53 protein-coding genes (2 of these 53 cut by a window edge) are annotated in these 56,567 nt (G+C 59.0%); 18 read left to right on the forward strand and 35 right to left on the reverse strand.

Translation table 11 applies throughout. The features are described 5' to 3' along the window. Positions 1-724 carry the 3' portion of a response regulator gene (locus QDY28_RS16385; protein ID WP_331382733.1) on the forward strand. 8 nt of this gene lie to the left of the window's left edge, so only the last 724 of its 732 coding nucleotides appear in the window; its start codon lies beyond the left edge, outside the window; the stop codon is at positions 722-724. Beyond that, a complete protein-coding gene (locus tag QDY28_RS16390; RefSeq protein ID WP_331382734.1) occupies positions 721-1,989 on the forward strand; it encodes an ATP-binding protein in 1,269 nt (422 codons plus the stop codon). Before QDY28_RS16385 ends, QDY28_RS16390 begins: the two co-directional genes overlap by 4 nt. A gap of 81 nt (positions 1,990-2,070) precedes the next feature. Here the strand turns inward: QDY28_RS16390 and QDY28_RS16395 are convergent, their stop codons facing one another. Continuing rightward, on the reverse strand, positions 2,071-2,493 hold the full coding sequence (locus tag QDY28_RS16395) for a GNAT family N-acetyltransferase (RefSeq protein ID WP_331382735.1): 423 nt from the start codon (positions 2,491-2,493) through the stop codon (positions 2,071-2,073). 416 nt (positions 2,494-2,909) lie between these two features. On the opposite strand from QDY28_RS16395, the gene QDY28_RS16400 reads away from it, so the two are divergent. Then, entirely contained in the window at positions 2,910-3,080 is a 171-nt protein-coding gene (locus QDY28_RS16400; RefSeq protein WP_331382736.1) for a hypothetical protein, read from the forward strand. 93 nt (positions 3,081-3,173) lie between these two features. Here QDY28_RS16400 and QDY28_RS16405 read toward each other — a convergent pair whose 3' ends face one another. Next, complete coding sequence (locus QDY28_RS16405; protein WP_331382737.1) at positions 3,174-4,085, reverse strand: hypothetical protein; 912 nt, start codon at positions 4,083-4,085, stop codon at positions 3,174-3,176. Between the two features lie 666 nt (positions 4,086-4,751). On the opposite strand from QDY28_RS16405, the gene queC reads away from it, so the two are divergent. From queC to QDY28_RS16425, 4 genes are all read left to right on the forward strand, one after another. Continuing rightward, positions 4,752-5,462, forward strand: coding sequence for a 7-cyano-7-deazaguanine synthase QueC (queC, locus tag QDY28_RS16410; RefSeq protein WP_331382738.1), 711 nt, complete (start codon positions 4,752-4,754; stop codon positions 5,460-5,462). Beyond that, positions 5,462-5,818 carry a 6-carboxytetrahydropterin synthase QueD gene (gene queD / locus QDY28_RS16415; protein ID WP_331382739.1) on the forward strand — a complete coding sequence of 119 codons (357 nt, stop codon included), beginning with the start codon at positions 5,462-5,464 and terminating at the stop codon, positions 5,816-5,818. Before queC ends, queD begins: the two co-directional genes overlap by 1 nt. Further along, a complete protein-coding gene (gene queE, locus QDY28_RS16420; protein ID WP_331382740.1) occupies positions 5,815-6,552 on the forward strand; it encodes a 7-carboxy-7-deazaguanine synthase QueE in 738 nt (245 codons plus the stop codon). Before queD ends, queE begins: the two co-directional genes overlap by 4 nt. 243 nt (positions 6,553-6,795) lie before the next feature. Further along, positions 6,796-7,857: a FecR family protein gene (locus QDY28_RS16425; protein WP_331382741.1), complete on the forward strand. Its 1,062-nt coding sequence runs from the start codon at positions 6,796-6,798 to the stop codon at positions 7,855-7,857. An 85-nt stretch (positions 7,858-7,942) separates the two neighbouring features. Here QDY28_RS16425 and QDY28_RS16430 read toward each other — a convergent pair whose 3' ends face one another. From QDY28_RS16430 to QDY28_RS16455, 6 genes are all read right to left on the reverse strand, one after another. Further along, positions 7,943-10,114 carry a CHASE2 domain-containing protein gene (locus QDY28_RS16430; protein WP_331382742.1) on the reverse strand — a complete coding sequence of 724 codons (2,172 nt, stop codon included), beginning with the start codon at positions 10,112-10,114 and terminating at the stop codon, positions 7,943-7,945. A 170-nt stretch (positions 10,115-10,284) separates the two neighbouring features. Beyond that, positions 10,285-12,489, reverse strand: a complete 2,205-nt coding sequence (glgB, locus tag QDY28_RS16435; RefSeq protein WP_331382743.1) for a 1,4-alpha-glucan branching protein GlgB — start codon at positions 12,487-12,489, stop codon at positions 10,285-10,287. Then, the gene (gene treS / locus QDY28_RS16440) at positions 12,489-15,767 is read right to left on the reverse strand and encodes a maltose alpha-D-glucosyltransferase (protein WP_331382744.1); all 3,279 of its coding nucleotides are present in this window, start codon (positions 15,765-15,767) and stop codon (positions 12,489-12,491) included. The genes glgB and treS overlap by 1 nt, the downstream gene beginning before the upstream one ends. Further along, a complete protein-coding gene (locus QDY28_RS16445) occupies positions 15,768-18,998 on the reverse strand; it encodes a maltotransferase domain-containing protein (RefSeq protein WP_331382745.1) in 3,231 nt (1,076 codons plus the stop codon). It lies immediately after the preceding gene. 319 nt (positions 18,999-19,317) lie between these two features. Then, positions 19,318-20,145, reverse strand: a complete 828-nt coding sequence (locus tag QDY28_RS16450) for a nickel-binding protein (RefSeq protein ID WP_331382746.1) — start codon at positions 20,143-20,145, stop codon at positions 19,318-19,320. A 184-nt stretch (positions 20,146-20,329) separates the two neighbouring features. Then, positions 20,330-21,217 carry an NAD(P)-dependent alcohol dehydrogenase gene (locus QDY28_RS16455; RefSeq protein WP_331382747.1) on the reverse strand — a complete coding sequence of 296 codons (888 nt, stop codon included), beginning with the start codon at positions 21,215-21,217 and terminating at the stop codon, positions 20,330-20,332. A gap of 129 nt (positions 21,218-21,346) precedes the next feature. Between QDY28_RS16455 and QDY28_RS16460 the strand changes: the two genes are divergently transcribed. After that, positions 21,347-21,949: a TetR/AcrR family transcriptional regulator gene (locus tag QDY28_RS16460; protein WP_331382748.1), complete on the forward strand. Its 603-nt coding sequence runs from the start codon at positions 21,347-21,349 to the stop codon at positions 21,947-21,949. A gap of 74 nt (positions 21,950-22,023) precedes the next feature. Here QDY28_RS16460 and QDY28_RS16465 read toward each other — a convergent pair whose 3' ends face one another. Continuing rightward, positions 22,024-22,845, reverse strand: coding sequence for an SDR family oxidoreductase (locus QDY28_RS16465; RefSeq protein ID WP_331382749.1), 822 nt, complete (start codon positions 22,843-22,845; stop codon positions 22,024-22,026). A 94-nt stretch (positions 22,846-22,939) separates the two neighbouring features. Further along, complete coding sequence (locus QDY28_RS16470) at positions 22,940-24,133, reverse strand: phytanoyl-CoA dioxygenase family protein (RefSeq protein WP_331382750.1); 1,194 nt, start codon at positions 24,131-24,133, stop codon at positions 22,940-22,942. A gap of 91 nt (positions 24,134-24,224) precedes the next feature. Between QDY28_RS16470 and QDY28_RS16475 the strand changes: the two genes are divergently transcribed. Beyond that, complete coding sequence (locus QDY28_RS16475) at positions 24,225-25,247, forward strand: LacI family DNA-binding transcriptional regulator (RefSeq protein ID WP_331382751.1); 1,023 nt, start codon at positions 24,225-24,227, stop codon at positions 25,245-25,247. A 21-nt stretch (positions 25,248-25,268) separates the two neighbouring features. On the opposite strand, the gene QDY28_RS16480 is transcribed toward QDY28_RS16475, so the two are convergent. The 3 genes from QDY28_RS16480 to QDY28_RS16490 form a co-directional block, all read right to left on the reverse strand. Continuing rightward, positions 25,269-25,943, reverse strand: a complete 675-nt coding sequence (locus tag QDY28_RS16480) for an HAD family hydrolase (protein ID WP_331382752.1) — start codon at positions 25,941-25,943, stop codon at positions 25,269-25,271. A 108-nt stretch (positions 25,944-26,051) separates the two neighbouring features. Further along, positions 26,052-27,032, reverse strand: a complete 981-nt coding sequence (locus tag QDY28_RS16485; RefSeq protein WP_331382753.1) for a mannonate dehydratase — start codon at positions 27,030-27,032, stop codon at positions 26,052-26,054. Between the two features lie 166 nt (positions 27,033-27,198). Then, positions 27,199-27,582, reverse strand: a complete 384-nt coding sequence (locus QDY28_RS16490) for a hypothetical protein (protein ID WP_331382754.1) — start codon at positions 27,580-27,582, stop codon at positions 27,199-27,201. A gap of 223 nt (positions 27,583-27,805) precedes the next feature. Here QDY28_RS16490 and QDY28_RS16495 point away from each other — a divergent pair, with 223 nt between their 5' ends. After that, positions 27,806-28,168 carry a hypothetical protein gene (locus QDY28_RS16495; RefSeq protein ID WP_331382755.1) on the forward strand — a complete coding sequence of 121 codons (363 nt, stop codon included), beginning with the start codon at positions 27,806-27,808 and terminating at the stop codon, positions 28,166-28,168. 12 nt (positions 28,169-28,180) lie between these two features. Here QDY28_RS16495 and QDY28_RS16500 read toward each other — a convergent pair whose 3' ends face one another. The 16 genes from QDY28_RS16500 to oiaX all read right to left on the reverse strand — a co-directional run bounded on the left by QDY28_RS16500 (position 28,181) and on the right by oiaX (position 46,541). Then, a complete protein-coding gene (locus QDY28_RS16500; RefSeq protein ID WP_331382756.1) occupies positions 28,181-29,245 on the reverse strand; it encodes an ABC transporter ATP-binding protein in 1,065 nt (354 codons plus the stop codon). A 23-nt stretch (positions 29,246-29,268) separates the two neighbouring features. Beyond that, entirely contained in the window at positions 29,269-30,783 is a 1,515-nt protein-coding gene (locus QDY28_RS16505; RefSeq protein ID WP_331382757.1) for a DUF5060 domain-containing protein, read from the reverse strand. A 38-nt stretch (positions 30,784-30,821) separates the two neighbouring features. Then, positions 30,822-31,709 (reverse strand): carbohydrate ABC transporter permease, encoded by an 888-nt coding sequence (locus tag QDY28_RS16510; protein WP_331382758.1) that lies wholly within the window; start codon positions 31,707-31,709, stop codon positions 30,822-30,824. Next, positions 31,706-32,605 carry a carbohydrate ABC transporter permease gene (locus QDY28_RS16515; RefSeq protein ID WP_331382759.1) on the reverse strand — a complete coding sequence of 300 codons (900 nt, stop codon included), beginning with the start codon at positions 32,603-32,605 and terminating at the stop codon, positions 31,706-31,708. Before QDY28_RS16515 ends, QDY28_RS16510 begins: the two co-directional genes overlap by 4 nt. A 93-nt stretch (positions 32,606-32,698) precedes the next feature. Further along, positions 32,699-33,952 carry an ABC transporter substrate-binding protein gene (locus QDY28_RS16520; RefSeq protein ID WP_331382760.1) on the reverse strand — a complete coding sequence of 418 codons (1,254 nt, stop codon included), beginning with the start codon at positions 33,950-33,952 and terminating at the stop codon, positions 32,699-32,701. An 80-nt stretch (positions 33,953-34,032) separates the two neighbouring features. Then, the gene (gene dhaL / locus QDY28_RS16525; RefSeq protein ID WP_331382761.1) at positions 34,033-34,677 is read right to left on the reverse strand and encodes a dihydroxyacetone kinase subunit DhaL; all 645 of its coding nucleotides are present in this window, start codon (positions 34,675-34,677) and stop codon (positions 34,033-34,035) included. Beyond that, positions 34,674-35,693 carry a dihydroxyacetone kinase subunit DhaK gene (locus QDY28_RS16530; protein ID WP_331382762.1) on the reverse strand — a complete coding sequence of 340 codons (1,020 nt, stop codon included), beginning with the start codon at positions 35,691-35,693 and terminating at the stop codon, positions 34,674-34,676. Before QDY28_RS16530 ends, dhaL begins: the two co-directional genes overlap by 4 nt. Positions 35,694-35,750: 57 nt before the next feature. Then, complete coding sequence (gene apnL, locus QDY28_RS16535; protein ID WP_331382763.1) at positions 35,751-37,634, reverse strand: D-apionate lactonase; 1,884 nt, start codon at positions 37,632-37,634, stop codon at positions 35,751-35,753. Further along, a complete protein-coding gene (locus tag QDY28_RS16540) occupies positions 37,631-38,665 on the reverse strand; it encodes a Gfo/Idh/MocA family protein (protein WP_331382764.1) in 1,035 nt (344 codons plus the stop codon). Before QDY28_RS16540 ends, apnL begins: the two co-directional genes overlap by 4 nt. A gap of 2 nt (positions 38,666-38,667) precedes the next feature. Beyond that, positions 38,668-39,732, reverse strand: coding sequence for an ABC transporter permease (locus QDY28_RS16545; protein ID WP_331382765.1), 1,065 nt, complete (start codon positions 39,730-39,732; stop codon positions 38,668-38,670). Then, positions 39,729-41,276 (reverse strand): sugar ABC transporter ATP-binding protein, encoded by a 1,548-nt coding sequence (locus QDY28_RS16550; protein WP_331382767.1) that lies wholly within the window; start codon positions 41,274-41,276, stop codon positions 39,729-39,731. Before QDY28_RS16550 ends, QDY28_RS16545 begins: the two co-directional genes overlap by 4 nt. Then, positions 41,273-41,923: a DUF2291 family protein gene (locus tag QDY28_RS16555; RefSeq protein WP_331382768.1), complete on the reverse strand. Its 651-nt coding sequence runs from the start codon at positions 41,921-41,923 to the stop codon at positions 41,273-41,275. The genes QDY28_RS16550 and QDY28_RS16555 overlap by 4 nt, the downstream gene beginning before the upstream one ends. Before the next feature lie 75 nt (positions 41,924-41,998). Continuing rightward, positions 41,999-42,940 carry a D-ribose ABC transporter substrate-binding protein gene (locus tag QDY28_RS16560; protein WP_331382769.1) on the reverse strand — a complete coding sequence of 314 codons (942 nt, stop codon included), beginning with the start codon at positions 42,938-42,940 and terminating at the stop codon, positions 41,999-42,001. Positions 42,941-43,018: 78 nt separating this feature from the next. Next, on the reverse strand, positions 43,019-43,846 hold the full coding sequence (locus tag QDY28_RS16565) for a phosphogluconate dehydrogenase C-terminal domain-containing protein (RefSeq protein WP_331382770.1): 828 nt from the start codon (positions 43,844-43,846) through the stop codon (positions 43,019-43,021). A 95-nt stretch (positions 43,847-43,941) separates the two neighbouring features. Continuing rightward, the gene (locus tag QDY28_RS16570; protein WP_331382771.1) at positions 43,942-45,285 is read right to left on the reverse strand and encodes a four-carbon acid sugar kinase family protein; all 1,344 of its coding nucleotides are present in this window, start codon (positions 45,283-45,285) and stop codon (positions 43,942-43,944) included. Further along, positions 45,282-46,541: a 3-oxo-isoapionate-4-phosphate decarboxylase OiaX gene (gene oiaX, locus QDY28_RS16575; protein WP_331382772.1), complete on the reverse strand. Its 1,260-nt coding sequence runs from the start codon at positions 46,539-46,541 to the stop codon at positions 45,282-45,284. The genes QDY28_RS16570 and oiaX overlap by 4 nt, the downstream gene beginning before the upstream one ends. A 182-nt stretch (positions 46,542-46,723) precedes the next feature. On the opposite strand from oiaX, the gene QDY28_RS16580 reads away from it, so the two are divergent. Continuing rightward, positions 46,724-47,428 carry a transcriptional regulator NanR gene (locus tag QDY28_RS16580; RefSeq protein ID WP_331382773.1) on the forward strand — a complete coding sequence of 235 codons (705 nt, stop codon included), beginning with the start codon at positions 46,724-46,726 and terminating at the stop codon, positions 47,426-47,428. Positions 47,429-47,569: 141 nt separating this feature from the next. Continuing rightward, a complete protein-coding gene (locus tag QDY28_RS16585; protein WP_331382774.1) occupies positions 47,570-48,127 on the forward strand; it encodes a NuoB/complex I 20 kDa subunit family protein in 558 nt (185 codons plus the stop codon). A 60-nt stretch (positions 48,128-48,187) separates the two neighbouring features. On the opposite strand, the gene QDY28_RS16590 is transcribed toward QDY28_RS16585, so the two are convergent. Beyond that, positions 48,188-48,580 carry a response regulator gene (locus QDY28_RS16590; protein ID WP_331382775.1) on the reverse strand — a complete coding sequence of 131 codons (393 nt, stop codon included), beginning with the start codon at positions 48,578-48,580 and terminating at the stop codon, positions 48,188-48,190. 241 nt (positions 48,581-48,821) lie between these two features. On the opposite strand from QDY28_RS16590, the gene QDY28_RS16595 reads away from it, so the two are divergent. Beyond that, positions 48,822-49,100 (forward strand): DUF982 domain-containing protein, encoded by a 279-nt coding sequence (locus QDY28_RS16595; protein ID WP_331382776.1) that lies wholly within the window; start codon positions 48,822-48,824, stop codon positions 49,098-49,100. A 91-nt stretch (positions 49,101-49,191) separates the two neighbouring features. Beyond that, positions 49,192-49,842, forward strand: coding sequence for a UdgX family uracil-DNA binding protein (locus QDY28_RS16600; RefSeq protein ID WP_331382777.1), 651 nt, complete (start codon positions 49,192-49,194; stop codon positions 49,840-49,842). A 26-nt stretch (positions 49,843-49,868) separates the two neighbouring features. Here QDY28_RS16600 and QDY28_RS16605 read toward each other — a convergent pair whose 3' ends face one another. Further along, positions 49,869-50,363 (reverse strand): BON domain-containing protein, encoded by a 495-nt coding sequence (locus tag QDY28_RS16605; RefSeq protein ID WP_331382778.1) that lies wholly within the window; start codon positions 50,361-50,363, stop codon positions 49,869-49,871. 238 nt (positions 50,364-50,601) lie between these two features. On the opposite strand from QDY28_RS16605, the gene QDY28_RS16610 reads away from it, so the two are divergent. Further along, complete coding sequence (locus QDY28_RS16610) at positions 50,602-50,826, forward strand: DUF982 domain-containing protein (protein ID WP_331382779.1); 225 nt, start codon at positions 50,602-50,604, stop codon at positions 50,824-50,826. A 484-nt stretch (positions 50,827-51,310) separates the two neighbouring features. Here the strand turns inward: QDY28_RS16610 and QDY28_RS16615 are convergent, their stop codons facing one another. Both QDY28_RS16615 and QDY28_RS16620 read right to left on the reverse strand, forming a co-directional pair. Then, positions 51,311-51,748 (reverse strand): hypothetical protein, encoded by a 438-nt coding sequence (locus QDY28_RS16615; RefSeq protein ID WP_028752090.1) that lies wholly within the window; start codon positions 51,746-51,748, stop codon positions 51,311-51,313. A 215-nt stretch (positions 51,749-51,963) separates the two neighbouring features. After that, positions 51,964-52,914 carry a GlxA family transcriptional regulator gene (locus tag QDY28_RS16620; RefSeq protein WP_331382780.1) on the reverse strand — a complete coding sequence of 317 codons (951 nt, stop codon included), beginning with the start codon at positions 52,912-52,914 and terminating at the stop codon, positions 51,964-51,966. Positions 52,915-53,001: 87 nt separating this feature from the next. Here QDY28_RS16620 and QDY28_RS16625 point away from each other — a divergent pair, with 87 nt between their 5' ends. Both QDY28_RS16625 and QDY28_RS16630 read left to right on the forward strand, forming a co-directional pair. Further along, positions 53,002-53,688, forward strand: a complete 687-nt coding sequence (locus QDY28_RS16625; RefSeq protein ID WP_331382781.1) for a DJ-1/PfpI family protein — start codon at positions 53,002-53,004, stop codon at positions 53,686-53,688. A gap of 334 nt (positions 53,689-54,022) precedes the next feature. Beyond that, the gene (locus QDY28_RS16630) at positions 54,023-55,036 is read left to right on the forward strand and encodes an alpha/beta hydrolase (RefSeq protein WP_442967541.1); all 1,014 of its coding nucleotides are present in this window, start codon (positions 54,023-54,025) and stop codon (positions 55,034-55,036) included. 73 nt (positions 55,037-55,109) lie between these two features. Here QDY28_RS16630 and QDY28_RS16635 read toward each other — a convergent pair whose 3' ends face one another. Together QDY28_RS16635 and QDY28_RS16640 are read right to left on the reverse strand one after the other, a co-directional pair. Further along, on the reverse strand, positions 55,110-55,400 hold the full coding sequence (locus tag QDY28_RS16635; RefSeq protein ID WP_331382782.1) for an Sf3a2-prov protein: 291 nt from the start codon (positions 55,398-55,400) through the stop codon (positions 55,110-55,112). A 117-nt stretch (positions 55,401-55,517) separates the two neighbouring features. Next, entirely contained in the window at positions 55,518-55,691 is a 174-nt protein-coding gene (locus QDY28_RS16640) for a hypothetical protein (RefSeq protein ID WP_172831005.1), read from the reverse strand. A 226-nt stretch (positions 55,692-55,917) separates the two neighbouring features. Between QDY28_RS16640 and ku the strand changes: the two genes are divergently transcribed. Continuing rightward, positions 55,918-56,567: the 5' portion of a non-homologous end joining protein Ku gene (gene ku, locus QDY28_RS16645; protein WP_331382783.1), read on the forward strand. The gene runs 190 nt beyond the window's last position; only the first 650 of its 840 coding nucleotides appear in the window; it begins with the start codon at positions 55,918-55,920; the stop codon falls past the right edge of the window.

A 56,567-nucleotide genomic window follows, 5' to 3' on the forward strand; every position in this document is an offset into this window, starting at 1 on the left:
GACCGCCGCATCTGACATCTTAATTGTCGATGACGACCACGAAATCCGCGCGCTTCTGAGCCGATATCTCGAGGAGCAGGGCTTTCGCGTCTCAACGGCAAGCGACCTTCGCGGCTGCAACGACGTGCTCAATCGGCGCGCGCCCGATCTTCTGGTTTTGGACGTCATGCTGCCCGATGGGTCTGGCCTTGATCTTTGCCGCGATCTGCGAAACCGCCGTCCCCGTGTCCCGGTCATTCTCCTGACTGCTCTGAAGGAAGACATCGATCGGATCCTGGGGCTTGAGATCGGTGCGGACGACTATCTCGGCAAGCCGTTCAATCCGCGAGAGCTGGCGGCGCGTATCCGGGCGGTCCTGCGCCGGGTGAACGAAGATCCGTCTTCTGAGCCGGAGCAGCGCCGCTTTCATTTTGCCGAGATGACCCTCGATCCGCAGCTTCGCCGTGTCACCAGGGACAATGGCGAGGTCATTTCATTGACCGGAGCGGAATTCGATCTGCTCAAGGCCTTTATCGAACGAGCCGGCCGGCTGCTGTCCCGAGACCAACTGCTCGACCTGACGCAGGGACGTGATCGCGATCCGGCCGATCGTTCGATCGACGTGCTGATGAGCCGATTGCGTCGCAAGCTCGGAGAGACGGCCGAAGAGCCGGTGTTCAGAACGGTCCGAAACGGCGGCTATCAGCTCGTTGTCCCGGTGACGGCTGTCAAGAGCGATCCATGAAGTCCCTCGGCGCTCGCCTGGCGCTTCTCCTGCTCACGGCCATCGTTCTGGTGGTTATCACCTCGTCTTTTGTGGCAAGCCTTGTGATGCGAGGGCCTAAGCCGGAAAGCACCATGGAGCCGATGGCGCGCCAGCTATCCATACTTGCAAAACTTGCGGAGGCGGACAGGGCTGCGGCGATCTCTGCCGGCGTGGTTATAGCTGCCGTTCCCGCCGGCGGGCACAGCGATGAACCGCTTTCCGGGTTTCTGATGGAAAGCCTGCTACGCACGGGGGACCCTCGTCCAGCGATCGTATCCCGCCAATCGGCCAGTACCACGATTGCCTCTCTCAGGCTCCCCGACGGCAATTGGATGGTGATGCCGATCCCGGAACTCGGCCCGCCTCCCGGTGGATGGAAGATTCTCGCGGGCTGGCTTGGTCTCATCATAACGGGCAGTGTACTGATTTCCATATTTGCCGCATCGAAGATCATGAAACCGCTTCGCCTGCTTGAGCGGGCCTCGGCCGAGATCGGCCCGGATGGAACGCTGCCGCACGTTCCGGAAACCGGTCCGGGCGAAATTCGCGTCACGGCACGGGCGCTCAACGAACTGTCGGCCCGAGTGAAGGCTGCCACCGAGAGCCGGATGCGGCTGGTCGCAGCCGCCGGACATGATCTTAGAACACCCATGACGCGCATGCGATTGCGTGCTGAATTCATCAAGGATGACGAGGATCGGCAGAAATGGCTCGCAGACCTCGAAGAACTCGACACGATCGCCGACAGCGCCATCGGATTGGTGCGGGAAGAAATCTCCACGGATAGCCTGCAGTGCGTAAGGCTCGATACGATCGTCGCGGACATCGTGACGGAGCTCACATCGATGAGCATGGCTATCAAGGCCGGCGAGTTGCAGCCGGTGACGATTTGCGCGGGCCGTTTGGCGGTCACGAGGGCGCTGCGCAATCTCTTGATCAACGCGGCAACGCATGGCGAATCGGCAACTGTCGCGGTCACGCACACCGGCGACGAGGCCGTGGTCACCATTAACGACAGCGGGCCGGGCATTCCCGAAGACCGCCTGAGCCAAGTCTTCGAACCCTTTTTCCGCATCGATATCGCACGGCAGCGGTCTTTTCCGGGCGCTGGCCTCGGAATGGCCATCGCCAAGGAAATCATTTCCAGGTTCGAGGGAGAGATCACCGTGCGCAATCGGCATCCGAAGGGGCTGGAGCAGGTGGTGTCTTTCAAAAGCCGCGGCGACAAACTCGCCGCCGGTTGAGGGCTACCGCCCCTGAGTGCGAACCTGCTCTCCGAACGGCAATCGCGCTATGGCCAAGGCATTTCAGCCGTATTGCCTCGCTCAAAATACCTTCCGAAAAAAGACCCGCTCTCTGCCCCTCGGATAATCCGGAAGGGTGCCGAACCGTTCATAGCCTTGCTTTTCGTAAAAGCCGGGCGCTTGGAAGCTGAACGTATCCAGCCAGATACCGACACAGCCCTTTTCCTTGGCGAGTTGCTCCGCCTGCTTGAGAAGCTTCGATCCTAATGCATTCCCGCGAAGGCTTTCCGGCACGAAGAGCAGCTCCACGAACAGCCAATCGTAATAGAGCTTCGCCCACAATCCGCCGACGGTTTGGTTCGTCGCATCACGCAGTACAAGTGCAACCGGCTCATATCGGTCGTCGCCCGTCTTCGCTCTGTTAAAGGCTAGAAGAGGATTGAGTATCGCGCGATGATCATCCTCTGACGGGTTGTCTAGGACTGAGATCGTAATATCTGGCATGTTTCCTGGCTCCCTTGGCATAGACCACAGCGCCATGGCGAATGGCGAGGAATAGGTCTAGCGATACGATCTTAACGATAGGCATTGATGCTCGTTAATTACCGCGCCGATATCGACGCCAGACCGCAAGGGGACATGTTTTGGAAGCCACTTGCGAAGCATAGCGATCTGCTTACGCGTCTAAGAAGGCCGATTTTCTCCCGTTTTTCAGGTTGGGAAAAACCTGATGGTGATTTTGGGAGCGCGTGAAATGAATGTGAGAAATTCCCAAGGCGCATTTTCATTAGCCCTGCTGCAAGTATCCACATCTTTAATCGATTAAAATAAATTCAATCGTTTAAACTTTTTAATACTCTAATTTACAAAGCATTTCTCCCGTGGCATTCAAAGAAATATCAACGGCAGGGGAGGCCTCGATGCAAGAGCGTGAAACCGTACGGAAAGAAATACCCGTGCATGTAGTCGATCGTCTGGAAAACGAATGGCGGCTGATGCAGGTCGAGCGCTCGCCTGCAAAGCTTGTGCCTGGGCTAGACGGTGCCGACAAGATCACCTCTGCGTCAGGCACCGGCCTTACTACGCGCTGAATACCATCGAGCTTTGCTCCAATTGGGTGGACTTCTTGAAGCCCTGTGCTTGGGATCCGAAATCCATCGGATCCCATTCGGCGTTCTCTTCTTTTATGCGGAAATTGCCAGCGCACGGGGAAGAAGTTCTTCACCGAATTTGGCTGAATAATCAGGCTGGCCGAGCACCGCTTGGCTGACTGTGTCGACGATTGCGTATTTCTCGGCCTGATAGTTCCAGTATTCGGAGACGAAGTTTCGGGAAAGCCAGAAACTGCTTTTACCCGGGGCGCCGGCCCAGCCGACGCTTCCGAGTTCTGTCGCCTGTTTCAAAAGCCGCTTCAAATGGGCGCTCGAAATCATGAACTGACTCTGGATCACCTTCGGTGAGATCGGGCCGATCAGGACCTTGTCCGAGGCGGGATCGATCTTGCTGATTCGGGAGATGAGATAATCCATCACCACGCCGCCGGAGGTCGCCCAGTTGAATAGAGCGAAGGTTACGCCGGGATTCTTCAGGCTTTCGCTGTCCAGGATCATCTTGGCGATCTTAGGCTGCATGCGCAGCACCGAAGGTGGATCGGCGGTCGTCCTCGCCATCCTGTCGCCGCCGTCCAATGCATCCAGAACCAGCAGATGCGTATAGATCCAGCGCGCCATGTATTCGCGGGTCGTTTCGGTGGGCTCAAGCAAGGTGATGCGGCGGTCGGAACTGCCAGCGACTGGCCGTACGAAGCGATAGGCAATCATTTCCTTTAGGAATGCCGCCGCCGTATTATGGCTCGCGATTTTATACTTGACCGCGAAATCGACAAACCGGCCGCTATAGAGCCCTGGAGTGGGATCATCGGGATAGCCAAGAAAGAGAGCATAGCCGGCATGCGCCAGCAGCCACCTTTGCTGCGCGGCAAAGATCGAGGCGATGCGCGGGTTCTCATCATAGATCGACATGAGTTCATGTGCGCTGCGCAATATGGCGGACAGGAAATGGTCGTCTTGACTGAGTTCTGTTGCTGTGAAGGCCATAAGCGCCATCATTCTTTCAATAACTTGGATTGGCTAGGTCACGCCTTAATATTCAATAATTATAGACTTTAAATACTAAATATTTGTTTTCTTGCCTGGTGATTTGTTCAGCTTAAGAATAAAGCTTAAGCCGTCAAGGGAGGGTATATACCCAAATAGGATTATCCGTCTGCCGCTATTGCGGTGCAGGCGGGTATCAGATGTGCTTGGCGAAAGCCTCATTACTTGCCGCTGTCTGCGGCTTTCATAGCCGCGAATGCTTCGGGAAAGCCGTCGAGCGACAGCTTGATCGGTCTGTTTTTCCATCCGCAGTCGTCACGGTCACGGTGGCGGCAGCTTTCGTCTCCATGGCATCGAGGAGGGCATTGTCGACATTGGTTTTCGACGAGGCAGCTCTGCGACGTACAGCGGCTTACGTCCATCGTCGCACTGTAGCCATCGCGATCGCATCGACTGCCGGTGCTGCTTCGGCTCCCAGCTCGTCTACAAGCCGGTCAATCCCGATTTAGATGGAGCAGCGGCCGTCGCCGACACTGTCGGCGAATCTTATTCGAGTGATTGCGCATGCCTTGCTTCTGACAGGGTCTGCTGCTAGTGACGCCACACAGCTTCGAAAAGCTCAACTATCCGGTCGCAGCCCACCCGGTCAAAACAAGGGACCCCATTATGAAGACTATCGTCATCTGCTCCGGCGGATTGGACTCCGTTTCGCTCGCCCATAAGGTCGCTGCGGAACATCACCTCATCGGCCTCGTCTCGTTCGATTACGGCCAGCGGCACCGCAAGGAGCTGGATTTCGCCGCGGCCTGCGCTACGCGCCTTGGCGTGCCGCATCACGTCATCGATATCACGGCCATTGGCGCACATCTGACCGGATCGGCCTTGACGGATGATGTCGAGGTGCCGGACGGGCATTATGCCGAGGAAACGATGAAGGCGACCGTTGTTCCGAACCGCAACGCCATCATGCTCGCGATTGCCTTCGGCCTTGCCGCCGCGCATAAGGCGGATGCCGTCGCCGTTGCCGTTCATGGCGGTGACCATTTCATCTATCCGGATTGCCGGCCTGGCTTCATCGATGCTTTTCAGCAGATGCAGAACCACGCTCTGGATGGTTATGCCAGCGTTTCGCTCTATGCGCCCTACGTCACCGTCTCCAAGGCCGACATTGTGAGCGACAGCGCGAAGAACGGCACGCCGTTTGCCGAGACCTGGTCTTGCTACAAGGGAGGCATGCGCCACTGCGGCCGCTGCGGCACCTGTGTCGAACGGCGCGAGGCCTTCCATCTTGCCGGTGTCGACGATCCGACGGAATATGACGATCCGGATTTCTGGGTGGCGGCGACGGCCGGCTATTCAGCCGAGGAAGTAAAGTAATGTTCCGCATCACCAAGCAATTTCACTTCTCCGCCTCGCATCAGCTCACCCATCTTCCGGCCGATCATCAATGCGCCCGGCTGCACGGCCACAACTATATCGTCGAGGTGGAGCTTTCGGCTGCCGAGCTTGATGCTGATGGCTTCGTCCGCGATTATCACGAGCTTGCGCCTTTAAAACGCTATATCGACGAGTGCTTCGACCACCGTCATCTGAACGAGGTTCTCGGTCATGACCGTGTAACGTCGGAATATCTGGCGAAACACTTCTACGACTGGTGCAAGCAGCGTCTGCCCGAAACGTCGGCGGTGCGCATCAGCGAGACGCCGAAGACCTGGGCGGAATATCGGCCATGAGCGAGGCGCGCGAAACCACGATCCGCGTCAGCGAGATATTCGGGCCGACAATCCAGGGCGAGGGGGTATTGATCGGACTTCCGACGGTGTTCGTCCGGACCGGGGGCTGCGACTATCGCTGTTCCTGGTGCGATACGCTGCACGCGGTCGACAGCGATTATCGTGATCAATGGCAGCCGATGTCGGTCGATGAGATCTGGCAAGAAGTGACCCGGCTTTCCGGGGGAAAGCCGCTGATGGTGTCGCTCTCGGGCGGCAATCCGGCGATCCAGCCGCTCGGGCCGCTGATCGCGCGCGGCCATGATCAGGGCTACAGGTTTGCGCTGGAAACCCAGGCGAGCATCGCGAAGTCGTGGTTTGCCGATCTCGACGTGCTGGTGCTGAGCCCGAAGCCGCCTTCGAGCGGTATGGTAACGGATTGGGATGCGCTGGGCGACTGTCTTCGCTTGGCGGCCGACGGACCGCAGATTGCGCTGAAATTCGTCGTCTTCGATGATCGCGACTATGCCTATGCACGTGCCGCCGCCGCCCGCTTTCCGCATCTGCCGGTCTATCTGCAGCCCGGCAACCACACGCCCCCTCCGCCTGAAGCGGATGACGCGACGATCGATATTGACGGCATCATGGATCGAATGCGCTGGCTGGTGGACAAGGTGACATCTGACGGATGGTTCGAGGCACGGGTCTTGCCGCAGTTACATGTCCTGCTTTGGGGCAACAAGCGCGGCGTTTAGTGCCGCACTTCAAAACCTTCGCTTCCGCAATCGGCGCATAGTACAAATCTCCTCGTCGCAGGCTTCTTTGAAGAAATCGGCAAGCTTTTCTATCGGAAAGGTTGCGTAAGGGTGTTCGCTCGCGCTGGATTCCGGCTAAGCCTAATCCGGAAATAGCTCATACTGTATCGATTATAGTCAGAAAGGATGATGGGACGTTCAAGATTATCCTATGGTAAAACATAGATAATCTTGGAGGATGGGATGTTGTATCCGCGTGACGCCGCGATCGCTGTGCTGAGCGTCATACTGCTCGCTCCGGTGCCTTCGAAAGCCGCCGAGAAGGTCGGCCAGGCGGTGCTCATCAAAACCGAAGTCACGGGCGCAAGCGGTCCTCTGGCGGTCGCTGATCCCGTCCACCGGGACGAGCAAATTCGCACCTCTATTTCCGGCCTTGGACAGTTCACATTTCGGGATGGCACGAAATTGGCGGTCGGAGCCGGCTCGTCGGTCGTTATCGACAAATTCGTCTTCGACGACTCGGGCGCCGTCAAGAAGCTTACCATAAATGCGGCAAAGGGCACTTTTCGCTGGATGAGCGGGAATTCGAACCACTCGGCCTATCAGATCGTCACGCCGGCTGGAACGATCGGCGTGCGCGGAACCGCGTTTGATTTTTATGTCGGCTCCAATGGTACGACGGCGGTGGTTCTGTTGAACGGCGCTGCGCAGTTCTGCGGCGCGGGCGGCTGCCGCCAATTGAAGGCGCAGTGCGATTGCGTGGTCGCCAAACGCAATGGCGAGATAAGTGATCCGCGTCGGGTCAATCGCGATATCCTCAAGACGCTCGGCAACCAGCGAGCCCTGCCGTTCCTGTCCGGCGATCAAACGCTTGGGGGAAGAATGGGTTTTGTCGGCGGCGGCGGATGCGGTCTGTCGGCGGCGATAAAAGACCGGCCGAACGGTATATCGCCGCGCAGCGTTCCGGCCAATAATCCTTCTCCCGCACCGCCCAGCACGCCCAGCTCACCCAGCTCACCAAGCTCACCCAGCGCGCCGGAAGCGCCACGCGCCGAAGCGCCCGCTGCTCCCCAAGCTCCCAGCACGCCGGATGTCCCCAGCCCGCCAAGCACGCCTGACAAGCCCGGCAAGCCGCACAAGCACGACGGCTATGAAGGCAAGCATCACGATCATCACGCTCATCATGATCGTCATGATCACCACAGCAGAGGCGACCATGGGTGGGGTGATCACAATTGGGGCGACGCCGACGGCCATGACAGCGATCATGGCGACCATGATGATGGCGGCCATCACCATCGGTAGCACAGGGCGCTTTTGGGAGCCTGACATCCAGTCCATTTTTGATGATGCCATTTGAAAGCAGCGTGGGCGACAGCAGCAAAATCAGCTAGATGTCGGCTGCCTTGTCGGCAGGTTCGTCGACGAAGTGTCCGGCCCGGCGCGAAATCTGCCTGTAAAAATCCTGCAGCAGTCCGGTCGCCGCAACCTGCGCCTTGAGCTTTGCGGCGCTGACGAGTTTTCGGCTGTTCGTCGACCGTACCCGCAGCGCATCAACAAGCCGCCTGTGCACGGCCTGAAGTTCGGTAAATTCGGCAGATCTTGCCAGGCGCGCATCGCCGACCACCGCAAAGAGTTTGGTTCGCATGCTCTTACCCTTGAGCGTCAGCGCTCCCGCTTCGAGCAGAGCGCAATCGGGCAGCAACCCTGCTGTCGGTTCGGATACCAGAATGTCGAAATTGATGTCCTTGCAGGCGGATTCGATGCGCGCGGCAATGTTCACGGCATCGCCGACTGCGGAGTAGTTGAAGCGTGTCTCGGCACCCATATTGCCGACGCAGGCAAGCCCGGTATGGATGCCGATCCCGATCCCCACCTGCCGCTCGTCTCCGAAACCGAATGCGTCGCTATTGTTGAGGCGGGCGAGCGTTTCCCGCATGCCGAGAGCCGCATGCACAGCCTTGCCGGCATGGTCGGAAACATCGACGGGAGCGTTCCAAAAAGCCATGATCGAATCGCCGATGAACTTGTCGAGCGTGCCGTCGTTTGCGATGACATGGTGGCTCAGCGCATCGAGCAGCGTGTTCAGAAATGCGACGAGGGCGCTCGGGGTCATCTCCTCGCTGATCTGGGTGAAGTTTCGCACATCGACGAACATGACGGTTAGCTCGCGCTCATCTCCCCCAAGACGCAGGGCATCGCGCGTATGCTCGATGCGATAGAGCAGCGATGGCGAGAGATAGTGACCGAATGCCCGCCGCACGTCGCGCCGCTCCCGATCGGTCACAAGAAAACGGAACGCCGTCGCGGCGAAATGCGTGATCGATCCCGCGACGATCGGCGCCAGCGGATCGAAGAGAAGTCCTCCATAGAGGAAGGCAATCCACGAGGCGACGAGGGCAAGGAAGGTAATCAGCATGCCGCAGGCGAGGGCGACGGCTGGATTGACGAAGGTGGTGAGGATCACCAGAAGGCTACCCAATACGGCGATGGAGAGGATTTCCAGCCCATCCGCCCAATCCGGGCGGGAAAGGAAGCGGCCGGAAAGAATCTGCTCGACGATTTGCGCATGGATGGAGACGCCGGGTACGTTTTCACCAAGCGCCGTCGTGCGGACATCCTGAAGGCCGGAAGCAGAGGTCCCGACGAAAACGATGCTGCCTTCGATGGCGCCTTTGATATCGGCGGAGGCGTCTTCGGTCGCGAGCACCTTGCTTGCGGAAATATACCGTTCCGAAGTGTCGGGGCTGACATAGAGCCAGAGCTCTCCCGCCGCCGTCACCGGCACCACGAAATCCCCGATCTTGACCCGCGTCAGCGTGTTCGGCTTGTCCGGCGCCGCGTCGAGTATGTAGGTGGAAGCTCCCTGCGCGACACGGAGCGCTTCGAGCGCCAGATTGGGATAAAGCTGCTTGCCGTCGCTGAGGAAAAGCGGAACCGCGCGCACGACCGCCGATGATGCGCCCGGATTGAGGCTGATATGACCGATGCCGGCGGCATTGGCTTCCAGTTGCGGCTGCAGCGGCGTCGCCGCCTTGATTGCGGGCGGCGCACCGAAGGGATTTTCGCCCGTATAGGCAAACCCCGCCTTGACCGGCGGCAGATAGTTTCCTTCGTTGGAGAGGCCGACGCCCAGCACCACCGGTCTTCCGGACAGCGATTGGGAAAAGATTTCGTCATTGTCCGGCAGCTTGCCGAGCAGTGAGGGATCGACGCCGGTGACGTCACGAACGACATTGCGAGGCGAGAGGCGATCTGGCTCGGCGAACAGGACGTCGAAAGCGATAGCGGACGCGCCCATATCGGAAAGCCTGTCCACAAGGGCGGCAATCCGGTTCCTTGGCCAAGGCCATTGTCCGAACTGGCGCAGCGACTCTTCGTCTATGTCGATGACCCGAACAGGCTGGTTTTCGAATGTCCTGGGCACCAGGCGCTGATACTGGTCGAATGTCAAATCGCGGGCGAGCCTCAGCAACTGAGGATCGCTGGCCCGCAGGACCGTCAGCGCTGTGACGATCGCCAGGCCGATAACGACGCCAATTTGCTGCGCGCGCGTCACCATTACAGTGTCAGTCCCTTTGCCCCGCATCCTCGGCAACAAGTAGCAATTCGGCGAAATACAAATCTACTGGTCTGCTGCTGCGCCAAGGAAGAGCATGCTGCCTTGTTCGCGTGAACGATGCAATGATCAAAGTCTCGAAGAGACACAGGACGGGATTTCCGCGATTGCAATCATCGAGGGCTTTTGATGAAGATGGTCGCGAGCGGCGGCAGTTGCAGGGATAGCGAGGCGGGGCGCCCGTTCAGCGAAGACGAGGTCGCCGGCACCGCCCCGTTCACCAGGCCGGTGCCGCCATATTCAGGCGCATCGCTATTGAACTCCTCGACCCATATCCCTTCCGTCGGAACGCCGATGCGGTAGTCATAGCGCGGAACGGGCGTGAAATTCGATATGACGAGAATGGAATAAGATCGGTCTTGCGGAAACCGCAGCATCGCGAAAACGGAATTGGCCGCATCCTCGACGACAGCCCACTCGAAGCCCTGCGGATCGAGATCCCCGAACTGCAGGGCTTCCTCCCTGCCGTAGATTCCGTTCAGATCTCTTAGCAGACGCTGCATGCAAGCGTGTCGCGGCTGGTCGAGGACATCCCAGGTTACGGATTGATCGTGCTGCCACTCGCCAGGCTGGGCGATTTCCCCACCCATGAAAAGCAGCTTTTTGCCTGGATAGCCCCACATGAACGCGAAGTAGGCCCGAAGATTGGCGAATTTCTGCCAGTCGTCGCCCGGCATTTTCGTCAGAAGGGAGCCTTTTCCGTGAACGACCTCGTCGTGCGAGAGCGGCAACATGAAGCGCTCTGAATAGGCATAGATCATGCCGAAAGTCATCATGTGATGATGATGGCGGCGATAAACGGGATCCTTCGACATGTAAGTGAGGCTGTCATGCATCCAGCCCATGTTCCATTTGATGTCGAATCCCAGGCCGCCTTGCTCCGGTGGTCTCGTCACACCGGGCCACGCTGTGGATTCCTCGGCAATCATGAGTGCATGGGGGCATCGCTGATGAATGATGCTGTTCAGGTGCTTGAGGAATTCAACCGCTTCCAGATTCTCCCGGCCGCCGTATTGATTGGGAATCCATTCGCCTTCCTTGCGGCTGTAGTCGCGATAGAGCATCGAAGCCACCGCGTCCACTCTGAGGCCGTCCACGTGGTAGCGCTCCAGCCACTCCAAGGCACTGGCGATCAAAAAGCCTTTCACCTCGTTGCGGCCGAGATTGTAAATCAGCGTGTTCCAATCGGCGTGGAAACCTTCCCGAGGATCCTCGTGCTCGTATAGGGCGCTGCCGTCGAAGCGGGCGAGGCCCCAGACATCGGTCGGAAAATGTGCGGGCACCCAGTCCAGGATCACACCCAGCCCCGCGCCGTGGCACCGATCGACGAAATAGGCGAAATCTTCCGGTGTGCCGTAGCGTCCAGTAGGGGCGAAAAGGCCGAGAGGCTGGTAGCCCCAGGAGCCGCCGAACGGATACTCCATTATGGGAAGCAGCTCTATATGGGTGAATCCCATATCGCGCGCATAGGGTACAAGCCGCTGACTGAGTTCGATCCAATCGAAAGACCTATTGCCGTCCTGAAGATTTCGAAGCCAGGAACCCACATGGACTTCGTAGACCGAGATTGGCCCTCCCAGACCTCGCGATTGCCGGGAGTGGAGCCAAGTGTCGTCGCTCCATCGGAACGGTGTTGACGACGCGACGATGGAGGCCGTGGACGGGGCAGCTTCGCTGGCCCGCGCCACCGGATCGGCTTTCTGTGGAAGGCAGGTGCCGTTTGCATCGACGATCTCGAACTTATAGCGCTCGCCCGGCGTCAGCCGTGGAATGAAGATCTCCCAAACGCCGGCGGGTGCCCGCAGGCGCATGGGGTTGCGCCGGCCGTCCCAGGAGTTGAAATCTCCCACCACAGAAACCCGTCGTGCATTCGGTGCCCACACGGCGAAGCGAACGCCGGCGATTCCGTCTACATCCATTGCGACCGCGCCGAGTGTCCGGCTCAGATTGTAATGCGTTCCCTCTGAAATCAGATGGAGATCGAGTTCGCCCAGCAAAGGCCCGAAGCTGTAGGGGTCCTCGGTCACTTGAACCGCGTCCGGCCATTTGATGCGCAGGCAATAGTCAAATTTTGAAGCAACGGCGGCTGCAAACAATCCAGCCGGGTGAACAAGCTGGCAGGCGGTCAGGACATTGCCGCTGGCGGTATCGATGATATCCACCGCATCTGCGCCGGGCATGAAGATCCGCGCAATCGTGAACACGCCATGCCTATGAATTCCGAGGATCGCAAACGGATCGCCATGGCGTCCTTGAGTCAGCGCTGCAATCGCATCCGGCCCGATGCCGGCGAGAAGGTCGGAGCGTTCGATATCCACTAGCGGGCCTCCAGAAGATTGGACAGGATGCCCGAAAGCCCTGCCAATGGAATGGGCAGCCATTTAGGCCGGTTGCGCGCCTCGTAGGCGACTTCATAAGCAGCCTTCTCCAGAAGAAAGGCGTCTAGAATCCTGCGTCGTTGTTCGGGCGGCATCGACAATGCCTCCGACTTCGAAATCGCTTCGAAATAAGCGGCGAGAAAAGCGCGTTCCGCTTTGACGGCAAAGCGGGCGATGGCCTTCTGTCGACGCTCGTTTTCGTGTTCGATGACTGCATCATTGTCGAGATCGGCGGTCGCGGCCAAATAGCTCAGCGATCGCAACAGGCCTGCTACATCGCGCAGCGGACTGGTCTTGGCCCGGCGCTCGGCAAGGTTTCTCGCAGGCTCGCCTTCGAAATCGATGATCACCGCGTCGCCTTCGCTGACGAGGATCTGGCCGAGATGGAAGTCGCCATGCGCGCGTGTCATGAGCGTGCCGCGGACGCTTTCCGCCAGCGTGTCGGCCAGATCGACAATCGCTGCCCGGCGCTGCAGAAGCGGCTTAGCCAATGCATCGACAGCCGGATCGGCGGTCTCGTCCAATTCCGCAAGCTTCGAAAATGCATACGAAACTTCGCCGGCAATCGTCTCTTTCAGCGACGCGATTTCCGTCTCGGCCGCGGTGATCGGTTTGAAAGCCTCTTCCTCCGTGGGTTGAGCGAGCACCACATGCAGTTCGCCGAGCCGCTGACCGATCATGCCGACGAAGTTCGTCAGCGACTGGAAGAAATCGTCGCGCGGCTGAGCGGCCGGATCACTGAGGGCGAACTCGTCGGCGGCGCGGCGAAGATTGCTCAGCATCCAGTTCCAAGCGTCACCCTGGTTTCGGATCGCGCCCTGCACGATGATGAGCGTGGATCTGCGTCCGCCCGAATCCGTGTGCGCGACCTCGCCGAGGAAGGGGGCGGTATGATCATAGCCGGCCCGCGTCAGAAAGCGCGTCATCTCGACTTCCGGATGCATGCCGGGAAAGATGTGTCTAATCAGTTTGATGATGACCAAGTCCCCGATGATCAGCGAACTATTCGACTGCTCGGCCGAGAGCCAATGGATCGGCATGTCTGGGGCGATGTCGAGATGATCGAGCTGATCAGTGCCGATGAACTCTATGGTTCCGGTGCGGCCAGTGGTGTGGGACCGTTCGCAAAGGCCGCGCACGATCCCGCGCGCCATCGCATCCACGGCAAAGCCATCGGTGAGGAAGCCGACGCGCCTGCCCTGGCGGAGCCTCCCCAAAGCAAGTTGCTGGGCAAGTACCGGGGGCTGCGTATCATCCCATGCCACGGCAAGCGGAAGCTGATAGGATTCGGTATGGTTCGGAAGCACCGCCTCCAATTCACCGAGCACGACACCTTCGGCAAACGGAATAGGGGTGGCGGAAATGAGCCGGGCTGCCTGCAATATCTGGTCTTTCGCCCCAAACCAGCGGCGCTTGGAAAGATATGCCGGCAAAATCTCGGAATTCAGGATATTCGAATGTCTGGGCTCGTCCACCAATTCCAGCAGGTTCCGGCGGATGACCATCGTCAACAGGTCGGGAAGCTGCTCGGGTGGGGCTGTCCGCCAGGCGGGGCCATCGGCATCGGCGACTAACTGGAACCAGAAGAAGCCGTAGGGCGGTAGCGTCAACAGGTAGGTCAATTGCCCGATTGGCGGAAATGGCGACATGCCCGTCAATTCTATCGGCACGCGGGCCTCGAACTGCGAGAGGTCGAGTTCCACGGCCTGCGGCAGGCGGGAAAGATTGGCGACGCAGAGAATTGTTTCGTCTTCGTGTTCGCGAAGATAGGCGAGGATCTTCCGATTGGCCGGCGCGAGGAAACGCAGCGAGCCGCGTCCGAATGCCGGATGTTTGCCGCGCAGCGCCAGCATCCTGCGCATCCAGTTCAGGAGCGAATGTGCGTCCGTGCTTTGCGCCTCGACGTTGACGGCTTCAAATCCATAGAGGGGATCGGCAACCGGCGGCAAAACGAGGCGCGCAGGATCAACGCGCGAAAAGCCGCCATTGCGGTCGGGAGACCACTGCATCGGCGTCCTGACGCCATCCCTGTCGCCCAAATAGATATTGTCGCCCATGCCGATTTCGTCGCCGTAATAGATCACTGGCGTTCCCGGCATGGAGAGGAGAAGCGCGTTCATAAGCTCGATACGGCGGCGGTCGCGCTCCATCAGCGGCGCAAGGCGCCGCCGGATACCGAGATTGATCCGTGCGCGCTTATCGGAGGCATAGGTTTCCCAGAGATAATCGCGCTCAGCGTCGGTCACCATTTCGAGCGTCAGCTCATCATGATTTCGCAGGAATATCGCCCATTGGCAGATGTCTGGAATTTCCGGCGTCTGACGCAGAATATCCGTAATCGGAAACCGGTCCTCCTTGGCGATTGCCATGTACATGCGCGGCATCAGTGGGAAATGAAACGCCATATGGCATTCGTCGCCGTCGCCGAAATATTCGCGCGTGTCTTCCGGCCACTGGTTCGCCTCGGCGAGCAGCATGACGCCGGGATGGGTCGAATCCAACGCCGCGCGTATCCGCTTCAGGATCGCGTGGGTTTCGGGCAGGTTCTCGTTGATCGTGGCGTCCCGTTCGACAAGGTAGGGGATGGCATCCAGGCGAAAACCATCGATGCCTGTTTCCAGCCAAAAGCGCATCACTTTCAGCAATTCTTCCATGACGAGAGGATTGTCGAAGTTCAAATCCGGCTGGTGCGAGTAGAAGCGATGCCAATAATAGGCGCCGGCGACGGAATCCCACGTCCAATTGGATTTTTCGGTATCGACGAAAATGATGCGGGTTTCCGGAAATCTTTGGTCAGTATCGGACCAGAGGTAAAATTCCCGTTCGGGCGATCCCGCCGGCGATTGGCGGGCGCGTTGGAACCAGGGGTGCTGATCCGAGGTGTGGTTGATCACGAGTTCGATGATGACGTGGATATTGCGCTGATGGGCGGCGTCCACGAAGGCTCGAAAATCCTCCATCGTTCCGTAATCCGGACTGACATTGCCATAGTCGGCAATGTCATAACCGTCATCACGACGAGGCGAGGGAAAGAAGGGAAGCAGCCAAATGGCGTTGATTCCAAGTGACGCGATATGGTCGAGTTTTTGGTGCAGCCCCACAAAATCGCCGACGCCGTCGTTGTTGGCATCATAAAACGATTTGATATGGAGCTGATAGATCATCGCGTCCTTGTACCAGAGCGGATCGCGTTCTCTGCCGCGCTGCATCGTGTCCATTCATGCCTCCCTTGACCGGACGCGCCAGATGGCGAAGGGCAGGCTATGCGGATCGAGCCTGACCCTCTGCCGTTTGCCGGTCCAACTGAAGCGACCGCCGCCGACGAGATCCTCGGCGTCCAGCGTGCCGTCGTCGCCGAGCGACCAAAGCCAGAGCGGTATCTCGACCTCGCTCTCCTGTGGGTGGAGAGGATCGAGAGTAATGGCGATGAGCAGGACATTGTCGCGGGCAGGGCTCGCTTTTTCGAAAAAGAGAATATTGTCGTTGGCTGCGTTAAGAAGCGTCAGCCCCAGATGCGAATGCAGCGCGCTGTTTTCGTTTCTGATCCGGTTCAGCATCCGGATTTCGGCGATGATGTTGCCGGGCCGATCGTAATCCCAGGCGCGAATCTCATATTTCTCGCTGTCGGCATATTCCTTGCGCTTGGCGTCCGGACGTCCCTCGCACAGTTCAAAACCGTTATAAACACCCCAAAGACCTGAAAGCGTCGCCGCGAGCGCCGCGCGGATCAGGAAGGCGGGGCGGGGCGCGTTCTGCAGAAAGTCCGGATTGATATCATGCGTGTTGACGAAGAAATGCGGGCGGAAAAAATCCTTCACCTCCGTCTGGGTGAGCTCTCGCATATATTGTTCGAGCTCCCATTTGGCATTGCGCCAGGTGAAGTAGGTGTAGGATTGGGAGAAGCCCAGCTTCGCGAGCCGGTACATGACTTTCGGCTTGGTGAACGCTTCCGACAGGAAAACCACATCCGGGTGACGCGCCCGAATATCGTCGATCAGCCATTCCCAGAAAGGAAATGGTTTGGTGTGAGGATTGTCGACGCGAAACAGCTTTACGCCCTGATCCACCCATAACTGGACGACCCTCAGTAGCTCGAGCCATAGGCCGGGCACGGAATCCTTGGTGTAAAAATCGACGTTGACGATGTCTTCGTATTTTTTCGGCGGGTTCTCCGCGTAACGGATCGTTCCATCCGGCCGCCAATCAAACCAACCCGGATGCTCCTTCAGCCAAGGGTGATCGGGCGATGTTTGGATGGCGAGATCGAGCGCGATCTCAAGGCCATGCTCCTCGGCCGCTTTGATCAGGCGACGAAAATCATCGAACGTGCCGAGTTCCGGATGGATGGCATCGTGCCCGCCGGCGGGGGAGCCGATGGCATAGGGACTTCCCGGATCGCCCGGGCCCGCTTGGAGGCTGTTGTTGCGCCCCTTCCGGTTGGTCGAGCCGATAGGGTGGATCGGGGGGAAATAGAGCACATCGAAGCCCATGTCGCGAATGGCCGGCAATCTTGCGATAACGTCGTCGAAGGTGCCGTGCCGGCCCGGATCGCCGCTCTGCGAGCGCGGAAAGATCTGGTACCAGCTTGCGTATGCCGCAGCCTTCCGCTCCGCATCCACTGCGCTTGCTTCCGAGCGAAACCGAAAGGGTCGCTTATCGGCTCGCGCCATCAGTTCGGACGCATGCGGACCAAGCAGAATGGCGATCCTTTCCGCCTGCGAGGAGGATTCAAGCTTCTCAAATAAGGCCTGCAGCTCGGCGCGAAGCGTGTCCCGCGCCTCGCCAAGTGCTACACGAACGAGGTTCATTCCTTCCTGGATTTCCAGCTTGAGATCGAGCCTCGCCTCGTTCTTCTTCGACAGCTCATAGCGAAAGATCGCAAACAGGCTCTTCCAGGCCTCGATTGCAAATTCATACCGGCCGACCCGCTCCAACGGAAATTCGGCCCGCCAGCGATCGTTCTCGACCAGCCGCATCTCCGCTTCCTTCCATGCGGTCGCATCCGCGGAGCGCCACAGGAGCGCCGCGGCGATCGGATCATGTCCGTCGGCGAAGATATCAGCCTCGACCGAGACGACGTCGCCGACGATCCGCTTGACCGGAAAGCGTCCGTCATCGACCCGCGGCATGATATTTTCGATCGCCAGGCGCGGCGAGGCGATTGCCCTTGCAATGTCGAGCGCGGGAGCAACCGTGATCGGCCTCGAGGCTGTCGCCTCGAAAGCGATGATCTCCCCGGCCCGCAGGCGCAGTGCCGCATCAAGCCCATTCGAAAAGGGGAGAAAGCCGGAGGCTGCCTCGCGCAGCGCCGTCAAAGGAGCAGGAGCGCTTCGCCGAACGTCTCTGTTGAGGAGGATGATCTGTACACGGTCGGCATTGCGAAGGTCTTCTTCGTTTGAATGAAGGAGAGCGGATACCGGGCTGTTTGCGCTGCGGATAAGAGAAAGCGACGAATGAAACTTCGCGGCGTTCGTGCCGATTTCCATGTTGGCGGCGCGAATTTCGGACGAGATATCGAAGGCCAGGTCATATCGAAGGCCCCGCAATCCCGATCCGTCTCCGTGGGTGGGATCGAGCGGCAGCGCGGCGCCATATTCGAATCCCATCGGGATCATGAGCCCGCCACCAAGTGAGGTGGCAAGGCGCAGCGCCCTTATCGACCGTCGTTCGCGTATTTCCCGGCTTTCCGTGCCGTGCGCCATCCGTTTGGCAAATGGCGGCTCCGGAAAAGCGATTTGCCAGCCAAGCGGTTGCTGGAGGCGATACTCCTCTATGAACCACCTTTCATCGAAGTCCCACCAGGCCATTGAGGAAAAGCAGCCATAAAAGCCGAGCCCGGCCAACGCAGCCCTCGCCTCGAAGGCTGTCCCGGGCGTCCAGGCCAGGAATTGCGCGTTCGGCGCCCGTTCCCGGACCGCTGTAATCATTGATCGCCATAGCTCCGGTGGTATGCGATCGATGCCAAGACAGCGATAGCCTGATATGCCAAGCCCGCTCAGCGTCTGCAGCCGCTTCGTCCATTCTGCGAGGAGCTGCGATTGCTGATCTTCGGCGGTAAGGGTGATGAGGGAACTGCTTGCATCCAATGGCGAGAGCCTCGGATCGATCGGACGCAAATGCCGCGATGAATCGCGTGCCTTTCTGTCGAGCACGAGATCCATCATAAGGGCCACGTCCCGTTCTCGCGCCGCCACCGCCAAAGCCCCTAAGCCATCGACGAGAGATGTTCCGAGCGAGAGTTCAGGGTCGAGACTCTCGAAATCCCGAGCCGCGAACACGCTGTTGCCGCCCCGATCGAAAAGGGGCGCCGTCAGAACGGTGTCAAAACCAATATCCTTTGCGTGATCAAAGACCTCGCGCCATGCGTCGATCCCTCTGAGTAGCAGGGGATTGACGTAGTAAATTTGGGGTGGAGTGCTCGGCAACCCCTCGTTCGCAGTTGATGTCATCGCCGCTGCTCACGTTGGTTTGACATGAGGATTCGACATGAGAACTTTCGCGGCCGCTGCTTTGTTCCCTTTTTTATGCCGCAGGAATGCTCGCCGAGATGTGCTCCTTTGAAGCAGCATGAGGCCGCTGCAGATGGTCGCGCCAGATTTTCTCGCGCTTATAAGTAGTTATCGCGGTCCTTCCAGCGGTAGGGGAAGCGCCACTCAAAGGCGAAAAATACTTGATGGAGAACGTCCCGAAACCGCCCATCGAAGGGACATACGCGGCAGGAAGGTCGTCCATTCGGAACGAATTCTCGCAACGGTCACGAGAATTCGATCATTGGATAGCGGCTTTGCACCAGTCACATTGCAAGACCAGCACAGGCTTCAAAAATCCCTTCAGCCGCCGGTGGGTCGCATGTGCGAAGAAATCCGCGGTGCCGTATTCTCGAAAAATGCTTTCAGACACCAGGATCTGGTCGGCCGCGGCCGAGGCGCACAATCGTGCTGCAAGCTGAACGGTTGAGCCGAACAGGTCATTGCTGTCCTCGACGGGCTCGCCGCAATCCAGGCCGATACGTATATGAAGCGGCTCGAGGTTGTTCTGATTGTAGCGCTCGAATTCCTGCTGGATCGCTATGGCGCAATCGACGGCTGCAGTTGTCGAGACGAACGTCGCCATGATGCCGTCGCCGGTGTGCTTGACCTCGCGGCCCGAAGATCGGGCGAGGCATCTGCGCACGACAGCATCGTGCGCCCTCACCAGTTCCGTCGCCATGCGGTCGCCGAGGCGCGATGTCATCTCGGTCGACCCGACGATATCGGTGAACAGAATGGCTCTATGGCCGGCATCCATTTCGACAGCGGACTGTCCGCATGCCGGCTCGGGATCGTGAATTCGGCCGAGAAATGCCTCGACTGCCGACAGGGCGACTTCGACAACTTCGGCGGCAACGAAGCCGTGCGCCTCGCGGTGCACGCATTGAGCCGTTTCCATGTCGGGCGCATCCATCAGGCAAAATGCAGTTCCGCGCCGCTCGTCGAACCAGTAGGTGAGGAACTTGACCCCGTATCGATCCTGAATCTCGAGATCCCTGCGGTGCGCTTCGGCAATGTCGGCCGCCGTGGTTCCCTCCAGATCATGCCGGTCCATGAAGATAGCCATTGTGCGCCCCCGCTGGAATCTCCTACACGTATATAAGATTACCCTAAAGCTTCGTCGTAGCCCAGATCATCCTTGCAGGTGATGGACGAAGAGGTCGTAAATAGCTTTTTGAAGGGTCGATCCCGTGGATCAGCGGCAAGCCGAACTATGTTCTCCGTTTCAATCGTGGATTTTCGTGAGCCTTTCAGAAGGCGAGTACGATCTTCCCTGAAGAACGCCGCCCGTTTTCTGCATCCGCGATGACGGACAGCGCATCGCTGAACGGCGCTTCCAGACCGATCGTCGGCCGGAGCGTCCCGTTGCCGGCAAGCTCGGCAATCGCGGGAAGATGCTGGATGCCCTGGGTCGCGAAGGCCAGCTTGTAGCGCCGCGATAGCACCCCGCGCAGCATTTTACCCGGAGTGGGATTGATGTCGACGAACACGCCCTTCGGCTTGAGCATCGAAAGACTATCACTTACGTCGAGCGTTCCGAGCGTATCGAATATGGCGTCGAACCTTCCATTCTGCGCATAGGCTTGCCGGTCTGAGTAGCCGAATATCGGATCGACGCCGGCAGCTTTAGCGCTGCCCATCGAGGCCGGTCCGCAAGTGCCGGACACATGCGCCTTTTTGGAGATAGCCAGTTGGACCGCGAAGGCACCCACGGCGCCGCTGCACCCATTGATGAAGATGCGCGATCCGGCGCCTGCGTGTACCCTGTCGATAATCGCCACCCACGCCGTCATCGCCGCGATGGGCAGTGCGGCCGCTTCACTGAACGAAAGCTGCGGCGGTTTTCTCGCCAGGTGATGGGCATCCACGTTTATCGCTTCGCTAAATGCGCCAGACTTCTTGAAATCCACCGTGCCGAAGACTTCGTCGCCGGCCCGGACATTCGTCACCTTGCCGCCGACCGCCTCGACGATCCCGGCGAAATCAGTGCCCATCGCTTTCGGGAAGCGTCTGCCGGTTATGAGCTTCATTGCTCCTTGGCGGAGCTTCCAGTCGAAGGGATTGATCGCCGCGGCCTTGACCGACACGCGCACCTCGTCATCCGCGAGCTCCGGCAAGTCATATTCGCCGAAATACATTTTTTCCGACCCGCCGTAGCGGTCATATTGCACCCGTTTCATATCGGTCCTCAAATTTGCTTCACGCAGCACTGTTATTACACTGAGTGCGATTTTACAAGATGTGCGATTTCTGTTATCGATTCTGAGATGGACCAGGATCGATCAAAACAGGAAGGCTGGCGCGAGAAGAAGCGACGCGAGACGCTTCAGCGCATTACCGAGTCGGCGCTCAGGCTGTTTGCTGCCAACGGATATGAGGCGACGACGCTGGACGCGATCGCTGAGGCGGCCGGCATCTCGCGGCGAACTTTCTTTTATTACTTCACATCGAAAGAAGAGATTCTGGCCGCCTGGCAAAAAGGCCTGCCGGAAGCCCTTAGCGCCGCCGTTCGGGCGCAATCGACGGACCAGTCGCCGCTTGATGTCGTCCGCAGTGCCCATCTGCGACTGGTGGAGAACTACGACGCCGATCAAGCCGTCGCCATCGATCGCATTCTCCGCTCGAGCGCACAGCTACGTGCGAGCAACCAGACCAAATATCTGCAAATGGAGCAGGCTGCGTTCGAAGCGCTTTGCGAACTCTGGCCGCAAACCAGGCGGCGCAAGGCGCTGCGCATGGTGGCGATGGTCTCAGTCGGCGCCTTGCGCCTGGCCATCGATAGCTGGGCAGAAGAACAGGGGCGGAAGCCGCTTGCCCACTATGTGAAGGAAGCGTTTGTCAGTTTGAAAGCCGAGCTGTCAGACGCGTAAGTATCTGCGAGTCGATGTCCGAGGGAGCGACCCAGGACAGCGCGCTTTCTTGCGCGCCGTCGTTTGCGCCTTTTTCAGAGAGCCGCGACGGGATGCGGCGATCCGTCGTAAGCGCCCCAGATCGACTGGTCGAAACAGATGACCGAGCCGGTCATGAGGCCGGATTCGGCTGATGACAGATAGGCGCAGGCGCGGGCCACCTCCTGCGGGTCGACCAGACGCCCGAAAGGCTGGTTCGCGGCCGCCTTTTCCAGCCAGTCGGCCGGTGCATCGTGATATTCCCTCTGGATCCGATCTTCGCCCTCCGAGGCCATCCAGCCGATGTTGAGCCCGTTGACGCGGATACGGTTGCGCAGCAGCGCGTAGGCGGTGTTTTTCGTCAGGGTTTCCAGCGCGCCCTTGGAGGCGCAATAGGCGGCGATGAAGGGCTGGCCGGCCTTGGCCGACATGGAGCCGATATTGACGATCGTGCCTTCGATCTTCTCGCGCCGCATGATTTTGACGGTTTCCTGCATCAGGAAGAACGGCGCGCGGACATTGACGGCGAACATGGTGTCGAAAAGCTCGGGGCTGGTGTCCAGAATGGTGCCGCGGTCAGTGATGGCGGCGGCATTCACCAGCGCATCGACGCGGCCGAAGGTCTGGTCGCAGACATGCACGACATTCCGTGCCTCTTCGACATTGCCGAGATCGGCTTTGACATAGACGACCTTCGCGCCCGTCGCAGTCGAGATCTCCTCGGCCTTGGCCTTGCCCTTCACCTCGTTGCGTCCGCAAATGACGATGCCTTTGGCGCCACGGTCTGCAAAGAGACGCGTGATGGTGGCGCCGAGCCCTTGTGTGCCGCCGGTGACGATGGCGATCTTGTCGTCGAGACGGCTGTGGTTTGTGCTCATGTGGTTCCTCCCGGAAATGATTTGATAGGATGTGCGGAAAGCCTCTCGCGCCGCGAGAGGCTTCGTTTTGTTGGATGATGCGCCTTCAGTGCTGTCAGGTCAGCTTCTTTTCTGCCTGTTCGGCGAGGGCCTTCGTGAAAGCCTCGTCGCTCCAGTTCCCCTCAAGCGCCTCATGCATCAGTTGCGCCTGCGTCTTTGGCGCAAGGCCACCGAGGGGCGGGTCGCGGTCGAGGTTGGTGGGGAAGGAATAGCCTTCGGCGCAGGCGGCAATGGCGTTCGACATTTCGGTCTCGGAGAGCTTGCCTTCAGATTTCAACGCCTTCAGCGCGGGAAAAAGGCGGGCGCTCATGCGATGACGATCGACCGTTTCCATGGCGCGGCCGAAGGCGGAGGAAACCTGCAGCAGGTTCGCCACGCGCTTGATATCGGCCGAGCGGTTGTTGCCGGCCGCGTGGAAAAGGGCAGGGTTGAAGAAGACGACGTCGCCTTTTTCGAGCGGAAGCTGAACATGGTTGCGATCGAAATAATCGCGGAACTCCTGGCGCTTCAATGCGAGATAGCCAGGCACGTAGGTCTGGCTGTGCGGCAGGAAAAGCGTCGGCCCGCTTTCGAGCGGCATGTCGCAATGGGCAACCGCGCCCTGCAACGTCAGAACCGGCGACAGCCTGTGCACATGGGCCGGAAACTGCTCGATCACCTTCGAGGTCTGGAAACCGAGATGGTAGTCGCGGTGAGCGGACTGCGCCGCGCCGCCGGGATTGACGCGGTTGACCTGCGCCGTCATCTGGTAGTTCGGCCCGAGCCAGGCTTCGCTGGCAATCGCGACAATGGCATTGCCATAATATTCCGCAAAATTTTCAGGATCGGCGAGGCAATGTTTTTCCAGCGAATTCCAGATACGATCGTTGGCGCCAGGCTTGGCAAAGTGGTCCCCGCCACCGGTCGCCGTGCGATGCTGTTCCTCGATGATATCGTTAAAAATCGTGCTGGCGCGATCGATGACGGACGCATCCTCGTACGCACGCTTGAAGACGACGACGCCCGGACCCTCGCCGAAGGCTTCGCAGATTTCGGCGAGCACGGCGCGGCGGCCTTGCGGGGTGGCAATGTCAGCCAGAACCTTACGGCTATCGTAGATCGGCACATTTTTTTCGACGTGATCGGCGGTCGGGTAATCTGAAAGCAAGGTAGTTTTTTCGGCGAGCGCGCGAAAATCGTCGAGGTGACAAGCGTCCTCGGTCAGCCAGACGCGGTCGGCGCGCAGTTTTTGAAGATTGTCTGATTTCATCGGATGCTCCTCCATCTCTGATGAAGGCACTATACGGCAGATGCTGGTGTGTTATAGATCACAAATCCATCAAAAAACCATCACGACCCGTATGTCACACCCGTTTCTCGTCAAGGACATCGCCTTTCAGGCCGGGCTGAGCACCGCCACCGTCGACCGGGTGCTGAACGGACGGCCCGGCGTGCGGCGGCAAACCGAGATGCGGGTGAAGGCGGCAATTGCCGAGCTGGAAAAACAGCAGGCGGGTGTTGCGGTGAGCGGGCGCACACTGGCGATCGATATCGTCATGGAGACACCGGCGCGATTTTCCGATGCCGTGCGCGCCGCCTTCGAAGCAGAAGTTGCGACCTTTCTGCCAACGGTCTTCCGCTGCCGTTTTCATTTTGCGGAAATCATGAAGCCGGTTGAAATGGTGCAACTGCTCGATCGCATCCGGCTCAGAGGCACCCATGGGATTGTGCTGAAGGCGCCCGATATTCCGGAGATTGCCGCTGCGGTCGAGCGTGCAACCAATGCCGACATCACCGTCGTCACCCTGGTGACTGACCTGCCGAATTCTTCGCGCGCCGTTTACGCAGGCGCCGACAACCGCGCTGCCGGCGAGACGGCGGCCTATCTCGTTGGAAATTGCTTTGATGGGGCGGCCGCAAGGGTGCTCGTGACGTTGTCGAGCGGCCGCTTTCGCGGTGAGGAGGAGCGGGAGATCGGTTTTCGCCGCATTCTCCGTGAGCACTATCCGCAGATCGGTGTTAGTGAAATCAGCGAAGGTCACGGCGCCGACGCTGCAACGGGAATCCTTGCCGCCCGAGCCATCGCGGCGGATGCGACGATCAATGCGATCTATTCCATCGGCGGCGGAAACAGGGCCGTGCTCGCCGCCTTCGAGGAGGCTCGGAGGGAAATTTGCATTTTTGTCGCGCATGATCTCGATGCCGACAATCGCGCACTGCTTGCCGCAGGCAAGATTGGTTTTGTATTGCACCACGACCTGCGCACGGACGCGCGTTCGGCATTTCGTGCAATTATGAGCGGTCTGGTGAAAGAGCGTGTCGCGCCGGCCCTGCTGTCTGCGGTGGAAATTATTACGCCCTACAATATGCCTGCGGGGAACTGAGTCGTCGGCGCGCTTTCTCGCTCAGCGCCGTCCGCCCACTTCATCGATGTGATAGAGCAGGTCGGCCGGATCTTCATAGACGCGGATTGCGCCGGCATTCCTGAGCTCTTCCTGGCCATAGCCGCCACTCAGCAGCCCGACTCCGAGCGCCTTGCAACGGGTTGCCGCAAGCATGTCCCAGATGGCGTCTCCGACGACGACCGAGTTTTCTATCGCAACGCCCAGCGCTTCGGCTGCAGCAATGAAAAGGTCCGGGTCGGGCTTGGCATATTTGACCTTGTCGCGGGTGATGACCGGAAAAGCTTCAGGATCGATCCCGAGGGCGGCAATATTGACCGCCGCCGTCTCCATGCGGCCGCTTGTGGCGATCGCGAACGGAATTTTGGCGTCCGAAAGCCATTGGAGAAGTTCGCTTGCGCCGGGTAGTGGACGTATCTGGGCGCCAAGCCGGCGATAGGCTTCGGCGTGAAGGTGCCGCAACCGTTCGTTTTTCTCGTCGGTTATTTCGATGCCGGTTTCACGGAGCAACTGATTGGTGAACAGTCCGCCGCTCATGCCGATTTTCCTATGGATGCGCCATATCGAGAGGTCTATGCCCTCGGTATCCAAGGCTTCTTTCCACGCAAGCACATGCTGATAGACGCTGTCCACCAACGTGCCGTCAAGGTCGAATAGAAAGGCATGTTCAATGCGCATCGAACTCTCCTCACCCCCTGATCTAGGGGAAGAGCGAAAGGCATCAATGGCAAGATGGTGCAGAAAAGGTTCCCCTGTTCCAACCTCTGAACGACCGACGTATGCCCACTACCGTTTGTCGCTCTCCAGCACCTGCAACATGGCGGCAATGTAGCCATAGGTGAAAGCGAAGGCCGTGTTTTCCGGATCGCGCCCGGAGATGCGCGGCACGTGATCCGGCATGATCATATATTGGTAGCCGACATCGGCGTAGGTCCTAAGCGAACGCCACATATCCATGTCGCCTTCCTCCGGAAAGGTCTCCATGAAAGAAAGCTTGTGGCCGCGGATATTACGAAAGTGGACGTTGAAAAGCTTGCCCCTCTCGCCAAACCAGCGGATGACCTCGAAAATTTCCTCCGCTGGATCGTCGAGCATCTCACCGACGGTGCCTTGGCAGAAATTCAGCCCGTGATAGGGGCTCTCGTGCATCTGAACGAACTTCTTCAGGCCTTCGACACTGCCGAGAACGCGCGTGACCCCGCGATAGCCAGGCGGCGTGTAGGGATCGTGGGGGTGGCAGGCAAGCCGCACTTTGCAAGATTCGGCGACCGGAACGACGCGTGACAGGAAATAATCGATGCGCTCCCAATTCTCCTCCTCGCTGAGGATGCCGGCGATCGAAAGCGGCGCATCCTGATCGGCCTTTTCCCAGCGAAAGGCCTCGTTTCTCGATCCGCCGCGGCCGATCTCCAATTCGGTGCGAGGGATGCCGATAATATTGAGATTGTATTTGACGGAAGGAATGCCGACGGCGGCAGCATTTTCGATCAGACGGCAGATGGAATCGATCTGGCGGTCGCGATCCGGTCCGGCCGTCAGGATATCCGGACTGTATTGCGCTTCGATCACCCGTGAGCTCATCGGGAGCTGGATCATATCGAGGATGAGGCCGAAACTTTCGATGTGCTCGCGGTGGGCTTTCAGAATATCGAGCGTCCAGTCATGCGGATTGCCGGCGGGATCGGCATTGACGTGCCTGACGCCCAACTGCGCCATGACGCGATAATCATCGTCGTCCCGAGCCTCAAACTGCGTACCGAGATACATCTGAAATCCTCTCCTCAAATCTCTCGAATGCTAGAGCACTTCCAGGAAAAGTGCGAAGCGGTTTTCCGTCGGAATGCGTAAAAACAAAGGGATAGGGCACGCGAATTCATCCCCGCAAAATACATTCGCGGCAATCCGCCGCGGTTACTTTCCGGTTGGAATTTCCTCAGCGGATCGAACCAAGCAATGTCGGGCTTGCTGCAAGATTGTCGATAAGTACCGTCATCGCATAACAGGCGACAAGCAGTTTAACTGAAAAGCGCAGTATGGGTCGGGCAGAGGGAGGCCGATTGCCGGTTGCGGCGGAGGAGGTCTCGATATCGAGTGGCATGGCTTCCATGGTCCTGGCGCCGAAAACCAGAAGCATGAGAATGTTGAAAATGATGAACTGACGCGGACTTGCTCCAATCGCGCAGAAAATCAGATTGCAGCACAGGCAGATGGCACAGAGATAGACGCGTTTCTGCCTGTAGAGAAAGCGCCTTAAAGCGGTCGGTCCATTCAAAATTCGACCCGGATCGCTCTGTCCGGCATTGCTGGTTGGCTTCACATCCTGCCTCCTGGCGCGAATCGGGCAGGCAAAGGAAAGCAGCTTTCGCTGACGGCGTGTGTTGCATTGTGTTGCGGTAAATTCTTTTAGTTTGCGGCGGCCAAGTCCGTTCGCTGCGAGCCGCAGCATGCGTAATGCTGCTGCAACAAAACGTAACAAGATACAACACTGCTTTACACCGAAACGCTCTATGTTCGGCCGAGTTTGAATGAGAGGTCGCTGAATGCTTTTTGATTCTCCGTCACAGCATAGTCAGGCGGATGTGCTGATCTGCCTCGACAATCAGCAGGTCGCTACGCACATCGGCTCGGTCCTCTCCGCCCGCGGACTGACGGTTGCGGCCGTTCCGGCTTCCAGGATGGATGCCGAATTCGAATCGAGGGGTTGCCAGGTTGTCGTCACCCATACCGCGATGATCGGACGGGTGCGCAGCCGTCTGCACCTACCGGTCGTCAATGTCGAGGCGTTCATATTCGAGCGGCCGGATCATTCGACCACGGGCGCGCCGAAGCAGTTCGATGGTGCCGCCTTCGTCAAACGCGTCCTCACGGTGATGAGCGACGCCGAAAGGCGCGCGCCGCGATAACGGCGCGAATTCTCACAGGCGCTGCTGGGTCTGCTTGTCGAAAAAGTGAATGTTCGACGATCGGAGAGAGAGGTTCACCGTCTGGTCGGGCGCCAATTCCGCGCGTTCGCGCATGACCCATGTCAGTTCGCGTCCTTCGAGATCGAGCGCCACATGCGTCTCCGAGCCTGTCGGCTCGATGACCGTAACCCTGGTTGGCACGCCGCCGTCCCTGGCAAAAGATATGTCCTCCGGACGGATGCCGATGATTACCTCCCGGCCATCCGATTGAACCGGAGCTGCCGACAGTTCGATCGCCGTGCCACTCGGCAGCATCAGCTTCGGAGTTTGTCCGCCGGTAAGCTTGCCTTCCAAAAAATTCATTGCCGGCGACCCCAGGAACCCCGCCACGAAGACATTTCTTGGCCGGTCGTAAAGCTCGAGCGGCGTTCCGATCTGCTCGACTTTCCCTCCCTGCAGCACGACGATCTTGTCAGCCATGGTCATCGCTTCGATCTGGTCGTGCGTGACATAGACGATCGTTGTTTTCAGCCGCTGATGGAGTGCCTTGATTTCGGCACGCATCTTGACGCGCAATTTGGCGTCGAGATTTGAAAGCGGTTCGTCGAACAGGAAGACCTTGGGATCGCGCACGATGGCGCGTCCCATGGCGACGCGCTGGCGCTGGCCGCCGGAAAGCTGCGCCGGCTTGCGGCCAAGCAGTGGCTGAAGTCCGAGGATCTTCGCCGCCTCGCCAACTTTTCGGTCGATCTCCGCACGCTTTGCGCCGGCAAGTTCCAGCGCAAAGCCCATGTTCTGCGCGACCGTCATCTGGGGATAAAGCGCATAGTTCTGGAAGACCATGGCGATATCGCGATCCTTCGGCTGCAGGTTGTTGACCACCCGCCCGCCAATCGAGATTTCGCCGCCGGTGATTTCCTCCAGCCCGGCGATCATCCGCAGAAGGGTCGACTTGCCGCAGCCGGACGGCCCCACGAGAATGACGAATTCGCCATCCGAAATGTCGACATCGACGCCATGGATGATATCCACCGCTCCATAGGACTTCCTGACGTTCTTGATGGTCAATCCGGACATGACATTCTTCCCTAGAGGATCGATCAGTGCTTCTTGCGGATACGAAGGGCCTGGTATGGTCTGCCCGGCAATTCTACGCCGAAAGCTGCATCCGCTTTGCCGCCGCGTACGATTGCGCCGTGCCGGGTGGGATGCGGGATCGGCGCTTCGACTTTCTTTGCGGGCGTGATCGTCATCTCCCACGTGTTGATGATGTCGACGTCGTAATCGCTGCCATCCGTGGGGAGGCCCGTCGACCAGACGACGGGCTGGTGTTCGCCGAGATAGATATAACGAAGCTCGCCATCCCGGGCGCCCGAAACGCGGGTCCAAGGCCATTCGCCGAATGATGCCAGGGGCTCAAGGCCGTTGACGACATCCTGCTCCAGCAGGTCGCGGAGAAAGCCGATGCGCTTCCAGGCTTCGCCGCGCAGTTCGCCGCCCTTGGCCCACCAGATCAGATCCTGCGGATGCGAATAGGTTTCGCCATGGCCGGCATAGCCGCCGCGCGTCATCGTGATCCAGAATCGATGCACCAGTTCCTGCGCCGTCAGGTTGCCCCAGGACTGGATGATGTTGCCTTCATATTCCGGCTCGTCGTTGACGACGGGCTTGCCATAGGCCTCGCGCCATTCCTGCGTGCGCTTCACGTCCCAGTTCTGGATGCAGGTATGGGTCACCCACGGCTTGCGATGATCGAAGTTCATCGTCGGTTCGCCATTGTGGATGGACTTCAGATGACCGAAGGGATCGTTCTCCTCGAGAATGTGGAAGTAGCGATCCCACTGCGACAGCGGCTTGGTGTCGAGAAGGAAGTCGTACTCATTGGCGAGAGCCCACCAGACATTGCGGTAGGCGGCAAGCCGCGCCGCGAGATAGGCAACGTAGCGAAAATCCTGTTCGGCCGACATGTCCGAATAACCCCAGCGATCATAGGGGTGGAACATGATGATATCGGCCTCGATGCCGAGATCGCAGAGCGCAGCGACTTGGCTCTCGAGATGGCGGAAGAGAACGGGGTTCGGCCTGTCGAAATCCTCTTTGCCATCGGCACCTTTTTGGAAGCAGGGATAAAGCGGCTCGTTGACGTTGTAGGGATAGTCCTTGGGGAATACGCCCATGCGGATCTTGTTGAAACGCGCCTTTTTCAGTGTCGCGAGCGTGTCGGCCTGCATCTCCAGCGGTTGATGTGTCCAGGCATAGCAGGTGGTTCCAAAAGAAAGGAATGGCTTACCATCGGCGTAGGCAAAATGAAATTTGTTGCGCACGCGAACCGGACCGTGATTGCCTTGCGAGGGTTTGCTGGCGGTGAGCGAGCCGGTCTTGCCGTCAAGCTCCAGGGTCTTGGACCGTGTCCGGAACGACCATTCGCCTTCATTGTCCGGCATGAAGCGCACGCGATAGACGCCGCCGCCATCGTAGAAGCCGGGCACGCGGATTTCGCGGCTGTTCTGACTGAAAACGGCATCGAATGCCACGTCGAGATAGGGATTGCCGCCTGAAGGGCCGTTGAAAGCCGCCTCGAAGACGCCCCATTTTTCGACGGTTGCACTGGACATGATATTCTCCTCGAAAGACTTGCCGATGGGATGATTGATCAGCCCTTGACGGCGCCGGAGGTAAGGCCGGAGACGAAGTAGCGCTGAAAGATGAGATAGACGAGCGTTGCCGGCAGCACGGTCATGACGATTGCGGCATTGAGCTGTCCGTAATCGTTGGAAAACTGCCCCTGGAAAGACATGAGGCCGAGCGGCAGCGTCCACATATGCTGATCCTGCAGAAGCACCAGCGCCATTGCGAACTCATTCCATGTGGACACGAAATCCAGGATCAGCAGGGCCGCGAGCACCGGCAGGCAGACCGGCAGGAATATCCGGCGGAAGATGGTGAAATGGCTTGCGCCGTCGATTAAGGCAGCCTCCGACAGCTCCTTCGGAATGCCCTTGAAGAAGCCATGCAGGATGAAAACCTGATAGGGAACGCCAAAGGCGATGTAGGGCAGGATGACACCGGGATAGGTGTCGATCAGGCCGAGCGAATTGACCAGCGTAAACAGCGGCGCCAGCATGACCTGGAATGGGATCATGGTGCCGAAGACGACGAGCAGCAGCAGCAGCTTGCTGAACCTCAGCCGGATCTTGGCAAGCGCATAGGCCGCCATCGCCGACAGGATGAGCCCGAGCGGCACTTTGATCACGGTGATGATGGTGCTGTTCAGGAAGGCGGTGGCAAAATTGCCGCGGCCCCAGGCGCTCGAATAATTCTCGAAGGCCGGATTGAGCGGTGGCACGAAGGCGCCTGTCGTCGTTACGTCTGCCTGCGTCTTCAACGAGGTGAAGACGATGAAGACGAAAGGTGCGAGCCAGATCGCGGCGACAAGGAGCAGCGCGATCCACAAGCCGATCAGGACAGGATCCCGCTTGCGTTTTGCCGGGGCGATCGTCTCGAAGCCGTCAGACATGGATGTGGCCGATGCTGCCGTCATTGTTCGGCCTCCTCATGCTTTTGCGTCCATCGCAAGTAGGGAATGACGATGGCGATGGTAATGAGCAGCAGAACAACGGAAATCGCAGCGCCGCGGCCGAAATCGAAGATCTGCATGGCCTGCGTGAAGGCCCAGAGCGCCAGCATCTGCGTGGATTGCGCCGGCCCGCCGCCTGTCAGGCCATAGACGATGTCGAAGGCCTTCAGCGAGGAGATGACCGACAGCACCAGTACGATGGTAAGCGTGGTGCGCAGTGCGGGGAGGGTGACGTATCGGAAGATGTTCCAGCGCCCGGCGCCATCGATGCGTGCGGCCTCGACCAGCGTCTGCGAGACATTCTGCAGGCCTGCAAGAAAGAGAACCATGGAGAAGCCGACGGACTGCCAGAGATAGGCGACGAAGACCGAATAGAGTGCGATGTCCTTATTGCCGAGCCAATCCTGGATCCAGTCCTGCAGCCCCATCGACGTCAGGATCTCGGTGAAGAGGCCGAAGAAGGGATCATACATCCACTTCCACATGGTCGCGACGGCGATCGGAGCGATAATGACGGGGAGATAGAAGATGGCGCGGAAGGTATTGCGGGCAAAAAGCTTTTGATTGAGGCTGAGCGCCAGCAGCAGGCCGATCATCGGCGGAAAAATCACGCACATGACCGTCCAGATCACCGTGTTGCGAAAGGCGACCCAGAAGACGGGATCCTGCGTGAAGATATATTGATAGTTCGCCAGACCGACGAACGGGCGCTGGGGATCGAGGCCGTTCCATTTCTGAAAACTCAGCACCACCACGTTCAGCATCGGATAGAGCGCGAAAATCGCGTAGATCAACATGGCCGGAGCAAGCAGGATCGCTGCCTGAACCCGGGGATCATGTGTTCGATTGCGGAATGACATTCTGATTGCTCCCGGCGGCAACTGACGCATGGGCATGGAGGTGAGGGAAGCCGTCGCCGCGATTGGCAATCGGAGCGGCGGCCCCTCGATAGGTCAGGTGCGACCCGCGATGAACGTCTGAAGTTGCTTGGCAGCATCGGCCGGCTGGATATTGCCGGAAGCAACGTCGTTGATCACCCGGAAGTATTCGGTGGTCACATCAAGCGGGAATGCCTGGTCGCCATTCATGTAGACCTTGCTGTAGGTCTTGAAGATATCCAGCCATTTCGCTTCGAGCGGCTTCTGGTTGGTGTACTGGACATTCTTGTTGACCGAGATCGAGCTGATCTGTCCGACGAGATCCTGCTGGACCTTGGTGGACAGGAAGTAGTCGAGGAACTTGGCGGCGAGATCCGGAGCCTTGCTCTTGGTGCTGACGTAGTTGTATTCGGCAAAGCCGTAGAGACGGTTCGTATTCGTCGGGAAAGGCACGACGCCGTAGTCGTCCAGATTGACGCCGCTGCCACTCAACTGGCTGACCAGCCAGTCGCCTTCGAGCATCATCGCGGCGCGGCCGGCGACGAAGAGCGTATAGGACTGCTGGTTGCTGATGCCCATGAAGGGCTTCAGCGTGTAATCCTTGGTCCACTTGGCAAATTCGGTGAAGGCCTCGGTCGCGCAGGGCTCCTTGGTCCAGTCGGTCTTCATGGCCATCAGCGCGTCATGCTTGTCGGCGCCGCATTTGGTTTCCAGGAGCACATCCATCAGGCGCATGACGTGCCAGTTGACCGAGCCGCCGAAGGTGAAGGCCGGAATTCCGGCTGCCTTGAGCTTGTCGGCCGCCGCCAGCAGTTCGTCATAGGTCTTCGGCTCTTGCGTGATGCCGGCCTTCTGGAAGAGCTTCTTGTTGTAATAGATCGCCTCGCCCTTGAAGGTGAACGGGACGCCATGCTTGCCGCCCGGATAGAGATCGGCAAAGGCGGCGGCAGACGGAAGCAGCTCGTCGTTCCATTTGTACTGGGTGTAGTACTTGTCGAGCGGCAGAGACAGGCCAGCCTTCACATATTCGCCGCCAAGACCAAGTCCGGCCCAGCTAAAATAGATATCGGGGCCTTTGCTGGAGCCGGCCGCCACGCGAAGGGCGGTCTTGTGTTCATCGACGCCGCGCTGGACGATTTCGATATGGGTGCCGGGATTGGCCGCCTCGAAATCCTTCGCCACTTTCTTGAGGGCGCCATTTGCTGCGCCGTTGTCGAAGTTGAGCGTCCAAAGCGTCAGGTCTTCCGCGGCGACATTCGTCGCTGAAAAGGCTGCCGCAGCAATCGCAGCGGCACCGAACCAACGCGCATATTTGGAGTTGATAGCCATCTCCCGTCCTCCTCTGAGCAAAGCTGAGGTGGTTTTGACAAATCGCTATCAACATGTCAACTGGTATGATGAGGTCATCATCATTCTGATGTGAAGTGCGCCTCAAAGCAGGATATGATCACCACGGCGGAAGCCGCTCCCGGATCCATATGGCCCAGGGCCCGCTCGCCAAGGCGCGATGATCTGCCCTTTGCCGCGATCATACTCTTTGTCGCTTCAGCCCCTGTCTCGCCAGCCTTGAGGCCGGCCGCCAAACATTCGGCAAGCGACAAACCTTGATCTCGGGCGGCGCGGCAGGCGGCGGCAGCCGGCGCCCAGGCATCGACCATCGTCTTTTCGCCGATCTCTGCCTTGCCCCGGTCCTGAATGCCCTTCGCAAAGGCTGCAAACACATCGACCATATCGTCGTCGTTCAGCGATGGTTTCCCCTTTACCGCTGCGCCGGCGCGCATCAGAGCTGTCGCATAGAGCGGGCCGGAAGAGGCTCCCACCGCATTGAGAAAGGATTTCGCCGCGGTATTAAAGACCAGGGTCGGATCGGCAGCAGTCGAATCCAGCTCCGAAACCGCCTTGGCGGCGGCCGAAAAACCGAGCTCCATGGCGATGCCATGGTCGGCATCGCCGATCACGCCGTCCAGCTCACAGAGGCGATCCTTTTCCCGGGTCATCGCCTCGGCAATCCGCACGAAAAGGCCCTTCAGGTCTTCCGTTGTAACCGTCGTCATTGCAGAGCCTCGCCTGAGCGGAACATCGCGCAATCGCAGGGATGATCGATCAGCCGCTGCAATTCGTCGTCCAAATGCATCAGCGTGATCGAGGCGCCGGCCATCTCCAGCGAGGTGCAGTAGTTCCCAACCAGCGACAGGTGGATCTCTATGCCCGCAGCATCGAGCGTCATCTTGACCTTCCGCATGATGATGTAGAGTTCCATCAGCGGCGTCGAGCCGAGCGAGTTGATGAGCACGGCCACACGGTCCCCCCGCTCGGCCTTCATCTCGCCGAGGATTTTGTCGAGCAGTTCGGTGGTCACTTGATCGGCCGGCTTGAGCGGACCGCGGGCAACGCCCGGCTCGCCATGAATGCCCATGCCGATTTCCATCTCTTCGTCGCCAAGCTGAAAGTTCGGCTTTAGTGTTTGCGGAAGGGAGCAGGGCGATAGCGCAACACCCATCGTGTAGGTCCGGTCATTCGCCCATCGTGCGATCCGCTCCACCTCGTCGAGGCTGTACATGAGGTCGCAGGCTGCACCGGCCGCCTTGAAAACAAAGACGTTGCCGGCGACGCCGCGCCGGCGTTCCCGTTGGTCGATGGGGGCGGAGGCGACGTCGTCCGTCGTCAGCACGGTGCGGACTTCGATGTCATCCATGGCCAGCATCTCGGCAGCCATATCGAAATTCATGACATCGCCGGCATAATTGCCATACAGGAACAGGATGCCGGCGCCGCCGTTGATAGCCTTGGCGCATTCGATGATCGGATCCGGCGGCGGAGAGGCGAAGACATTTCCGATTGCTGCCGCATCGGCAAGCCCTTTGCCGACGTAACCCAAAAAGGTTGGCTCATGCCCTGAGCCGCCGCCGATGACCAGGCCGACCTTGCCAGGCCTTGGTCCGTGATTTGCAATAATCGACCGCGGTGATCCCTCGACGGCACGCAGGTGGCGGGGATGGGCCGCCAGAACGCCCGCCAGCATCTCGTCCACGGCGGCCGCGCCGTCATTGATAAGCTTCTTCGTCTTCACGTCAGTCCTCCCGTCATCTCGTTTCGGAAGACTAAGTTGCCCTTCTCGGCGGTCCGGTCAATCCATCAGCGTGATTGAACCGACGGCAAAAGGTTGCAGCGTCAGCCTTCCGCTCTCGCGTTTCTCGGCCAAGCGGAAGGATCCAAGTTCGACCGGCTGTGCTGTGGCCGTGATGTTCACCAGCAGAATTTGCGGCGCCCCGTTGGCTGGCGCCGCAACGAAGGAAAGAACGGCAGACGGATCGGATGAGATGCATTCCCGCCATTGGCTGCCGGCGAGCCGAGCAAGGCTAGCGACCGTGTTGAAGATCGGGCGCCTGCCGCCGACTGGCGACGGCTCGTCCTTGCCGGCGATCAGCCCGAACGGCCCCGTCAGCGCCGAAAGCGTCAGGCATTCCAATCCGGCATCGAGCACTTCAGCCGCATAGCCAAGTGCGAAGGCCTCCGCGAAACGGCCATTGTGCCGGGGATCCCTGTTTGCCATCGGAATGCGACGACCAGCCGGATTGTCCATCGTCCGGCTGCCATAGGGGTTCTGACGCATTGGGATGGTGGACGGGCCGATGCGATAGGGCATGTCGCCATAGATGGCGCGGACCGAGCGGGTGATAAACGGCAGCGCTTCCAGCGTCTGCATGATGCTGAGATCGTCGGCGGCATGGACGATCGGGTTCGTGCAATGAGTGATGAAATCGAGCGGTTTGGAAGGAACACGCTTGCGATTGAGTTCGGTGAAATAGCTGAGCATGCCGCCGCCGAGCCGCAGACCGGGAAAGGCGGATTGTGCCGCCGCATAGACCTCTTCCAGCGGCGGGCATTCCGGCCATTGACTGCCCGGCGGGGTCGATTGCCTGTCGACGGAAGGGGATATGACGACCGCGTTCGGTTTGAAACCGGCCGCATTCATCCAAGTCGCGATCTCCTGTACTTCGGCAAGCGGCGACTTTCGGCACGGCAATGCGATTTCGAGGGTCGACGTGCCGGCGTGAAGTCCTGCGATGGTGCTGAAGGTTTTGAAGGCGGTAGCGTCATGACCAGCATTCGGATCGAAATGAAAGAGCAATTCCTGCGGCCCGATCTCTGCCAGAACATCTCGCGCGTCAAGCGTCGCCTTCGCCTCTTCCGGCGTGATCACAAGGCCGATCGACGGCATGGCGCCGCGCTTGTTTCCCTCCGTGATGGTGACTGCACGGCTGTCGGGCTGGACGGATGCAGGGGCGGTCAGCGTTTTCCTTTTGTCGGCAAAACTCAGGACGATCCGCTGTCTGACAGCCTGGCCGGCCGGTATCCGATAGGGCCAGGGCAGGGCAAGGGGGCGGACATAGGTCTTGTAGGAGGCATCCGACCAGTTGCGCTGGTCTTCCATCTCGAACGTATCGCCTTCCATGCGGCATTCCGCCGTGACGTCCGGCATGACGGTGTGCGTAATCGCCCGCATATCCTTGAAGGGCTGCCACGGTTCGATCAGATCGGGAAAGCGCGTGTCCTCGCGGCGACCGTCGACATGTTCCACCGAGACCGGCGAACCGGCAACGCCGACAATCGGATGGAGAATGCAGAAGCCGCAACGATTCGTTTCGAAGCCTGTTTTCGACGTCGCTTCCGCTTCGAAGATCACAGTACCTGCGGTCTTGGCGGAGATGTGCACGCGGATCGCAAGGTCCGTATTCTCGGGACCCGTGCAATGCGCGAGGTAACCTACCGAAAATCCGTCATTAGCCTGATCGATCTTCAAGTCCGATAATTGCGGAGCGTAAGTCCCCCAATCGCGGTCGCGCACGAGATAGGCGACGGCGCGGAGCACTTCGGTTCCATCATAGGTGATCGTGCGAAGATTGCCGTCCTTGAAGTCGACGGCGAGCCTGCCGGCAATGAGGCGCTGCGGCCGAATCTCAGTCTCACGCGTACCATAAAGTTGAAACGGGTCGATTTCAGCGGTCATCGCAGCATTGCCCCAATATCGACTGTCCTCCCATGAGCGGCACTGTCATAGGCGGCTTCGACAAGCGCGAAGGTTTTCAGATTATCCGCACCTGAGGTGGATGTTTCGCCGCCTGATGCGAGACGGTCCGTCCAATGCTGCTGGATGGCGAGCACGCTTTCCTGGATATTGTGCCACGGGCGGGAAGCCCAGGAGAGAAGTTTGGGCGAGGCATCCGAGACCGTCGTGCCCTCTGCGCTGTTAACCTCGAGACGATAGCCCTGCGAGAGCCGGATCGTTCCCATCGTTCCGTCGATCTCGATCAGCGTTTCGGGAAAGGGCTCCGTCCCAAGCTTGGTCGCGTAGCTCACATCCACGATCGATGTCACGCCATTCTGATGGTCGAGCATGATGGTGGCGACGTCCTCACCCTTGATCTTCGGATTGACGCGTTTGGTGCGCGCGGTGAGCGTCGTGACATCGCCGAGAATGAAGCGTGCGATATCGAGTGTGTGGATACCCAGATCTTCGATGATGAAGCGCTCGCCTTCGGCAAGATAGGGCTGGCCGGAAAAGACATCGTAGCCGGAACGGAAGGAAAAGCGGCCCCAGAACGGCTCGCCGATTCTCCCTGATTGAAGAACGGACTTCACCGCTTGTATCGGCGTCTGCCAACGGAAATTCTCGTGAACCATAAGAGGAATTCCGGCGTCGGCGCAAGCCTTGACCATGGCTTTGGCGTCGCCCAACGTCTTCGCAAAAGGCTTTTGGCAGATGGCTGGGACTTTATGGGCCGCCGCCGTTTCCACCAGGGCGCGGTGGCTTTGTACCGTCGTCGCGATATCGACGAAATCGAAGCCGCCATCGGCGAAAAGCGCCACCGCATCGCTGTAACGGCGCTCGATGCCGAATTGGTCGCCGACGATCTTCAACCGCGCGGGATCACGATCGCAGATCGCGACGATCTCAGCGCCATCCACGTCCTTCCACGCATGCATCTGATTGACTGCGAAGAAGCCGCAGCCGATGAGCGCACCCTTGAGTTCCGTCATTCTCAACCTGCCTTTGCCATTTGCATGAGTGTCACCCGCTGTTGCAGACGGCGCTGCGCCTGATCGACCACAACCGCAATGATGATGACCAGCCCTTTGATGACCATCTGCCAGAAGGACGAAACGCCCATCATCACCAATCCGTCAGAGAGAATGCCGATGACGAAAGCGCCAATGATCGTGCCGCCGATGGTGCCGCGTCCACCGGACATGGAGGTGCCGCCTAAGACCGCCGCGGCGATGGCGTTGAGTTCGAAGCTCTCGCCGGTCGCCGGATGCGCCGCCATAAGTTCCGACGAAATGACGATGCCAACAATGGCTGCGCACAGTCCGGAGAACATGTAGACGAAGATCTTCACCAGATCGACGCGAATGCCCGACATGCGCGCCGCGCGCTCGTTGCCGCCGACTGCAAAGATGTGCCGGCCGATCGGCGTCGAGCGGGCGACATAAGCGGCGAGCAGCGCCAGAACGATGAGGATCCAGATGGAGACCGGAAGGCCGAGCAGCCTTCCGGCGCCGAAGACGTCGAAGCCGGTCGTGTCGAATTCCGGCCTGCCGACCAGGTTCGGAAAGGTCTGGCCATCCGAAGACAACAATGCCATGCCGCGCGCGATGTACAGCGTTCCAAGCGTCGCGATAAAGGGCGCAACGTTGAGCTTGGTGATGAGCAATCCATTGATCAGCCCGATGACGAGGCCGACTGCAAGCGTGATCAGCACGATCTCATAGAGGTTGAAGTAGACCGTATATCCGATCGGCAATTCGACGCCGTTGAGGATAAGCGCGCCGGTGACCATCCCGCACAGGCCGACGATCGAGCCGACCGAAAGATCGATGCCGCCGGTGATGATGACGAAGGTCATGCCCATGGCCAGGAAGGCATTAAGCGCAACATGCTTCGACATCAGGATCATATTTGCCGTCGAGGTGAAGTTCGGCGCGAAGATGGCGAAGAAGATGATCACGGCAAAAAGGGCGATAAAGGTCCTGAGCTTCATCAACGTCAGGAGTATGGAGCCGTTCGACCGCTTGGCCGCAAAAGAAGAAGATGTGTCCGCGGTCATGACGCGAGTTCCCTTGTATGTCCGTGTCCCTTGGCAGATGCTGCGACGATGGCCTCTTCCGTCGCTTCGTTTCTGTCGAAGACGGCAATCAACTGGCCGTTGCTCAAGACAGCGACCCGATCGGAAAGCGCCATGACCTCTTCAAGGTCCGAGGTTGAAAACAGGATTGCGAGACCCTTGCCGGCGAGCTTGCGCATGGTGCGGAAGACATCGGCCTTGGCTCCGACGTCAATGCCCCGGCTCGGCTCGTCCATCAGAAGGACCTTGGGATCGGTCATCAGCGCCTTGCCGATCACGACCTTCTGCTGGTTGCCGCCGGACATCGATGTGACTTCGAAATCGGGATTGGGCGCCTTGATCGAAAGATCGCGGATCATGTCGCGAGTGGCCTTCCTTTCGGCACCAGCATCGATATGAAAAAAGAAGCGTGCAAAGCGGCCGAGGCTCGCAAGCGTCAGATTGCTGGCGATCGAGAGCACCTGCACCAGCCCCTCGCGCTGCCGGTCCTCCGGGATCAGCGCCAGGCCGCGCCGGATACGGCGGGTCGTGTCGCGTTCGCGGACTTCGACGCCGTCAATGAATATCTTGCCGGTCGAGTGCATGTGCCGGCCCATGACGCATTCGAAAAACTCGCTGCGGCCGGCGCCCATCAACCCGTAGATGCCGAGAATTTCGCCGGCGCGAACGGAGAGCGAGACATGGTCCACCGCAAGGCCGCCGGTCGGCCGTGGCAGGCTGACGTCTTCGGCGCGGAAAGCTTCCTTGCCGATCGTGTGGCCGCCGTCCCTCGCAAAATCCTTGGCATCCGATCCGATCATCGACCGGACGATCCATTTCGTATCGATATCGCGAACCATCGCCTGGCCGGTGATCTGCCCGTCGCGCAGCACGGTGATGTAATCGCCGATCCGCATCAGCTCCTCAAGCCGGTGGGAGATATAGACGATCGCCACACCCTGCGCCTTCAGTTCGGCGATTACCTTGAACAGGATGTCGACCTCTGCCGCCGAAAGCGCGGATGTCGGCTCGTCCATGATCAGAATGCGGGCATTCAGCGAAATAGCCTTGGCGATTTCGACAAGCTGTTGCTGCCCGATCGGCAAATCTTCCACCATGGTCTCGGCGCTGATGCCTGCATCCAGCTTCCTCAAAAATTCGTTGGCCTTGGCAATCTGCGCCTTGTGGTCGATGCCGAAGACGCCGCGCGTGATTTCGCGCGTCGCAAAAATGTTTTCGGCGACAGTCATGTTGGCGAAAAGATTGAGTTCCTGGAAAATCATACCGATGCCGCGCGCCTGCGCGTCGGCCGGACTGTCGAAATGAACCGATTCGCCCTCCAGGAGGATACGGCCGGCGGTCGGGCGTTCAACGCCTGCGATGATCTTCATCAGCGTCGATTTGCCGGCGCCATTTTCGCCGACCAGCACATTGACCGCGCCGCGCCGCAGTTCGAGGTTGGCGCGCTTGACCGCGACGATGCCTGAATAAACCTTGGACACGTCCTCGAGACGAAGGATGATGTCTTCCTGGGTCGCATCGCTCATGATGATTGTCCCAAGGTCAGCGCCGACGGGGTAATCAGCGGGAGCTGACCGGATGCGGGCAGCGGAAACGCGCCGGTTACCGCGACCGTCTTTCCGGTCATGCCATCCCTTGGCAAAGCGACGAGAAAGGACGTGTTCACCTTCTCGTTGAACGCCTTGCCGAATTGCGCCCATTCGATCTGGTTCTTGAATTCGTTGAAGTCCACGAAATCCAAGGCGTCGCGCAGCGCGGTGCCGCGGATTGCCGGGCCGATCTGAACCTTGGCGTCGGCCTTGCCGTCGCCATCGACATCGACGTCGAGCGTTGCGGCGCGGGATGCCGTGTCGGCGGCGACGATCTTGCCCTTGAGCTTCACGGCATAGGTCCAGGGCGAGGTGCTCTGCTTGCGCGGATTGCCATATTTTGCGCCGGCCTCGTCCGGGTTAGATGCCGCAGCCTGCATCACCGTTTTGAGGTCGCCCGCCCGCTTTTCAAGGTCCGGTACCGCTTGCGACTGCCAGATTGCGTCGACCTTGGCCGCAGGGTCGAAGGCGCCTTTTGCCGCCTGCGCCGCCTTTTCCTCGGCCGTCGGTGTCTTGATGATCTTACAGCCGGGCAGTGCTGCGGCCAATGTGAGGGCCACGACGGCGCCTCTGATGCTCAACATGCAATGCACCCCATCTCACAGAAAACGTCAGGAGAGCGTGGCTTTGCCACGCCCTCCGCAGTGCTCGGTCCGCCCTCAATTTTTCAGCGCGAAGGTCTCAAGCTTGTCGGCGTTCGCCGCGGTGATGAGAACGCAATCCATGAGCTGCTTCTCTTCCTTCGGGGTCGTCTTGTTCTTGATATACGCATCGGCCTGCTCAACCGCCATCTGGGCCTGGGCATAGGCGGGCTGCAGCACGGTTGCCTTGATGCCGCCGGCCTTGATGGAGTCGCGCACATCGTTGGAGCCATCGAAGCCGACGACGATCACATCCTTGCGCCCGGCGGCCTGAAGTGCCGCGATCGCACCCATCGCCATCGTGTCGTTGCCCGAGATCACGCCCTTGATGTCCGGGTTGGCCTGCAGAATGGTTTCCATCTTCGCATAGGCTTCCGTCTGGCTCCAGTTCGCCGATTGCTTGGCGACCAGTTTCAGGTCCGGATAGTCATCGATGACGTCGTGGTAGCCCTGCGAGCGGATGCCGGCATTGGTGTCGGATTCCTTGCCGACGAGCTCGACATAATTGCCCTTTTCGCCCATCTGCTTGACGAATTCCTGCGCGCCGAGTTGTGCACCCTGATAGTTGTTGGAGACGATCTGGGCGGCGGCGACACCGGTCGCATTGATTTCGCGGTCGATGAGGAAGGAGGGGATGCCGGCATCCTTGGCCTTCTTGACCGCGGCTACGGTCGCATCGGCGCCGGCATTGTCGAGAATGATGGCCTTGGCGCCGCGGCCGATCGCCGTATCGATGACTTCCGACTGCTTGTTGGCGTCGTCGTCATGCGTCATGACGAGCGTTTCGTAGCCCAAATCCTTCGCCTTGGCTTGGGCACCGACGGCTTCGGCCTTGAAGAACGGATTGTCATGCGCGGGCGTGATGATGGCGATCAGATCTGCCGAAAAGGCAGGCATTGCGGTGCCCAATGCAAGAGCGCCGGCAAAGGCGGCAAGAGTGAGTTTGCGTGTCAGTTTCATGGTTTCCTCCCAATTATGAAACGGCCCTGTTCCCAGTAGGGCGAAGATAGGGAGGGGCGAGCCCTCCCGGGATTTGGGTCAGGTGATGCGGTGGATGCTTTCTGCGATCTCCTGGGGCTCGAAGACTTTCTTCCAATCGTCGCGCATCAGCGCTGGGATGCCGAATTCGATTGCCTTGTTGCAGGCATCCGAGAACACGCCCTCGACCTGGTTGAAAATCACGGCGCCAAGGACGTTCATGTGCCCGAGCAGGAAATCGCGGGCGGCCTGTTCCGGAACGCCGCGCGCAACGCACTCGTCCATGGCCTGGCGCATGACGACGAGCAGCGATGCGCAGACCGTTTCCGAAAGCCCTGGTTCGAGCATCGCCATCTGCTCGACGGTGACCCGATGCGAGCGCATGACCGGCGCCCAGATCACCTTGGCAATCTCTTCCCCGAGCGCATAGGCAGCTTCCGGCCCCTGCATCAGCGCGGATACGATGTGCTGTTTGGCAAATAGCCCACCGAAATGGTCGTTCTTCGCCTGCATATCGGTTTCGTCGTTGAAGATCGGTGGATGGCAGGGATGGGTGACGAAATAAGTCAGGTCATCGCGCTTCGGCAGGTGGCCCGCAAAGGGTGCTGCGGCGTCGAGAGCGACCACCATCGTCCCAGGCTTCAGCTTGTCGACGATCCCGGCGGCAACCTTGCCGATCGCTGTATCCGGTACCGCCAGAATGACGACTTCGGCGCCGTCAAGGGCCTCGTCCACGGGAACGCATGACAGGTCGAGATCGTTCTTCAGGCGCGCCTTGCCGGCATCGCTCACCTCGACGTGGCGGACATCGAAACGCGAACCTTTGAGATTTTTGGCGAGCCGGTACCCCATTTTCCCACCGGCACCGAAAAGAGCAATTGCAGTCATGTTTTTTACCTCATCGATTTCGAATTGTGGTATCGCAAGTGGTATGATGAGTCAATAAGCACACCATTACTCAGAAGGGCGTAAAACGCATTTTTCTACACGCTTCTTCCGTCGCGGATCTGCGAGAAATAGCCGTCGGTTCCGACTTGCCCGCCTTTCAGCGCGATCTGCAGCCCATTGGTCGGGGCGTAGCTGCCATGAGCTACGCAGAGCGGCGAGCCCGGCGTCTGCGGGAGAGGCAGCAACGTCGTCAGTGCTTGCACGCGCAATTCTCTGAGCGCATGGCTTGAGGTGTCGCCGCCGGCGATGACAGCACGGCTGAGCTTTTCGCTTTCGATGAGGCGACGCAGGATGATGCCGAGGGCTTGTCCGAGCCGATGCCGCGCGTCCGGAACACGATCGATCGCGCTGCCACGATCGGCCGAGGGGCCAAGGGCCGTGTGCAGAATGACGCTGCGGCCCGCCTTCAGCCTGGAAATGCCGGCGTGGACGGCATCTTCGATCGCCTGGTCAGCGCTTTCGCCGATGAGTGCGAGGGGATCAAGGTCGATGCCGTCGAAGCCAACCGTCATCGCGTGACGTATCTGCCGTTCCGTCGTCGGCGAGACGCTGCCCGAGACGACTGCCAGACGCTCGACTTTGCCCGGGAGCGCAAAATCGGGGCGTTCGCCAATCAGACCTTCCCGGTGCCAGGCATTTAGCAGCGCGTATTCGACGCCGGAGGAGCCGGCGACGAAGGGACCGTCTTTTGTTGCGCGCCGCCAAAGCTGAGTCCCCGCAGCGGCCTGGGTTTCGGTGCTGTCGACGTCGATCAGCATGATTCCAGCCGTTTCATCCGCGCATTCGTCGACCAGCCGGTCCGCATCCTTGGCCAGCAAGGTTACGAGATCAACGAGGCTGACGGGGAGGGAAGTCTGCTTGCTAAGATGCACCGCCAGATCAGCCTCGTCCATGGGCGTGACCGGATGGCGGCTCATGACCGGATGGCGATCGATGCGGTAGACCTGACCCTGATAGGCCGCGAAGAGGTGGCCGAAAGCCGTGTAACGTTTGAGCTGAGGCGCGCCGACGACGACCGGCACGGAGGATTGCGAAAAAAGCTCCCTGCCGATCTCGATTGCCTTGCCGATATTGCCGATCCGCGGACTGGAATCGAAGGTGGAGCAGACCTTGTAATGGCATATCTGCGCTTTGAACCCCTTCAGCCATCGCAATGCCGGAACGAGATGCTGCTGCATCCATTCCGGGGTCTCGCTACGACTTGTGCCGGCAATGCCGATGGCCCGGCACTGCCTGAAACGCTCCAGGAGCGCGGCGTCGGGGATGCCGAGAAAAAGCACCGTCGGAACGCCGTTCGAAGCCAGAGCTTCCATCACGTCGGTCGAGCCGGTGAAATCGTCCCCGTAATAGCTGATCAGAAGATTGCCCGCCGCCATCATGCGCCCTTGCCGTCACTGAATTTTGCGATCGAAGCGGCGAGTTCCGGATGGTCCTTTGCATAGTCCTCGAGCGGGATATCCGCGACCGCGGCCTGCCACGCCTGCTGGATCGCGCGGACGCCGGCGGCCGGTCCGAAGGGATGGCTGACGATGCCGCCGCCGCAGAGATAGAGCAAATCGGTGGTGCGGCCGGTGCGCTGGTAGGTCTCCGGCGCTTGGCCACCCCATTGTCCCGAGCCGGCAACGGGGAGCGGGCAATCGGACGGATCGAACAGCGGCGTCCTGAGGGCCTTGAAGGACTCGACGAAGCTTTCGTCCGGCTCCCAATATTTGACGCGGATGCCGTTGATCTGAAACTGGTCGACGCCGAGCAGACGCCAGAACTGCTGATAGACCTTGAAATCCATGCCGGCGCCGGGATGACGCGTCAACACGTCCCAGCCGTTGCGATGGGCGTGCAGCACCAGTCCCGAGCGCTTGCGAAGGAAGCTCATGCCGCCGAAACCGATGGAATTGATGTTGATGACGGCACAGTTGCCCCCGGCCTTCAGGACCAGATCGTGGTTACGCATCATCTCGTCGGGATCGGCATGGGAAATGCCGAAGGCATACATCACCTTCTTCCCGGTCTTCTGTTCGTGGTCGAGGATCAGCGGCATGATCGCCTCGACGCGCTCCTTGAGGGGCGAATAGGCAGGACTCATCAGCTTTTCGTCGTCCTTGATGAAATCGACGCCGGAGCTGATGAGTTCGCCGACCAGTTCCGCAGTCTCGGCAGGGCGAAGGCCGAGTGCCGGCTTGACGATCGTGCCGATGATCGGACGTCCCTCGACGCCCGTCAGGCACTTGCTGCCGGCAATGCCGAATTGCGGACCGGGATGCACACCATAAAAGGCGCCCGGCAGCTTCATGTCGACGATGCGGATGCCGGTCATGCCTTTGATCGAGTAGACGCCGCCGATCGCTATCGTCATCAGGGCCGAAAGATCCGTGCCGATCGCATCGAGCGGAAAGGAGATGTCGACATCGGCGCGATGAAGAGGACCGTGGCCGGCGGCAACTTCCGGCCATGTCGGCCGCTCTGCATCCTCCAGCCGCCGAATGTCCAGTACCCGTGCCGCTACCCGCGATTTCAGCTCTTCCGTTTCGCCGGGAACCGGCACGAAGGTTCCCGTGGACTGATCGCTGGCAATCTTGGCTGCCATCGCTTCGATGTTGCCAGGCGTCTCTATACGGTAGGTGATGGTGATGCTCATAGGCAGGCAATACTCCTCTCGCCGACGATTTTGGCGTGGCGTCAACTTGTGATCTGGTATAATGAGTATTCCAATTTGTGCAACGATTTTTTGTTAAGGAGGCTCTCAGTTATTCTGAACGGGCTTTCTCGGCGCTGTCTGACATTGCATAAGGGAGAAAAGCTTTGAGCCAGCGAGATGCCATGAGTCAGCCAATCGAACAGATTGTACGTCGGAAGCTCTCTGACGAAGTATTCGACCGATTAGAACGTTTGATCACGTCGGGAGAACTCAAGCCCGGCGATGAGATGCCGTCGGAGCGTGTTCTCATGGAGCGCTTCGGCGTAGGGCGTCCGGCGATCCGCGAGGCGATGCAATCGCTCGCCAATAGGGGATTGGTCAGCATCTCGCATGGGGAACGTGCAAAGGTCCTGCAACTGACGGCGCAATCCATTTTCCGGCAGGTTGATCTGACCGCGAAGATCATGCTGTCGCAGTCGTCTGACTCGCTCGAGCATCTGAAGAGCGCGCGCATATTCTTCGAGCGCGGCATGGCTCGGGAGGCCGCACCGCGCGCAACCGAAAAGGATATTGCCGATCTTAGGGATATTATCGAACGTCAGCGGGCGTCGCTGGGGCATGCCGAAGAATTCATTTCCGCCGACATGCAGTTTCACACCCGGATCGCCCAGATTTCCGGAAACCCGATCTTCGTTGGGGTCAGCGAGGCAATGCTGGCGTGGTTGAAGACCTACCACACGGAGATGCTCATCTGGACCGGCAAGGAAAAGTTTACGCTTGTCGAACATGAAGAAATATTGGAGCGGCTTTCCGTCCACGATGCCGACGGTGCGGAGGCGGCGGTCCTGAAACACCTGGAGCGGTCGAGGGCCCTCTATACCAAGTAGAGACGATCATTTTTCGTCGAAAGCTGCCAAATAGTCCTGCATCTGCAAAGGCAATGTCTTTGCATGGGACTGGAAAAGCTCACCTCCGGAACACGCGTCCCCGAATGAAGTTAGGGATATTGTTTCACGGAGGAGCAAACGATGTCTCCGCTTGATCACGATCAAAGCATCGGCAACTTCCAACTTCCCGGCGAGGCGCTTATCCGCGACCCTTTTATGGGCACCATCAGCAACGAGCTTGCCGATAAAGGGTTTCTTGTCACAAGCACCGATGAACTCATCACCTGGGCGCGAACGGGGTCACTGATGTGGATGACGTTCGGGCTCGCCTGTTGCGCAATCGAAATGATGCAGATGTCGATGCCGCGTTATGATGTCGAGCGCTTCGGCACCGCGCCACGCGGCAGTCCAAGACAATCGGACCTGATGATTGTGGCAGGAACCCTATGCAACAAGATGGCGCCGGCCCTTCGCAAGGTCTACGACCAGATGCCCGAACCTCGTTATGTGATTTCAATGGGCTCATGCGCCAATGGCGGCGGCTATTATCATTATTCCTATTCCGTCGTTCGAGGCTGCGACCGGGTCGTTCCGGTTGATATCTATGTGCCCGGATGCCCTCCGACGGCAGAAGCGCTGCTCTATGGCATCCTGCTTCTCCAGCGCAAAATCCGCCGCAGCGGCACGATCGAACGGTAATCAACATCGGCTCGGAGAGCCGCGTCGACCAAGCCCGCCGACAGCTTGCGCGTTGATCTATCAAAGATTTCGCTTTCGCCTGCCGAACAGCGCCTTGGCAATCTGTTCGATCTCGGTGGCTTTTTCGCTTAGGATGAAGCCGGGAAATCCGCCGGGAACGATGGGTGGGCCATTCCCTTTTGCGAAGATGTAGGGAAGCTTCAGCCTCTCAAGCGTTTCGGCCATCGAAAAAGCATGTCGAGCGTCGAGATGCAGGTCAAGGATCACCGCATCCACTTTCTTGCCTTTGATGAGTTCGAGAGCCTCTTCGGCGTTCCGGACGGGGCCGATCAGGATAGCGCCAAGCTCCCGTAATTTTTGGCGCGTCTTTTCAGAGAGGAAATATTCGTCCTCGACGATCAAGAGCCGCTTGCCCGAAAACATCTGGCTATATGTCACCGTCGAGTCATTCATCTTTCGATCCAGAAACTGCCCCTCAGATCCACGAACATTCAAAGGCAACGGTTGTTCCCGAGCCGGCAAGACGATCTCAATCGCGCTGCGAAACGTAATGCCTCAGCTTGCAGGAAGCGGCGACGTGCCGGCACTGCAGGATGCGATGCCGTATCCGGCAAATAGCGCTCCGTTCCACGGGAACAATCATCCCGAGGCATGGTTTGGTGGCCGAACGCTAGGCGGAACATAGGGGGAGCAAATGAACGAGATCATCGACGTCAAATTCAAAATGCTCTGGAACGCACCGGTTTGCGTGGCGGTAGGCGGTCGTTTCGTCTCGCTCGTGAACGGGCCGGAAGACGCGATCCATTTCCTATCCGTCAGATGGCCGTCCGAAAGAGGCTCATATTATGTGGAGGCAAAGGAAAAGTGCCTCGCAGCCGTTTCGCATCGCGCCACCCTGGAAGCTGCGCGCGAAGCCTTTGTCATGGCCTGCCTCGAAGCGCGTCTGATACCGGATGATGGATACGCCTGGTGAAGACTGGGGATTGCATCCCGCCGACACGGAACAAAGAGAGCGGGGATCGGTTGACGAGGGGTGTAACGTTCAAAATTGCAGCGAGCCCCCCATGCTCGATAAACACTCTTCGCCCGATACCGGTCCTTCTCTTAAGCCCGATCATGCCGATGCGGCGACGCTTGGCGAACTCCGGCACCAGGCCGAATCCTGCACGCGCTGCGACCTCTATCGCCATGCGACGCATCTCGTCTTCGGTGAAGGCCCTGGCACCGCGGAGGTGGTGCTGGTTGGCGAACAACCCGGCGACAAGGAGGATCTGTCAGGCAGGCCATTCGTCGGGCCGGCGGGCCGCCTGCTGGATCAATGTCTCGAGGAGGCGGGTGTCGATCGCGACCGCTGTTATGTCACCAATGCGGTCAAGCATTTCAAGTATCAGATGCGCGGCAAGAAGCGGCTGCATTCCAGGCCTAACGCCGGTGAGATACAACGCTGCGCCTGGTGGCTCGGCGCCGAACTTGAACTGTTGAAGCCGAAACTCGTCGTAGCGCTTGGTGCGACGGCCGTATCCTCGTTGCTCGGATCGAAGGTGCGGGTGATGCGCGACCGCGGCAGCATCCTTCATCCACCCGGCGAACTCGACATTCTTGTCACCATTCATCCATCAGCACTTCTGAGGATCAGGGAAGCGGACGAGAAGGAACGGAGCCGATTGGCCTTCATCCAGGATCTGAAAAAGATCCGGAATTTCCTGCGGCATTGACTCCGTTTCCATGGCCAAACCTGGCGCTATTCGTCGCCCGGAATGTGCGCATCGACGCCCGTCGTCCGAAGGTTATTTTGAACCTCCACAACTCCGGGAATGGACCGAACGATGGCTTCGAGGTGACGAGCCAACGGGATCGTCTCGACACTACCCTCCAACGTCACAACGCCGTCGTTGGCGCGTACGTCGATGCTGTCGATGTCGACACCGCTCTGTTCGAGCCGCTCGGTAATGACTGCTTCCAGCTCATCGCTGTCAATGCGGTCCGTCGGCAGAGGCCCCGATGTATAATCCTCGGCGCGCTCGAGGCCAGTCTGATCGGCTGTATCTATGATGAAATCGCCAGTTGATTCCTCGTCGAAATTGGCGTCGGTATCGCCATATCCCCTGTTCTCGGGGCTTTGCGAGGCACTTCCACTTCCGTCCGAGTAGGGCCAGCCATCCCGAAGATTGCGATCCTCATAATCGCGATAGTCTTCTTCGCGCGATAGTGTTTTGGGCTTTCGAGACTGCGTCATGTCGAGCTCCTTTCCTATGAAAGGTCAAACAAGACAAAGCCCATTTTGTTTCATCCACACCCAGGCTTAACCTCGAAGCAATTGCGACAAGAGGGGCGCCGGGGCGTGAGCGTGTTAAGCAGCATTCTCAGATGAATATATTTTTGATTGTTTCGCTCCGTCTGGAACCAAGGCGAAGAGTGTCCGTTTCACGGGCGGAGGAAACACTTACATGTCCAAATATTTGTGGAATCGTTCGGTGACGGTCGTCACCCCGCAGAACGGCCACCACGTAACGATCAACAACACCGAACAGGCCCTTAAATTTCTTCTTCGCGAATGGCCGCCGGGCAAAGCCGATCGCATCCATGCCATGGCCAAGAAAACACTGATCAGCACCTACCATAGTCAAGGGTCGGTTGATGAAGCATGCGATGCCTTTTTGGCAGCCGCCGTTTCGGCGGGCATCGCGGTAAAGGATTGATGCAAAAAATAAAAAACGCGACCAGCTCATTCCGCCAAACTTGATGCCAAGATCGCTCCAACATTCAACTGCCTGGCACGCTATTCATGCTGCCGCCACTTGAAATCGGAAACGCGCAACCGTATGTAAGCGTGACTTCCCGTGTTGATGGTCTGCTGCTCGACGTCAGTCGCTGCGTTTCAGGCTGTCCGGGTTGGAAAGGGCGCTCCCCGAATGGGTTGAGCGCCCTTTCTCGTTTTACGCTTGGAATCGAGCCGAAGGCCGGCTTGCTCGCAACAATATTGCAGGCTTCTTATTCTCTCGCTGTAGATTGCTATCCGCGATAGCCCTCCGCCAAGCGTCGGGCAAGGCGATCCTTGAGGATCTCTGCCTCAGGGATTGCCAAGCCAACGCTCGACTGCCGGGGTGTTACCTTTGCGATGTAGCCAAGTTGGACACATCGCTAAAGTCCGTCAGCCGGAGCCGGTATTGCCGAAGGTATGGTCTATATCGACAATGCCTTGCGCAAACGGGCAAACAGGCTCGGTGGCCGCCCGGCGACCAGCGGACGGATGGAGCGTGCGACTACGGCAGAACTGACCGTCTCGCCGAAATGGCAGTAGCAGACAATTCCGTGCAGCTCATGATCCGTGAGTTCAAAGAAGCGCTTGGCTTCTCCATAGCTGTCGTTTTCCAAACCAGCGGCGCGAAGAACAGGATCTGCAAAGGCGACGGAGATCGGGGAGCTGTCCGTCCGCATTGCCGCCCTGGTTTCGCTAGGCTGAAATTCGGTTTCGCGCAAAGTGGAAAGAAACTGTCGGGGACTCCGTTCGAGAAGATCTATCCAACGTTCGAGCCGTTGGCTTCGCGACATCTCTCGATTAAGGAAATCCTGATCGACTTTTGCAATTTTCTGCAAGTCATCGCGTGCATGCTGCTTCATCTCGGCCTCCTATTTGGCGATAGTTGGTCCCCTTCGATGGCACTTCAGCCCACATCAATGGTGATCCCAAAGAGACGAGATGTCCAGTCATCTTGCGGTGTCAGACGATCTGCGGAATGAGAAAAATGACGCGGCCGGCTTCGTGCGCGTCTTTAAGACAGAGGCATTTTGGCATTTGACGAGGAGACCGTCTTCCGATCATTGACGACGGCTGGCTATCCGAAATGATCCCGGAAAGCCTGCGGCGTGGTTCCGAATGCTCTGAGGAAACTCCGCCGCATGGTCTCTTCCGAACCGAAGCCGCAGCGGATACGTGCCTGACGAACAGACAAGCCCTGCTCCAGGAGACGCCGTACGGCCTCGACACGGATATCCTCGACTGCCCGGGCTGGCGTGCGCCCCGTTGCCTGGCGATAATGCCGCGAAAAGCTGCGGGCACTCATGCTTGCCTGCTCGGCGAGTGCCGGCAGCGAAAGGTCGGCGCGCAAATTGTCGATGATCCATCCGTGCAGCCGGTCGAAACGATCGCCGCTTTCCTGCAGCGACAGCATGGTACTGAATTGTGCCTGACCGCCCGGCCGCTTCAGGAAGACGACGAGTTCGCGTGCAACGGCGAGCGTCAGCTTTCGGCCGAGATCGGCCTCGACCAGCGCGAGCGCAAGATCGATGCCGGCCGTGACGCCTGCCGACGTCCACGTGTTGCCGTCCTGGATAAAGATCGGATCGGGTTCCAGTCGGACCTTTGGGAAACGCTTGGAAAACTCCCTGCATCGGTGCCAATGCGTCACCGCCCGTCGCCCATCCAAAAGCCCGGCTTCGGCGAGAAGAAAGGCGCCGCTGCAGACCGAGGCGGTCCGCCGCGCCTTGGCTGAACGCCGGCCGATCCAGTCGACAAGGCCCTTATCCTCACACGCTTTATTGACTCCGATCCCACCCGCGACAATCAACGTATCGATCGCCTCATCGTCATGAGGCAGCAATGCTGTCGCAAGCGTCAATCCCGAGGTCGTTGCCGTCTGCGTGCTTGTTGCAACGGCGATCGCGTCATAGGGCCTCGGCTGACCGGCCGCGAGCGCCTCCTCGTTGGCGCTGGTAAACACCTGCAAGGGCCCGGTTATATCGAGCAGTTGGGCATCTTCGAAGGCAAGGATTTCGACGCGGCGCATAGGTTGGCTCAAAACGAGGGGACTTTGGCAAATACGCCAGATAGTGATCGGGTAAGTTCGCCGGAGTCAACCATCGGAGAACGCACTATGACCATTCGCTTTGGACTGCTTGTCTTTCCCGGCATTCAACAACTCGATCTGACAGCCCCCTATGAGATCTTTGCCTCGACGGAAGGTGCGGAGGTCCATCTGATCTGGAAGGATACCTCGCCGGTCATCTCCGCGACGAAATTGCCGCTTCAGCCGACAACCACTTTCGATGACTGCCCGCCACTCGATGTTCTCTGCGTGCCCGGCGGTGGCGGAATCAATGCACTGCTCGAGGATGAGATCGTGTTGTCCTTTATTCGCGCACGGGCAGAGCAGGTGCGTTTCATCACCTCGGTCTGCACCGGTTCTCTGGTGCTGGGCGCCGCCGGTCTGCTCAAGGGCAGGAAGGCGACGACGCACTGGAACGCCAAAGATTTTCTTGCAAGTTTCGGCGCTATTCCGACCGCCGGACGCATCGTCCGCGACGGCAATCTCATCACGGCGGGCGGAGTGACTGCCGGCATCGACTTCGGGCTGGTGGTGGTTGCGGCTCTCATCGGCCAGGAAGAAGCGGAAACGGTCCAGCTATCGCTGGAATACGCACCCGCGCCGCCGTTCCATTCGGGCACCCCCGAGCAGGCGACAGCCGATGTGATCGCTAGGACGAAGCGGCGTCTTGCCGGTTCACGGACGGCACGAGAGGCTATCATCGCCCGCCTGACCTCTCGGCACGAACCGGCGTAAGCGGCACTTGGAGCCTGCCGAGAACAACCTCGTCTTGGCGCGTCGCCAGCGGTTTCTCAAATCGATCAAAGATTTGGAACGCTGGCGATGTCACTTCGGTGGTGCACTATAGCTAAGTTCGAGTTGCATGATTCCACGGGCATTTTTAGGCGGGGAATGCATTGTCACGATCGTGCAAGGAAGAGGCCACAGTTGCTGCTGGTGGCCGGCGCTCTGACCGCGCCCATGAGGCTTGACTCAGACATCAATTCTGCGACCGTGGCATCGTAATGCTGCGCCGGGTTTTCATGGCAGAAAGGCTAATCGTATGAACGGATTTTGGTTTTTTCGCTTCATGCGCCTTTTTGTGGCGGCATTGATCGCTACGGTCGCCATGGTCCTTTTGCCGGTGCTAACGATCTCATCGGGCTATGCGCTTGACGCCGCTTCACAGACGAAAGCCTCCAACAATCAAATCGACAAACTCATCGAGGCCTTGCGTCCGAGCTATGCCGCTCAAGATCTTCGCCAGCGGCGGGCCGCTTTCGAAAGGCTTATGGCGTCCACGCCGGATCCGACGCGCGTCCAGATCCGCCATGTCGATGCAAACGGGGTCAATGCCGACCTGATATGGCCCGCACGACTGCACCATCCGATTGGCCGGCGCGCTATCCTTTATCTTCACGGAGGAGGGTTCTACAGCGGCTCGCTCAGGACGCACCGGAATATAGCGGGTTCGCTCGCCAAGGCGGCGTCCGCCGATGTTCTCCTGGTCGGCTACCGCCTGTTGCCGGAGAACAGATTTCCGGCCCAGATCGATGACACTCTGGCTGCCTATCGTTGGCTTCTAGCCTCAGGATACAGGCCTGAAAACGTGGTGATTGCCGGAGAGTCCGTCGGCGGCACTTTGGCAATCGAGGCTACCCTTAACCAGCTTCGGATCAAGGGACCCCTGCCGGCCGCCGTGGTCGCGATGAGCCCGGTCACCGATTTAGCCGCGGCGGGTGACTCCATGACCACGAATGCCGACAATGATCCTTTCATGGGCAAAGCCGAGCTGGAGATCATACGCAACGCCTATATCGGCGACAAATCTCCGGTCGATCCCGAACGATCGCCGCTCTATGCCGATATGACCGGATTTCCGCCCCTGCTCTTGCAGGTCGGTTCGCGCGAAACGCTGCTCGACGACACGCGCCGGCTGGAAGACAAGGCACGCACGGCCGGGGTCGATGTCACCGTGGAGGTTTGGCCGGGCATGATCCATCAATGGCAGATATTCCCATTCTGGATAGAGGATGCACGCAAATCGAACAGAAAAGTCGCCGAATTTGCCGTTTCTCACTTTGCCGACAGGCCGGAGGAATAAGTCAGGCAACTGCTCTCCGCGGCAGACCGGCGCGGTCTGCCGTATTCATGAGAACGATTAGAGAGATATGAGTTCAAGCCGGCGGCTTGTCGTCGCTTCTTATCTTCTGCGCATCCAGATAGCCGTGCTCATATGCCTTTGCGCGACTGGTTTCCTCCGGATAGGGATTTTTCTCGGCCTGCGCCTCTCTTCTGCCGGCTTCAGCTCCGCGTGCATAGGCAGCTTCGTCATTATCGTCGTCTGCGTCAGCATCATTTGCCGCAGTGTCTATCTTAGGCGGCTCTACCGATGGTGGCTGAATGGGATTTGGGAGCCCCGCTTCCGGAGCTGGGCCGGGGGGTGACGTTGGATCATATTTTGCCATGGTGTTGTCCTCCTCTAAGGAAACGCCATCGCTCCGTCGCGGTTCCCTAAGCGACCCCCAATTGAGCGACCAATTCCGCTTCATAGTCCACTTGTTCGCACAGCCTCATCGGCCGCATCACCGATCCAACTTGAGGGAAAGCTGCAAGCCGCGCGGCAACGGCGGCAGCGGCCGGCTGATATCGACGCGGCGTTTCCAGGCGGCGCGCCGTTCCTGCTCGCGTTCCCGCAGCGCTTTCGAGACGGCAACAAAGGTCATGGCGCGTTCTATGACTTGCTCGGTTTTCGTCATGGATACCTCCATTTGTTCACTATATGTTCTCATAATAAGCTGCATTCGTCAAGACAGTCACGAAGTCTTGCGCAAATGGAGACCGGCTTGTTGATTGAACTCTGTAGCCTTTGCGCCCTGTTTCTTTTTGCCGGGAGAGGGGCCGGCTAACAAAACTGGCTCTGGCGCCGGAACAAAGCTCGCAAGATATCGTTCAATTCGATTGGGTTCACCGGAGATTTCTGGGATGTCGCCGCGTGCGCAGTGGAAAGGTTATTTGCAATTCGGTCTGGTGACTTGCCCGGTGGCGCTTTACACTGCGGCGTCGACGTCCGAGCGCATCTCTTTTCACACCATCAATCGTGCGACGGGCAATCGTGTCCGGCGCGAATTCGTAGATAGCAGCAGCGGGAAACCTGTCGCTCGCGAGGACCAGGTCAAAGGCTATGAAGTCGGCAAGGACGACTATGTGATCTTGGAGCCCGACGAAATCGCCTCCGTTGTCCCCGGAAGCGACAAGACCCTTCATCTCCAGGCATTCGTCGCCTGCTCGGATATCGACGATCTTTATTTCGACAAACCCTACTATCTCGCGCCGAGCGATCGCGGCAGCGAAGAGGCGTTCGCACTGATCCGCGACGGGATGCAGAAAAAGAAGGTTGCCGCCATTGCACGGACGGTGCTCTTCCGGCGCTTGCGGACTTTGTTGATCCGTCCCTACGACAAGGGCCTGCTCGCGACCACGCTGAATTTCGACTACGAGGTCCGCTCTGCCAACAAGGCTTTCGACGAAATCCCCGATATCAAGATCAAGGGCGAAATGCTCGATCTGGCAAAGCATATCATCACCACGAAAAGCGGCACGTTCGACGCTCAGACGTTTGATGATCGCTATGA

The sequence above is a fragment of the Rhizobium sp. BR 362 genome (assembly GCF_036528765.1).
In the GTDB taxonomy this organism is placed as follows: domain Bacteria; phylum Pseudomonadota; class Alphaproteobacteria; order Rhizobiales; family Rhizobiaceae; genus Rhizobium.

Excerpts from the sequence above, each read along its gene's own strand:
- queD (WP_331382739.1), top strand. The coding sequence starts at position 5,462 with ATGTTCCGCATCACCAAGCAATTTCACTTCTCCGCCTCGCATCAGCTC.
- QDY28_RS16500 (WP_331382756.1), bottom strand. The coding sequence starts at position 29,245 with ATGTCCGGATTGACCATCAAGAACGTCAGGAAGTCCTATGGAGCGGTG.
- QDY28_RS16480 (WP_331382752.1), bottom strand. The coding sequence starts at position 25,943 with ATGCGCATTGAACATGCCTTTCTATTCGACCTTGACGGCACGTTGGTG.
- QDY28_RS16515 (WP_331382759.1), bottom strand. The coding sequence starts at position 32,605 with ATGTCATTCCGCAATCGAACACATGATCCCCGGGTTCAGGCAGCGATC.
- QDY28_RS16445 (WP_331382745.1), bottom strand. The coding sequence starts at position 18,998 with ATGACATCAACTGCGAACGAGGGGTTGCCGAGCACTCCACCCCAAATT.
- QDY28_RS16400 (WP_331382736.1), top strand. The coding sequence starts at position 2,910 with ATGCAAGAGCGTGAAACCGTACGGAAAGAAATACCCGTGCATGTAGTC.
- QDY28_RS16405 (WP_331382737.1), bottom strand. The coding sequence starts at position 4,085 with ATGGCCTTCACAGCAACAGAACTCAGTCAAGACGACCATTTCCTGTCC.
- treS (WP_331382744.1), bottom strand. The coding sequence starts at position 15,767 with ATGGACACGATGCAGCGCGGCAGAGAACGCGATCCGCTCTGGTACAAG.
- QDY28_RS16630 (WP_442967541.1), top strand. The coding sequence starts at position 54,023 with ATGCGCCTTTTTGTGGCGGCATTGATCGCTACGGTCGCCATGGTCCTT.
- QDY28_RS16425 (WP_331382741.1), top strand. The coding sequence starts at position 6,796 with ATGTTGTATCCGCGTGACGCCGCGATCGCTGTGCTGAGCGTCATACTG.
- QDY28_RS16555 (WP_331382768.1), bottom strand. The coding sequence starts at position 41,923 with ATGTTGAGCATCAGAGGCGCCGTCGTGGCCCTCACATTGGCCGCAGCA.
- QDY28_RS16640 (WP_172831005.1), bottom strand. The coding sequence starts at position 55,691 with ATGACGAAAACCGAGCAAGTCATAGAACGCGCCATGACCTTTGTTGCC.
- QDY28_RS16580 (WP_331382773.1), top strand. The coding sequence starts at position 46,724 with ATGAGTCAGCCAATCGAACAGATTGTACGTCGGAAGCTCTCTGACGAA.
- QDY28_RS16605 (WP_331382778.1), bottom strand. The coding sequence starts at position 50,363 with ATGACGCAGTCTCGAAAGCCCAAAACACTATCGCGCGAAGAAGACTAT.
- QDY28_RS16635 (WP_331382782.1), bottom strand. The coding sequence starts at position 55,400 with ATGGCAAAATATGATCCAACGTCACCCCCCGGCCCAGCTCCGGAAGCG.
- QDY28_RS16475 (WP_331382751.1), top strand. The coding sequence starts at position 24,225 with ATGTCACACCCGTTTCTCGTCAAGGACATCGCCTTTCAGGCCGGGCTG.
- dhaL (WP_331382761.1), bottom strand. The coding sequence starts at position 34,677 with ATGACGACGGTTACAACGGAAGACCTGAAGGGCCTTTTCGTGCGGATT.
- QDY28_RS16390 (WP_331382734.1), top strand. The coding sequence starts at position 721 with ATGAAGTCCCTCGGCGCTCGCCTGGCGCTTCTCCTGCTCACGGCCATC.
- QDY28_RS16485 (WP_331382753.1), bottom strand. The coding sequence starts at position 27,032 with ATGTATCTCGGTACGCAGTTTGAGGCTCGGGACGACGATGATTATCGC.
- QDY28_RS16540 (WP_331382764.1), bottom strand. The coding sequence starts at position 38,665 with ATGACGGAACTCAAGGGTGCGCTCATCGGCTGCGGCTTCTTCGCAGTC.
- QDY28_RS16560 (WP_331382769.1), bottom strand. The coding sequence starts at position 42,940 with ATGAAACTGACACGCAAACTCACTCTTGCCGCCTTTGCCGGCGCTCTT.
- QDY28_RS16470 (WP_331382750.1), bottom strand. The coding sequence starts at position 24,133 with ATGAAATCAGACAATCTTCAAAAACTGCGCGCCGACCGCGTCTGGCTG.
- QDY28_RS16600 (WP_331382777.1), top strand. The coding sequence starts at position 49,192 with ATGCTCGATAAACACTCTTCGCCCGATACCGGTCCTTCTCTTAAGCCC.
- QDY28_RS16585 (WP_331382774.1), top strand. The coding sequence starts at position 47,570 with ATGTCTCCGCTTGATCACGATCAAAGCATCGGCAACTTCCAACTTCCC.
- QDY28_RS16550 (WP_331382767.1), bottom strand. The coding sequence starts at position 41,276 with ATGAGCGATGCGACCCAGGAAGACATCATCCTTCGTCTCGAGGACGTG.
- QDY28_RS16625 (WP_331382781.1), top strand. The coding sequence starts at position 53,002 with ATGACCATTCGCTTTGGACTGCTTGTCTTTCCCGGCATTCAACAACTC.
- QDY28_RS16460 (WP_331382748.1), top strand. The coding sequence starts at position 21,347 with ATGGACCAGGATCGATCAAAACAGGAAGGCTGGCGCGAGAAGAAGCGA.
- queE (WP_331382740.1), top strand. The coding sequence starts at position 5,815 with ATGAGCGAGGCGCGCGAAACCACGATCCGCGTCAGCGAGATATTCGGG.
- QDY28_RS16510 (WP_331382758.1), bottom strand. The coding sequence starts at position 31,709 with ATGACGGCAGCATCGGCCACATCCATGTCTGACGGCTTCGAGACGATC.
- queC (WP_331382738.1), top strand. The coding sequence starts at position 4,752 with ATGAAGACTATCGTCATCTGCTCCGGCGGATTGGACTCCGTTTCGCTC.
- apnL (WP_331382763.1), bottom strand. The coding sequence starts at position 37,634 with ATGACCGCTGAAATCGACCCGTTTCAACTTTATGGTACGCGTGAGACT.
- QDY28_RS16395 (WP_331382735.1), bottom strand. The coding sequence starts at position 2,493 with ATGCCAGATATTACGATCTCAGTCCTAGACAACCCGTCAGAGGATGAT.
- QDY28_RS16430 (WP_331382742.1), bottom strand. The coding sequence starts at position 10,114 with ATGGTGACGCGCGCGCAGCAAATTGGCGTCGTTATCGGCCTGGCGATC.
- QDY28_RS16590 (WP_331382775.1), bottom strand. The coding sequence starts at position 48,580 with ATGAATGACTCGACGGTGACATATAGCCAGATGTTTTCGGGCAAGCGG.
- QDY28_RS16505 (WP_331382757.1), bottom strand. The coding sequence starts at position 30,783 with ATGTCCAGTGCAACCGTCGAAAAATGGGGCGTCTTCGAGGCGGCTTTC.
- QDY28_RS16520 (WP_331382760.1), bottom strand. The coding sequence starts at position 33,952 with ATGGCTATCAACTCCAAATATGCGCGTTGGTTCGGTGCCGCTGCGATT.
- QDY28_RS16465 (WP_331382749.1), bottom strand. The coding sequence starts at position 22,845 with ATGAGCACAAACCACAGCCGTCTCGACGACAAGATCGCCATCGTCACC.
- QDY28_RS16620 (WP_331382780.1), bottom strand. The coding sequence starts at position 52,914 with ATGCGCCGCGTCGAAATCCTTGCCTTCGAAGATGCCCAACTGCTCGAT.
- QDY28_RS16495 (WP_331382755.1), top strand. The coding sequence starts at position 27,806 with ATGCTTTTTGATTCTCCGTCACAGCATAGTCAGGCGGATGTGCTGATC.
- QDY28_RS16450 (WP_331382746.1), bottom strand. The coding sequence starts at position 20,145 with ATGGCTATCTTCATGGACCGGCATGATCTGGAGGGAACCACGGCGGCC.
- QDY28_RS16565 (WP_331382770.1), bottom strand. The coding sequence starts at position 43,846 with ATGACTGCAATTGCTCTTTTCGGTGCCGGTGGGAAAATGGGGTACCGG.
- QDY28_RS16570 (WP_331382771.1), bottom strand. The coding sequence starts at position 45,285 with ATGATGGCGGCGGGCAATCTTCTGATCAGCTATTACGGGGACGATTTC.
- oiaX (WP_331382772.1), bottom strand. The coding sequence starts at position 46,541 with ATGAGCATCACCATCACCTACCGTATAGAGACGCCTGGCAACATCGAA.
- QDY28_RS16545 (WP_331382765.1), bottom strand. The coding sequence starts at position 39,732 with ATGACCGCGGACACATCTTCTTCTTTTGCGGCCAAGCGGTCGAACGGC.
- QDY28_RS16455 (WP_331382747.1), bottom strand. The coding sequence starts at position 21,217 with ATGTATTTCGGCGAATATGACTTGCCGGAGCTCGCGGATGACGAGGTG.
- QDY28_RS16595 (WP_331382776.1), top strand. The coding sequence starts at position 48,822 with ATGAACGAGATCATCGACGTCAAATTCAAAATGCTCTGGAACGCACCG.
- QDY28_RS16615 (WP_028752090.1), bottom strand. The coding sequence starts at position 51,748 with ATGAAGCAGCATGCACGCGATGACTTGCAGAAAATTGCAAAAGTCGAT.